Genomic DNA, 55,438 nt, shown 5'->3' on the forward strand with positions numbered 1-55,438 from the left:
TCGAACACCTCGTCGGAGGAGTAGACCGGGGTGGGCGGGCAGTGCAGCTGCACGAGGTCCAGGCGGTCCACGCCGAGGTTGCGGCGGGACCGGTCGTTCCACGCGCGGAAGTTGTCCAGGACGTAGTTCTCCGGGATCTGGTCGACCCGGCGGCCCATCTTGGTGGCCACCATCACGTGCAGGTCGGGCCTGCCGCGCAGGAAGGCGGCGACGGTCTGCTCGCTGCGCCCGTCGCCGTAGACGTCGGCGGTGTCGAAGAAGGTCACCCCCGACTCGGCCGCGGCCTCCAGCACGGCCAGGGCCTCCTTGTCGTCCACCTCGCCCCAGTCCGCGCCCAGCTGCCATGTGCCGAGCCCGACGACCGACGCCCACTGCCGCGACCTGCCGATTACACGTTCGTCCATGGCGCCAGTGTGTCACCCGCCGCCGACAACGGTGTCAGGGGTGTCCCCCGGGCGCGGGCCGGCCGGGGCCGGGCTCCGCCGCCGGCCGCGGGGCCACCGGCCGGCCCGGCACCGGGTCAGGGTGTCAACTGGGCCTGGACGGCGGGTCCGCAGCGGTCGACGAGGTCGTCCACGGCGGAGTCCCGCAGCCGCGGGCCGCGGGCGATGCCGTACATCACGCCGAGGCCGATGAGCTGCGCGACGGCGAGTTCGGCGCGCAGCGGGGCGTCCGGGCCGGTGAGCCGGGCGGCCACGCGGTCGACGACCTGGGCGCGGAAGTTCGCGCGCAGCACGTCCCCGTGGTCGCCGTGCAGCGGGGCGAAGACGATCCGCAGCAGCGGGTCGGCGCCCCGGTCGCGCTGGCCCTCCAGGACGTGCCGGACCATGTGCCGGCCGAGGTCGTCCAGGGGTGCGTCCAGCAGGGCGGCCGCGTCGGTGTCGAAGGACATCACGCGGGCGAACAGGCCGTCCTTGTTGCCGAAGTACTTCAGGATCAGCGGTGCGCTGACCCCGGCGCGTTCGGCGACGTCCTTGAGGGTGATGTCGGCGTGCGCGTGCCGGGCGAGGAGGTGGCGGGCGGCCTTCAGGATCGCCGCCCTGGTGGCCTCCGCGTCCCGGCGGGCGGGCGCGTGGGCGGTGCCGGGCTCGGCGTCGGGTCGGGTGTTCACGGCACTCATGCTCCCTCCAGCGCGTTGTCGCGGGCGCCCCGGGTGCCGCCGCGGACCGGCGGGGCGTCGTCCGTGGCCTTGTCGCCGGGGATGGACAGGGCGGCCGCGGCGGCGACGAGCGCGATGACACCGGCCATCGTGAAGGACAGCAGGTAGCCGTGGAGCGTGGGCGCCTGGGCGCCGCCGACGAGGCTGGTGTGGTGGGTGAGGACGGCGGCCACGGCGGCGCTGGAGGTGGCCTGGCCGACGGTGCGCATGAGGACGTTCACGCCGTTGGCGGAGGCGGTCTGGCTCGCCGGGACGGCCCGCAGGATCAGCGTGGGCAGCGCCGAGTAGGCCAGCGTGGTGCCGGTGGCGACGACGGTGGCGCCCAGGATGATCAGCCACAGGTCGCGGCTGTCGGCGATGCGCACCACGTATCCGCAGGCGATGACCCCGGCGCCGAGGGCGAGGGTGACGCGCGGGCCGCGGGAGGCGGAGATCCGGGCGGAGAGCGGCGAGAACAGCAGCATGGTCACGCCGCCGGGGAGCAGGCACAGGCCGGTGGCGACGATGGACAGTCCGAGGCCGTAGCCGGTCGCCTTCGGCGCCTGTACCAGCTGGGCGGTGACCAGGGAGTTGGCGTAGAAGGCGAAGCCGGTGAGCAGGGCGGCCACGTGGGAGAGGCCGACCCGGGGCCGGGTCACCAGGTGCAGGTCGACCAGCGGCTGCGCGGTGCGCAGCTGCTGCCACCACCACAGGGCCAGGACGAGGACGGCGGCGGCGAACAGGGCGAGCACCCGCGGGCTGCCCCAGCCCCACTGGCCGCCCTGGGAGACGCCGAGCAGCAGGCAGGTCAGCCCGACGGCCAGCCCGAGCGTGCCGAGCACGTCGAACCGGCCGGGCGCGCGCACCGGTGACTCCCGGACCGCCCACCACACGCCCGCCACGCCCACCGCTCCGAGGAGGCCGGTCAGCCAGAACATGGTGTGCCAGTCGTAGTACTGCACCACCAGCGCGGCGAGCGGCAGGCCCAGCGCGGCGCCGATGCCGACGGTGGAGCTCATCAGCGCCACCGCCGAGCCGCGCCGCTCGGGCGGCAGTTCGTCGCGCAGGATGCTGATCGACAGCGGTACGACGGAGGCGGCGGCGCCCTGGAGGGCGCGGGCGACGATGAGCACCGTGATGTCGGACGACAGGGCGCACATCACGGAGCCCACGGTCATCAGCGCGAGGGCTCCGGTGAGCACCCGGCGCTTGCCGTACATGTCACCGGCCCGGCCGAGCACCGGGGTCAGCACGGCCCCGGCGAGCAGGGTCGCGGTGACCGTCCAGGAGACGGTGCCGGCCGAGGAGTGGGTGAGCCGGGGCAGATCGGGGAGCAGGGGGACGACGACCGTCTGCATGACGGCCATCAGGATCCCGCCGAAGGCCAGCACCGGGATGGTCAGCCGCTGCCGCAGCGCGGGCGGTGCGGCGGGCGAGCCCGAGGGGCCGGCTGTCGGGGCGGGGTGGTCCATCGGCGCTCCTGCGTACGGCACAGATATGGAGGTGAATACCAATTCACCCTATCGAGTGAATGGTCTTTCACCAACTCGTGCCGCCGCCAAGGGCGTCTACGGCCGGGTGTGCAGGGCGCGCGCCGCTCGCGGCCCGAGCCACCTCTTGAGCCGGCGCAGCACCTCCAGCCGCCCGGCCGCCTTGTCGATGCCGTAGTAGAGCTGCGGCGGCACGTAGGGCAGCAGCGGCGAGTGACGCTGGCCGAGCAGGGCGAACATGCGGTGCGCGGGCAGGTCGATGTAGCGGGGCAGGTTCTCGTACCACTGGGCGCTGAGCCGGGCGGCGCTCTGGGCGGAGACCAGTTCGGCGCGCCGCCGCCGCTCGTAGGCGGCGAGGGCCTGCGGTACGGCGCCGTGCTCGCGCAGGGCGTCGGCGAGGCACATCGCGTCCTCCAGGGCGAGGGTGGTGCCGGCGCCGATGGAGTAGTGGGTGGTGTGGGCGGCGTCGCCGAGCAGGACGAGGTTGCCGTGGTGCCAGGTGCGGTTGGTGAGGGTGCGGAAGGTGGGCCAGACGGTGGCGGAGGATCCGCCGATCAGCGGCCTGCCGTCCAGGATGTCGGCGAACAGCTTCTCCAGCAGGGCCAGTTGGTCGGCCTCGGGCAGGGTGTCGAGGCCGAGGCCGGTGAGGGTCGCGGGGGCGCACTCGATGACGCAGGTGCTGTGCCCGTCGTCGTAGGGGTAGCCGTAGCACCAGACCCAGCCGTGGTCGGTCTCGGCGAAGGCGAAGGTGAAGGAGTCGAAGACCTTGGTGGTGCCGAGCCAGACGTAGTGGTTGCGGCCCTCGCTGACCTCGGCTCCGAGGTCGGCGGCGTGCCGGGTGCGCAGGGCGCTGTGGATGCCGTCGGCGGCCACCACCAGGTCGGCGTCGGGGAGGTCGTCGGGCGTGATCTCGCTCTCGAACTCCAGCCGCACGCCGAGGGACCGGGCGCGGGCGGCGAGGATCGCGAGGAGGCGGTGGCGGCCGATGCCGTGGCCCGGGTCGCCGGGCCGGCGGGTGACCTGGTCGCGGACATGGGCGACCCCCTGGTGCCAGCGCACCGAGCTCTCCTCGACGGCGCGCGCCGACTCCGGGTCGTACGCGTGCAGCCGGTCCATCAGGGCCCGCCAGTAGGTGACGCCCCACCCGTAGGTCGAGCCCTCCGGGTTGCGTTCGTGGACGGTGATGTCGTGGGACGGATCCTGCCTCTTGAGCAGGATCGCTAGATACAGGCCTGCGGGCCCGCCTCCGACGCAGACGACCTTCACACGCACCCCTGGATGTCACCGAAAGTGGTCGATTGGCCTCGCAGGGTAGCAGCGCGGACGGGCTCGGCCGGGCTTTCGAATCGCGCCAGATTGACGGCGTGAGCCACACCACCCGGACGCCGGGTCCGCGCGAAAGATCGCCGGAAACCCCCTCACCCCGGCAAGGAATTCCCCGTTCCGGTACCGGCCGGTCGACATCCAAAGCAAGATCATCTTAGTTCAAGCTTGTATGACATGTAGTCAATTGTCCTGATCGCAGCCAACCCGATCCGGGCGATTTCTCCCGCCCGGAAACCGGCGGATAGGCATACGGAGTCATCACCCGCACCCAGCACAGGAGCATCCGTATGCCCGAACTGACCCGCCGCCGCGCGCTCACCGCCGCGGCCGCCCTCGCCGCCGCGGCCGGCGCCACCACCCTCACGGCCGCCGGCGCCTCGGCCGCACCTCACCCGCGGGAGGGAGCGCTCGAACCCTTCGACGAGGTCTACAAGGGCCGCCGGATACAGGGCCGTCCGTCGGACGCGGACGACATGAGCGGGATGGGGGGCATGGCGGGCATGGGCGGTCACCACCACGGCCACGGCACCGGATACGCGGTGTTCGTGGACGGTGTGGAGCTGCACGTGATGCGCAACGCGGACGGCAGCTGGATCAGCGTGGTCAGCCATTACCAGCCGGTGCGCACCCCGCGCGCGGTCGCCCGCGCCGCGGTGGACGAGTTGCAGGGCGCCCCGCTGCTGCCGTTCCCCGCCAACTGACAGCCCCCGCAAGGAATTCCGGAGCTCCGAAGATCATGACCGTACGCAAGAACCAGGCCGCCCTGTCCACCGACGAGAAGCGGCGGTTCGTCGCCGCCGTCATCGCCCTGAAGCGCAGCGGGCGTTACGACGACTTCGTGCGCACGCACAACGCCTTCATCATGTCCGACACCGACGACTCGGAGCGCACCGGCCATCGTTCGCCGTCGTTCCTGCCCTGGCACCGCAGATTCCTGCTCGACTTCGAGCGGGCGCTCCAGTCGGTGGACTCCTCGGTGGCGCTCCCCTACTGGGACTGGAGCACCGACCGCACCGTCCGTGCCGCACTGTGGGCACCGGACTTCCTCGGCGGCACCGGGCGCGCCTCCGACGGGCGGGTCATGGACGGACCGTTCGCCGCGGCGGGCGGCAACTGGCCGCTCGACGTCCGGGTGGACGGCCGTACATACCTGCGCAGGTCGCTCGGGACCGGCGTGCGCGAGCTGCCCACCCGGGCCGAGGTCGAATCGGTGCTCGCCATGGCGACCTACGACATGGCCCCCTGGAACAGCGCCTCGGACGGCTTCCGGAACCATCTGGAGGGCTGGCGCGGGGTCAACCTGCACAACCGGGTCCATGTGTGGGTCGGCGGTCAGATGGCCACCGGGGTCTCCCCCAACGACCCGGTGTTCTGGCTGCACCACGCCTTCATCGACAAGCTGTGGGCCGAGTGGCAGCGCCGGCATCCACAGGCCGCCTACCTGCCGGGCGGCGGCACCCCGGACGTCGTCGACCTGAACGAGACGATGAAGCCGTGGAACGACGTGCGGCCGGCCGACCTGCTCGACCACACGCGGTTCTACACGTTCGACGTCTGACGGCACTCCGGGTGGCCCCAGCCCTGCCCGTTCTTCGCGATCTGCTCGCCCGCCGCGTAGGAGCGGCCGCACAGGCAGCGGCCGGGGAACTTGGCCTTGATGGTGCGCGCCGCGCCGCCGCCGGCGGCGCTCTTGCGGGGCGCCGCCTTGCGGCGCGGCGCCCCGGCGGGGGCGGCGGAGACCGGCGAAGGCGGCGGCACCGGGGAACCCAGGTCGCTGCCCGCGGCCTCCTGGGCCGTCGCCGCCTGACTGGCCGCGCGGTCGGCGAAGTCGTTCAGCGGGTCGCCGTCCACCTGGTGGGCGGGGACGTACCGGAAGTCGACCGACCGGCCGTCGAGGAGTTCGTCGATGCGCACGACGAGGTCCTGGTTGGCGACCGGCTTGCCCGCCGCGGTCTTCCAGCCGTTGCGCTTCCAGCCGGGCAGCCAGGTGGTGACCGCCTTCATGGCGTACTGCGAGTCCATCCGCACTTCCAGCGGCACGTCCGGGGCGACGGCCGTCAGCAGCCGCTCCAGCGCGGTCAGTTCGGCCACGTTGTTGGTGGCCTTGCCGAGCGGACCGGCCTCCCAGCGGGCCGGAGTCGCCGCGTCGTCGGACACCACCCACGCCCAGCCGGCCGGTCCGGGGTTTCCCTTAGAAGCCCCGTCGCACGCGGCCACCACTCGTTCACGCATGGCCCCGATCATGCCACGGCCGGACCCGGTCACCCGGCCGAGGTCCGGGCTCCGCCCTGGTCAGACGTCCTTGACCGGGGGCTGCTCACCCTCGGTGGTGGTGATGTCGATCACGGAGAAGTGCGCCCCCTGCGGATCGGTGAGCGCCGCGAACCTGCCGAACGGGCTGCTCATCGGGCCGAACCGCAGCACCGCGCCCCGCTCGACGGCTTGGGCGACCGCCTGGTCGCAGTCGGCGACGGTGAAGTAGACGTTGATGTACGAGGGCACCTCGGGCGGGAACTCGTCGCTCATCGCCATCCGGCCGAGGACCGTGTTCCCGCCCACGTCGAACATCCGGAAGTCGACGTGGGCGTCCTCGACCTGCCGGGCCGTGTAGGAGAAGAGCGTGGTGAAGAAGGCGTCGGCCTTCTCCGGCTCGCGGGTGAAGACCTCCGCCCAGCAGTAGGCGCCGGGCACCGCCGTGGCCTCGAAGCCCTCGTGGACGCCGCCCTGCCAGATGCCGAACACCGCGCCGCTCGGCTCACGCGCCAGGCACATCGTGCCGAAGTCGCCGACCCGCATCGGCTCCATCAGCACCTCGCCGCCGGCGTCGCGGATCCGCTCGGCGAGGGCCGCCGCGTCCGGCGAGGCGAAGTACAGACACCACTGCGACTGGCCCTCCTGTCCGGGCATGGGCGGGACGACGGCGGCCACGGCCCTGCCGTTCGCGTAGGCCTGGGTGTAGTTGCCGTACTCCGACGACGACTCGCCGAACGTCCAGCCGAGGACCTCGCCGTAGAAGCTCTTGGCGCCCTCCAGGTCGCTGAACATCGCGTCGACCCAGCAGGGGGTTCCCTCAGGTTGTACCGGCATGGCCGCGGCCTTTCCGATCGCACGGATTCTCCCGTTTCCTCACGCTAGCCACCGGCCCGACCGCCCGCGCGCCGAACGCCGGACTCCGGCGGAGACTGGGAAGGACGACCGGGCGGCTTCGGCGGAGGCGACGCGACATGGCGGACATGATGCGGGCGTGGACGGTGACGCGGCCCGGACCGGTCGAGGAGGACCCGCTCCGCCTCACCGAGCGTCCGGTGCCGGTGCCCGGAGCAGGCGAGCTGCTGGTCAGGGTGGCCGCCTGCGGGGTGTGCCGGACCGATCTGCACGTCACGGAGGGCGACCTGCCGGTGCACCGGTCCGGGGTGACGCCGGGACACGAGGTGGTCGGCGTGGTCGCGGGCCTGGGGCCCGGGGTCGCGGACTTCTCGACGGGCGACCGGGTCGGGGTGGCCTGGCTGCGGCGCACGGACGGGACGTGCGCCTACTGCCGGCGCGGCGCCGAGAACCTCTGCCCCCGCTCCGAGTACACCGGCTGGGACGCGGACGGCGGCTACGCGGAGTACACGACGGTCCCGGAGGACTTCGCCTACCGGCTGCCCGGCGCCGTCGACGACGTGGCGCCGGCGCCGCTGCTGTGCGCCGGGATCATCGGCTACCGCGCGCTGCGCCGGTCCGCGCCGCCGCCCGGCGCCCGCGTCGGCCTGTACGGCTTCGGCGGCAGCGCCCACCTCTGCGCGCAGGTGGCGCTCGCGGAGGGCGCCACCGTGCACGTGCTGACGAGGGGCGCCGAGGCCCGGCGGCTGGCCCTGGAGCTGGGCGCGGCCTCGGCCCGGGACGTCACCGACGCGCCGCCCGAACCGCTGGACAGCGCCGTGCTGTTCGCCCCGGTCGGCGATCTGGTGCCGGTCGCGCTGCGCGCGCTGGACCGGGGCGGGGTGCTGGCGGTGGCCGGCATCCACCTCAGCGACGTACCGCCGCTGAACTACGAGCGGGAGCTGTTCTACGAGCGGGAGCTGCGCAGTGTCACCTCCAACACCCGTGCCGACGGCCGGGAGTTCCTGGCGCTGGCCGAGCGCCACCAGGTGCGCGCGACCACACACGCCTACCCGCTGTCGGAGGCTCCGCGAGCCCTGCGGGACCTGAAGGCCGGGCGCTTCGACGGTGCCGCGGTGCTGGTCAACGATCTTTCCTGAGTCCAATCCACGCCGGACCCGGGCACCGGAGCGGATCACCGGCGCGCGATCAAGGAACGCGACCTTTTCCGCCCCTGACACCGGGTTTGCGCAACTAAGGCGCGCAACCGCCCCTTTCACGCCGTATCCCTAGATCACCACGGCTGTTTGGCTGGTCCTCGCGCAGCGCCACCTCGCACACCACCGACCCTCCGGGTCACCTCTGTTCGCCTCTCTGCTGGAGGGAATGTGTCCACACCGGACAGCGTCATCGGCTCCGCCGTCGACGAGCCCGAGCCGGATCCGGCCACCGCAGCCGAGCTCACCAGTCTGAGCACCCGGGCCGCGCGGCAGCTCACCACGACCACCAAGTCCGAACCGCAGATGCAGGCCATCACCTCGCGATGGCTGCTGAGGACACTGCCGTGGGTGGACGTCAAAGGCGGCGCCTACCGGGTCAACCGCCGTCTCCAACTGCGCACCGGACGCGGCCGGGTGAGCTTCGAGCAGAACGGCGGGGACGACATCCGGGTCATCCCGGCGACGCTCACCGAACTGCCGGTGCTGCGCGGCTACGACGACCTGGACGCGCTGACCCAGATCGCCGAGCGGTTCCAGGCCCGCGAAGTGCGGGCCGGGCAGGTGCTGTTCGAGGCCGGGCAGCCGGTCACCGAGACCTACCTGGTGGTGCACGGCCGGTTCATCCGGTTCGCGGCCGGCAAGTACGGCGAGGAGGAGGTCGTCGGAGTCGTCTCCGACGGCGACCAGATGGGCGACGAGGCGGTCGGCCAGACCGACCCGCTCTGGCTGACCTCGGTCCGGGCCGAGACCGCCGGCGTGGTCCTGGCGCTGCCGTGGACGGTCGTCGAGGAGGTCATGGACCGGGTGCCGTCGCTGGGCGCGCACCTGCGGGCCTACGTGGACCGGCAGCGGCTGCCGATGAACCGCAAGGGCGAGGCCGAGGTGCCGGTTCAGGCCGGCCACCGGGGCGAGCCGACCCTGCGGGGCGGCTTCGTGGACTACGACCTGGCGCCCCGCGAGTACGAGTTGTCGCTCACCCAGACCGTGCTGCGGGTGCACTCCCGGGTCGCCGACCTCTACAACGACCCGATGGACCAGACCCAGCAGCAGCTGCGCCTCACGGTCGAGGAGATCCGTGAGCGCCAGGAGTGGGAGCTGGTCAACAACCGCGATTTCGGCCTGCTCCACAACATCGACTACGGGCAGCGGATCAGCTCCTTCACCGGCCCGCCGACCCCGGACGACATGGACGAGCTGATCTCCATGCGCCGCAAGACCAAGGTGATCCTCGCCCATCCCAAGGCGATCGCGGCGTTCTTCCGGCAGTGCAACCGGCGCGGACTGGTGCCTCCCAGCGCGACCGTGGACGGCCACGAGATCCCGGCCTGGCGCGGCGTCCCCATCTATCCGTGCAGCAAGATCCCGATCAGCGACGACCACACCACCAGCATCATCGCGCTGCGCACCGGAGAGGCCGACCAGGGGGTCGTCGGCCTCTACCAGACCGGCATCCCGGAGGAGTTCCAGCCCGGCCTGAACGTCCGCTTCATGGGCGTCAACGAACAGGCCATCGTCAACTACCTGGTCACCGCCTACTACTCGCTGGCCATCCTGGTCCCCGACGCGGCCGGGATCCTGGAGAACGTCCAGCTCGGCCGCACCGCCGACTGACGGCCTGGAGCACAGTCACCATGACCACACCCACCACCTCCTACGTCCTGCCCGGACCGCCGAGCCTCGCGCGGAGCCTGCGTCCGGCCCGGCGCACCGGAGCGGTCCCCGGGCTGCACTACCGGCCGGCCGTGCCCGCCGATCCCGCCAAGGCCGCCGAGCTCGACCGGCGCCTCGAGGCCTGGGCCCGCGAGTTCGACCTGTTTCCCGAGGCCTGGAAAGGGGACTTCTCGGGCTTCCAGTTCGGCCGGGCCGTCGCCCTCCAGCACCCGGGCGGTCTCGACCTGGACCGGCTGACCGTCGCCGGCAAGCTGCTGCTGGCCGAGAACATCGTCGACTCCTGCTACTGCGAGGAGGACGAAGGGCGCGGCGGCTCCCGGCGCGGCCTGGGCGGTCCGCTGATCATCGCCCAGTCGGCGCTCGACCCCTACCACGGCGTCCCGGAGATGGAGGAGGAGTGGCGCGAGGGCATCGGCGCCGACGGCCCGCTGCGCTCGTACCGCCTCGCCCTCGCCGACTTCGCGGAGTTCGCCACTCCCAGCCAGACCGACCGGTTCGTGCACGACGTCGCCCGGCTGCACCTCGGGTACCTGGGCGAGGCCGCCTGGATGGAGACCGGGTACATGCCGCGGGTCTGGGAGTACCTGGTGATGCGGCAGTTCAACAACTTCCGGCCGTGTCTGTCGATCGTGGACGCGGTGGACGGCTACGAACTGCCGGAGCCGCTGTACGCCCGCCCGGAGATCCAGCGGATCACGGCGCTGGCCTGCAACGCGACCACGATCGTCAACGACCTGTACTCCTTCACCAAGGAGCTGGCGAGCGACCCGGACCACCTCAACCTGCCGCAGGTGGTGGCCGCCAACGACCGGCGCGGGCTGAAGGCGGCGTATCTGAAGTCCGTCGACATCCACAACCGGATCATGGCCGCCTTCGAGGAGGAGTCGGCCGCCCTGGCCGCCGGCTCGCCACTGGTCGCGCGGTACGCGGAGGGCCTGGCCGCCTGGGTCTCGGGCAACCACGAATGGCACGCCACCAACAGCAACCGCTACCACCTGCCCGACTACTGGTAGCGGCGAGCACATCCGAACCACCGTCAGCAACACGTCGAGGAGCAACTGTTGACCACCGCCCCTGTCGCTCGGAAGACCACCACGTCAGCACCGGTGCCCACCCAGTCCAGGTACCAGAACAGCGTCGCGGAGTACTGGAACGCCGAGGAGAACCCGGTCAACCTGGAACTCGGAAGGATCGACGACCTCTACCACCACCACTACGGCATCGGTGAGGCCGACTGGTCGGTGCTCGACGAGCCCGACCCCGAACTGCGCAAGGAACGGGTCACCGGCGAACTGCACCGGCTGGAACACGCGCAGGCCGAACTGCTCGCCGGCCACCTCGGCCCGCTCACCCCGGACGACCGGGTCTTCGACGCCGGCTGCGGCCGGGGCGGCGGCAGCATCGTGGCGAACCTGCGCTACGGCTGCCACTGCGACGGCGTGACCATCTCCGCCAAGCAGGCCGAGTTCGCCAACGGCATGGCCCGCAAGCGGGAGGTCGCCGACAAGGTCCGCTACCACCACCGGAACATGCTGGACACCGGGTTCGAGACCGGCGCGTACGCGGCCTCGTGGAACAACGAGTCCACCATGTACGTCGAGCTGGAGCTGCTCTTCGCCGAGCACGCCCGGCTGCTGCGCCGCGGCGGCCGCTACGTCACGATCACCGGCTGCTACAACAACACCTACGGGCAGGCGTCCCGCGAGGTGTCGCTGATCAACGCCCACTACATCTGTGACATCCACCCGAGGTCGGAGTACTTCCGGGCGATGGCGAACAACCGGCTGGTGCCGGTCCACGTGGAGGACCTCACCGAGGCGGCCATCCCGTACTGGGAACTGCGCAAGCAGGCCGACCACCTGGTGACGGGCGTCGAGGATCCCTTCCTCACCGCGTACAAGAACGGCAGCTTCCAGTACCTGCTGATCGTGGCCGACCGGGTCTGACCCGGCACGGTCCCCGCGCGGGGCGGAGTCCGAGGACGCCGCCCCGCGTCCGCGCGCCGGTCACTCGCCCGCGTGCGCCTTCGTCAGGGCGGCGATGTCCAGTTTGCCCATCGCGTACATCGCCCGCGCGGTGCGGGCCGCCCGCTCCTGGTCGGCGTCACAGATCATCTCGACGAGTCCGTCCGGGACCACCTGCCAGGACACGCCGTACTTGTCCTTGAGCCAGCCGCACGGTCCGGGCTCGCCGCCGTCCTCGGTGAGCCTGGCCCAGTAGTGGTCGACCTCCTCCTGGCCGTCGCAGTGGACCTGGAAGGAGACCGCCTCGTTGAACGTGAAGTCGGGTCCCCCGTTGACGGCGACGAACCTCTGGCCGTTGGCGGTGAATTCGACGGTGACGACCGATCCGGCCCGGCCCGGTCCGGCCTCGGTGTAGTGGCCGATCCGTCCGATGCCGGAGTTCTTGAACACCGACACGTAGTAGTGGGCGGCCTCCTCGGCCTGGCCGTCGAACCAGAGACACGTGGTGAAACCGTCGGTGGTCATGGACACCTCCTGGAGCGTGGAACAGGGTCATCCGTACCGACCCCCGTACGGCGGGAAACTCATCGCCGACCGCCACCCCGGCGCCCAGGGCATGGTGCGAATGTCCCGCCTGACGCCGCGCGGCACGCCCTCCGGGTGATCGACGGGACTTTCGCACCACGCCTAGCATGACCGACCATGATCTCTTCGCCGGCCGTCGAACCGTTCCGCGTCTCGGTCCCCCAGAGCGACCTGGACGACCTCCACGACCGTCTGGACCGCACCCGCTGGCCGGCCGAGCTGCCGGGCGCGGGCTGGGAGTACGGCGTCCCGACGGCGTACCTGCGGGACCTCGCGCACTACTGGCGGCACACGTACGACTGGCGGGCGGCCGAGGCGCTGCTGAACTCGTGGCCCCAGTTCACGACGGTGATCGACGGGGCCCGCGTGCACTTCGCGCACATCCGCTCGCCCGAGCCGGACGCCACCCCGCTGGTGATCACCCATGGCTGGCCAGGCTCGATCGTGGAGTTCCTCGACGTGGTGGGACCGCTCACGGACCCCGCGGCCCACGGCGGGGATCCGGCCGACGCCTTCCACGTGGTGGTGCCGAGCGTCCCCGGTTTCGGGTTCTCCGGTCCGACCACGGCACCCGGCTGGGAGGCCGGCCGGGTCGCGGACGCCTGGGCGGAGCTGATGGGCCGGCTGGGCTACGAGCGGTTCGGCGCGCAGGGCGGTGACTGGGGTGCGGCGATCTCCCGTGAGCTGGGCCGCGCCCATCCCGGCCGGGTGATCGGTGTGCACCTGAACCTGCTGCCGGGCGCGCAGCAGGCCACCGAGCCCACCGCCGAGGAGCTGGCCGCGCTCGATCCCGAGGAGCGGGCGCACACCCTCGACTCGTGGCGCCGCTGGGCCGCCTGGTCCCGGGAGAGCACGGGCTACGCGGTCCTGCAGAGCAGCCGCCCGCACACCCCCGGCTACGCGCTCACGGACTCACCGGTGGGACAGCTCGCCTGGATCGTCGAGAAGTTCCAGGAGTGGACGGACTCCGCGGAGCTGCCGGAGGAGGCGGTGGACCGGGACCGGATGCTCACCGACGTGATGCTGTACTGGCTGACCGGTACGGCCGCCTCGTCCGCCCGCATCTACTGGGAACGGGCGCACGCCACCGGCTCCCGCGCCACCGCGCCCTCCCGGCCCTCCACGGCGCCGACCGCCCTCGCCCTGTTCCCGGCCGAACCCCACCGTCCGCTGCGGCACAAGGCCGACCGCACGGAGAACATCGTGCGCTGGACGGAGTTCGACCGGGGCGGGCACTTCCCGGCGATGGAGGAGCCGGACCTGCTGGTGGGCGACGTCCGGGCGTTCTTCCGGCAGCTGCGGGAGCAGGGCGTTCGCTGAACCGCCGTCAGGCGGCCAGGCACAGGGCGTTGCGGGGACCGCGCACGGTCCGGCCCGGGGCGGTGCGACGGGAGAACTCGGAGTGGACCCGGGACACCAGGCTCCCGAGGTCGAGCCCGAGGGCGTGCGCGGCGGCCGCGAGGACCTCGGAGGAGGCCTCCTTGCGGCCGCGTTCGATCTCGGACAGGTAGGGCATGGAGATCCGGGCGCTCTCCGCGACGTCCTTGAGGGTGCGCTCCTGGTCCAGCCGTTCGCGGCGCAGGACGTCTCCGACCAGGTCGCGCCAGAGGGGTTCCCTGGTCTGCGGGACGGGCGCGCGGGGGCTCGGCGGGACGGCGGGCGCGGGGTTCGGCGGTTGGCTGCTCACTCCGACAGCCTAAAAGCAGTGGCCCGCCGCGGCGGCGGATCGGCATGCTGCCGGGCGTGGAGGCGATCGAGTTCATGGGAACGGGACCGGAGCTGCGGGACACCTTCGACCAGGACGCGGAACGGTACCTGCGCGCGCGGCCGCGTTATCCGTCGTCCCTGGTCGAGGAGATGGTGCGGGTCACGGGCGCGGGCCCCGGGGTGCGGGTGCTGGAGATCGCTCCGGGCACCGGGCAGCTCACCGTGGACCTCGCCGCTACCGGGTGTGCCGTGACGGCCGTGGAGCTGGGGCCGTCGCTGGCGGCGGTGGCCCGCCGGGAGCTGGCCGCGTTCCCCGCCGTGGACGTCGTGACGGCGGACTTCGAGACGTGGGAGCCGCCGCCGGAGCCGTTCGACGCGGTGGTGTGCGCGACGGCGTTCCACTGGATCGACCCGGCGGTCCGGGTGCCCGCCGCGGCCCGCGCGCTGCGCGCCGGCGGACTGCTCGCCGTCGTCACCACGCACCACGTGGCGGGCGGCACGGAGGACTTCTTCGCCGACGTGCAGGCGTGCTACGAGCGCTGGGATCCGGCGACCCCGCCGGGGCTGCGGCAGACCCCGGAGTCGGAGATCGTCCCCGACACGGCCGAGTTCGGCGACTCCCCGCATTTCACCGGCGTCACCGTGCACGGCCACGCCCAGGAGATCACCTACACCACCGAGGCCTACCTGGACGTCCTGCTCACCTACTCCAACCACCGGCTGCTGCCCGAGGACGCCCGGCAGGGTCTGCTGGACTGCGTCCGCGACCTCGTCGACTCGCGGTACGGCGGTGTGGTCGTCAAGCGGTACCTGCACGAGCTGATCACGGCCGTACGCGTCGGAGAGTGAGGAGCCGTGGACCTGCCGTCACCAAAAAAATTTCCGCCGGACGCGTAATCGGGGTGCATGCGACGCGTCATCGCGGGTAGCCGAGCCGTCAAGCACGCATGGGATGTCCGATAGCGGGTACCCGCGCCAGCGCGATCAACTGGACAAGGCCGGCACGACACAGGCCGAAGAGGCACACGCCGTACCGTGACTTTCGTGGGGAGAGGCAATGACAACCGGGATCCGGTCGGAAGCAGTGAGCACGGAGAAGTCCGTCGAGGAGCACTCGGCGGCAGGAGTAGTGCTGCCCGGAATCAAGGACCCCAAGACCATCGCCCCGCGGGACGCGCGCGAGCTGTCGCGCCAGTTCTTCCAGCGGATCACCGAGCTGGAGGAAGGCACCCAGGAATTCCAGTACGCCCGCAACACCCTCATTGAGATGAACATGTCGCTGGTGCGGTTCGCGGCCGGACGGTTCCGCAACCGCGGCGACGACATGGAGGACATCGTTCAGACCGGGATGATCGGCCTGATCAAGGCCATCGACCGGTTCGAGCTGTCGCGCGAGGTCGAGTTCACCTCCTTCGCGCTGCCGTACATCGTGGGCGAGATCAAGCGGTTCTTCCGCGACACCACCTGGGCCGTGCACGTGCCGCGCCGGCTGCAGGAGCTGCGCGTCGAGCTGGCCAAGGCGCGCGAGGAACTCTCCAGCCGCCTCGACCGGGACCCGACGGTCGCCGAGCTCGCCACGCTGATGAACCTGTCCGAGGCCGAGGTGGTCGAGGGCCAGCTGGCCTCCAACGGCTACAACTCCTCCTCGCTGGACGCCGCGCTCACCGGCGACGGCCCCGAGGACGGCGAGTCGGTGCTCGCCGACTTCATCGGCGTCGAGGAGGACGGGCTGCGGCTCGTCGAGGACTTCCAGTCGTTGGCCCCGCTCATGGCCGAGCTGAGCGAACGGGACCGGGAGATCATCCACCTCCGGTTCGTGGAGGAGGCCACCCAGGCGGAGATCGGTGAGCGGCTCGGCTGCTCCCAGATGCACGTCTCCCGCCTCATCAAGCGGATCATCGCGCGTCTGCGGCAGGGGATGCTCGGCGAACTCGGCTGCGCCTGAGACGGCGGACTCACGGGTGCCGCCCCGCACCGGCGCGTGGGGTGGCACCCGTGGTGTTCGTGAAGCTCTCCGGTCTTCTCCGGTCTCGGTGCTCTTGGTTTCCCGGGGCGTGTCGGGACGCCTGACACCCGGGCCCAGACCTGACGCCCGGGCTCGCGCGGAGTTCCCCGGACGGAAGTCCCTCGTGGTGCGGCTCAGCGGACGAGCGGTACCAGCGCGCGGACGCGCTTGCCGACCGGCACCCGCTCGGCGGTGACCTCCGCGGCCAGGGCGTGCACGATCTCCAGACCGTGCCGGCCGACCCGCTGGGGATCCCTCGGGAACCGGCGGGGCAGCGCGGCGCTGCTGTCGTAGACCGAGACCAGGACCGCGCTGTCCGTACCCTCCAGTTCGAGGATGTACGGCCCGTTGCTGTGCCGGTCCGCGTTCGTGATCAGCTCGCTCACCACCAGGAGCAGCTCGCCGTCGGCGCCGGGGCCGATCGTGGCGCACCATTCGGTCCTGAGCTGTTCCAGGAACCGGGCCGCGAAGTCCCGCGCGTCGGCGATACAGCCGGGCTCACCGGTGTAGTGCGCCGCGCGTCGCAGCGGCTCCACGGGTACGTCGAAGCCAGTCGGTATCACTGCCCCGCCCAGGTGTTCGATCATGCGTCTCTCCAGGAGGCCGGCGCCCGGCCCGGTCGCTGTTGCAACCATGCTCGTACCCCGAGTGTCGTCCCACAGTCCTCGGCATGTTCGCCGGATCGGGTGGAAAACGCGTCATGCTGGTCACATTTCCGGGGAACCGGGGCTTCCGGATTGTGGGGGCGCGGTGGGCGCCGAGCCAGGGGGGACCCACGGTGCGGCCGGGCCGGCCGGGAACCCGGCGGCCGATGCCGACGACGTACCGGGAGCCGGGTGGAGCGCGGAAGAGGGCGCCGCCGTCGCAGAGAGGGTCCGCCCTCCCTGGTGGTCGCGTCCCGGGCTCGTCACCGTGGAACCCGTGTCGGTCTCCAGGACCGGTTCGGGCGACGTCGAGGTGACCGGCCGCGCCGCCACGGCGGGAATTCTACCGATGGGCCAGCTCGTACACCGTGCTCGTCCGGCTGCCTCACGCGGGACCGGCCGGCGGCTCTCACGGCTGTCACGTGTCACGCCACGGGGACGACCAGGGCGGGGACGGTGCGCTGCATGCGCAGGGCGTCGACGGACTCGGCGAGCAGTTCGTACTCGGTGGTGTCGTCCTGGACGGCGATCCGCACCAGCCGTCCGCCGGCCAGCTCGTCGGCGACGAGCTCCTGCCCGACCACGTCGGAACACCAGGCGCGCAGCAGGCCGGGGACGTCCGAGACGCTCTCGCCCACCGGGACGAGCGCGCCCTGCGGGAACCGGGGGTTCTCGGGTAAGGGGTCCAGCCGTTCCGCGATCCACGAGGCCCGGTCCCGTAACCACCACAGCGCGAGTGCCAGGGTCGGCGCACGGTAGGTGCCGAGCGGGACGCCGATGCGCTGCCCGCCGCAGACCCCGTATGCCGTGACATGGCACAGGAATTCGTCGTGCACGATCACTCCCCCGTAGCTCGCCGGTGTGCCGTCGCGGCCGGTTTTCCGTGCGGCTCCTGTGCGGTGAAGTGCCCCTGACATTCGAGTATGTTCACTTTCGAAACACTGTCACCACACCTTTCCGGCCAGTCTCTTGGCATATTCGGCCTACGAATTGGCCGGAATGCGCCAGCTGTACGGCCCAGCGTTCATTACCCGAGGGGTGATCGACCCGTCACCCGGATCCGGGCAGGGTGGTGCAAGCGGATCGCCGAGAGCCGCGATCCAGGCCCTGAACAGCGGTGACACCCTCAAGGGAGGCTGATTCGCCATGTCCGTGAACACCCACCGTCACCAGGCCGCCGCCGCCCGCTCCTTCGAGGCCTGGAACGCCACCTGGCCCCGAGGTGCTGCGCAAGGCGGTCGCGGAATCCTGGGCTCCGGAAGGCACCTGCACCGGCCCGCTCGCCGACGCGGCCGGACACGCCCAGATCAGGGCCGTGATCACCGCCGCGCACGAGCCGTTCCCCGGTTTCGCGTTCCGTCCGCTCGGGACCGTCGACGGCCACCACGACACCGCCGCGCTTCGGCTGGGAGCTGGTGAACGAGGCTGGGGGCACCCCCTCTGGGGGGAGGAGGGTCGGCACCGGTGGCCGGTTTTGACGTCGTCACGCTGAGCGAGGACGGCCGGATCCGGCGGGTACTGGGCTTCCTGGACCGGGTCCCGACCGGAGCTTGAGCCGGCACGCGCGCGGGGGACGCCGTGGGCGTCCCCCGCACCCGGCACGTCAGCGGCCGGCGCCGCCGCTCACCGGTTGACGATCGCGTCGATCCGCGTCAGCTCCTCGGCGTCGAAGTCCAGGTTGCCGATCGCGCCGACGCAGTCCTCGACCTGGCGCGGGCTGCTCGCGCCGATCAGCGCGGAGGTCACCCGGCCGCCGCGCAGCACCCAGGACAGGGCCAGCTGCGCCAGCGTCTGGCCGCGCCCCTTGGCGATCTCGTCCAGGTCGCGCAGCTGCGCCACCAGGTCCTCGGTGACCGCGTCGGAGTTCAGGAACGGGCTGTCGCTCGCCGCCCGGGAGCCCTCCGGGATGCCGTCCAGGTAGCGGCCGGTCAGCAGCCCCTGCTCCAGCGGGGAGAAGACGATGGAGCCGACCTGGAGCTCGTCGAGGGCGTCCAGGACGCCCTCGGTCTCCGGGCGGCGGTCGAGCATCGAGTACCGCGGCTGGTGGATGAGCAGCGGGGTGCCCAGCTCGCCGAGGATCCGGGCGGCCTCCCGGGTCTGCTCGGCCGAGTAGTTGGAGACGCCCACGTACAGCGCCTTGCCCTGCTGCACCGCCGCGTGCAGGGCACCCATCGTCTCCTCCAGCGGAGTCTCCGGGTCCGGGCGGTGCGAGTAGAAGATGTCGACGTAGTCCAGGCCCATCCGGCTCAGGGACTGGTCCAGCGACGACAGCAGGTACTTGCGCGAACCCCACTCGCCGTACGGTCCGGGCCACATCAGGTAGCCGGCCTTGGTGGAGATCACCAGCTCGTCGCGGTACGCGGCGAAGTCCGCCTTCAGCGCCTCTCCGAACGCCGACTCGGCGGAGCCGGGCGGCGGGCCGTAGTTGTTGGCCAGGTCGAAGTGGGTGACCCCGAGGTCGAAGGCACGGCGCAGGATGGCCCGCTGGACCGTCACCGGACGGTCCGGCCCGAAGTTGTGCCACAGGCCGAGCGACAGCGCGGGCAGCTTCAGGCCGCTGCGCCCGCTGCGGCGGTAGGGCATGTCGGCGTAGCGGTCGGGGTGTGCGGTGTACAACGCGGCTCCAGGGGGGTGGGCACAGGATCTACCGGTTCCACTCTTCCCCGCTCCCCACGCAGCGGTCCAACAGGAGAATGCGATGGAATTGTGCGGCTAGGCTTCTCAATCATGGAACTGCGCCACCTCCAGCACTTCGTCGCCGTCGCCGAGGACCAGCACTTCACGCGGGCCGCGGAACGGCTGCTGGTGTCCCAGTCGGGTCTGTCCGCCTCGATCCGGGCCCTGGAGCGGGAGCTGCGGGCGCCGCTGTTCGTGCGGACCACCCGCCGGGTCACGCTCACCGAGGCCGGCCGGGCACTGCTCGGCGAGGCGGAGCGCATCCTCGCACAGGTGCGGGCGGCGCACGAGGCGGTGGCCGCGGTGCAGGGCGTGCTGCGCGGGACGCTGGCGCTGGGCACCGAGCAGTGCATCGCCGGAGTGCACGTGGCGGGTCTGCTGGCCGCCTTCCGGCGCCGCCACCCGGACGTCGAGATCCGGCTGCGGCAGGCCGGTTCGGGCGCGCTGGCCGAGGAGGTGGCGGCCGGGCGGCTGGACCTGGCCTTCGCCTACCGCACCCAGGACGACACCGACCAGCTGCGTTCGGTGGCCCTCACCGGCGAGCCGATGACGGTGCTGTGCCATCCCAGCCACCGGCTCGCCACGGCCGGCCCCGCGGTGGTCCCCGCGGACCTCGGCGGGGAGGTGTTCGTCGACTTCCACCCGGACTGGGGCCCACGCCGCACGACCGACTCGGCCTTCGCGGCGGCCGGGGTACGGCGCACGGTCGCGCTGGAGGTCAACGACGTGCACAGCCTCCTCGACCTGGTCGACGAGAACCTCGGTATCGCCGTGGTGCCCCGGCACTTCCGGCACAAGCGGCCCTCGCTCACCGCGCTGGCGCTCAAGGACACCGACGAGGACGCCTACGAGACGGTCGCCCTGCTGCCGCCCGAGACCGCCACCAGCCCGGCGGCCAGGGCGCTGGTCACGCTCCTGGAAACAGGGGGCCTGGCACCACCCGCGGAGGGTGTCCACCCCTCCTGACCCCGGCTTCCCGTCGGCGCAGACTCGTCAGCGTCCGCAACGACGAACGGGGAGCGAAGGACATGGCGGAACAGACACGGCGTACGGTGCTGCGCGGCGCGGCGGGCCTCGCGGCGGCCACCGTGCCGGCCGGAACGGCGGGAGTCACGGCGGCGTCGGCACGCCCGGCCACCACGGAACCGGCGGAGCGCCGGTATCCGTTCCTCCAGGGCGCGTTCGCACCGGTCACGAAGGAACTCACGGCCTTCGACCTGCCGGTCAGCGGCCGCGTCCCGCGCGAGCTGAACGGCCGTTTCCTGCGCAACGGCCCCAACGTGCTGGGCCTGGAGGACCCGCGGGCCCACCACTGGATGCTCGGCGACGGCATGGTGCACGGCGTACGGCTGCGCGAGGGCCGGGCCGAGTGGTACCGCAACCGGTGGGTGCGCTCGTCGCAGGTCGCCGCGAAACTCGGGGAGTCGTACCCGGGCCCGGTCCCGCCCGACGACTTCGCCTGCAACACCCATGTCATCCCCTACCGGGGCCGGATCCTCGCGCTCCAGGAGAGCGGCCCGCTGCCGTACGAACTGGACGGCGAACTCAACACCGTGGGCACCCACGACTTCCGGGGCACGCTGGAAGGCGCGTTCACCGCACACACCAAGTACGACGCGCAGGCGGGCGAGCTGCACGCGATCACCTACTACCCGACCTGGGACCACGTGCGGCACCTGGTCGTGGACCCGGCAGGCCGGGTCGCGCGCACCACCCGGATCCCGGTGCGGGACGCGCCGATGATGCACGACTTCGCGCTCACCGCGCGGCACGTGGTGGTCTTCGACGTCCCGGTCACCTTCGACCCGGCGGCGGCCGAGGCCGGCGCCCCGGTGCCGTACGTCTGGAACCGGCGGCACCCGGCGCGGGTCGGGGTGATGCCCCGGTCCGGCGGCGCGGTCCGCTGGTTCGGCGTGGACCCCGTCTTCTACTCGCACACCCTCAACGCCTACGACGAGGGCGACCGCGTGGTGATCGACCTGACCACGTACCCGGCGCCCTTCGACGTGGCCGGGACCGCCACGGACGGACCGCACGCGGTGGGCACCGCGCGGCTCGAACGGTGGACGGTGGATCTGCGCCACGGGCGGGTGAGCCGCCGGACCGTGGACGACAGGCCGCAGGAGTTCCCACGGGTCAACGAGAACCTGGTCTCGCGGCGGCACCGCTACGGCTACTCAGCGGCGGCCGCCGAGATGTCCGTGGCCTACCTGGCCGGGGACGGCAATCCCCCGGACCGCGCCTTCTCCAACGCCCTGCTGAAGCACGACTTCGCGCGCGGCACGGCGCAGGTCCACCGGCTGCCGAGGGGGGCGGCGGCCGGCGAGGCGGTGTTCGTGCCGGGCGAACACGCGGCCGAGGAGGACGACGGGTTCACCCTCGCCTACGTCCACGATCCCGACCGCGGCGCCGCCGACCTGCTGATCCTGGCAGCGCAGGACTTCACGGGCGAACCGCTGGCCCGGATCCACCTGCCCGGCCGGGTGCCGCTGGGATTCCACGGAAGCTGGATTCCGGACGCATGACGGACCGCGATGAGCGATCGTGGTCGCATGCATGCAAGGGACATCCTCATCGACGGCTTCGGCCGCATCCAGGAAGAAGTCCACGCCGCCCTCGACGGCCTCGATCCCGGCCTGCTCAACAGGCCGCCGGCGCCCGGCGCCAACACGATCACCTGGCTGGTCTGGCATCTGACCCGGATCCAGGACGACCATGTCGCCGACGCCTTCGACCTGGACCAGGTCTGGACCGCCCAGGGCTGGGAGAAGCGTTTCGGCCTCGACCTGCCGGCCCGCGACCACGGATACGGCCACACCCCGGCGAAGGTCGCGAAGGTCACGGTCGACTCCGGCGACCTGCTGGCCGGCTACTACGACGCGGTGCACGAGCAGACCCTCGGAGTGCTGCGCGACCTGCCGGCCAAGGATCTCGAACGGATCGTGGACACCCGGTTCGATCCGCCGGTCACCCTGGGCGTCCGGCTGGTGAGCGTCCTGTCCGACGATCTCCAGCACGTCGGACAGGCCGCCTATCTGCGGGGGCTGCTTCAGAGCACGGAGGCGTAACCCGGCAGCACGACGTCCTCGATGAGGGCCGTGCGCTCGTCGAACGGGATGAACGCGCTCTTCAGGGCGTTCACCGTGACCGTGCGCAGGTCCTCGGCCGTCCAGCCGGCCTCCTCGACCAGCAGGGACATCTCCCGGGTCATCGTCGTACCGGACACCAGCCGGTTGTCGGTGTTGAGGGTGACCCGGAAGCCCAGCTCCTTGAGCGCGGTGATCGGGTGCTCGGCGATGGAGGTGGCGCAGCCGGTCTGGAGGTTGGAGGTGGGGCACATCTCCAGGGCGACGCGGCGGTCGCGCACCCAGCTCGCGAGGCGGCCGAGCTTGTCCCCGACGATGTCCTCGGTGATCCGCACGCCGTGCCCGATGCGCTGCGCGCCGCACACCTGGATCGCCTGGTGAATGCTGGGCAGGCCGTGCGCCTCACCGGCGTGGATGGTGAAGGGCACGCTCTCGCGGCGCAGGTGCTCGAAGGCGGCGAGGTGGTCGGCGGGCGGGAAACCGTCCTCGGCGCCGGCGATGTCGAACCCGACGACACCGGCGTCCCGGTAGGCGACGGCCAGTTCGGCGGCCTCCCCGACCCGGTCGAACATCCGCATCCCGCACAGCAGGGTGCCGACCCGCACCGGCGTGCCCGCGGCGGCGGCCCTCGCCATGCCGGCGGCGAGACCCTCCTGCACGCTCTCCACGACCTCGTTGAGGGTGAGCCCGCCCCTGACGTTCAGCTCGGGGGCGTAGCGCACCTCGCCGTACACCACGCCGTCGGCGGCGAGGTCGAGGACGTACTCCTCGGCGACACGGCGCAGCCCCTCCTTGGTCTGCAGCACGGCGAGGGTGTGCTCGAAGGTGGCTATGTACCGCACCAGGTCACCGGAGTCGGCGGCCTCGACGTACCAGGCGGCCAGCTCGTCCGGGTCGGAGGCGGGCAACGGGTGACCGATCTCGGCGGCGAGTTCGATCAGGGTGGCGGGGCGCAGGCCGCCGTCGAGGTGGTCGTGCAGGACGGCCTTGGGCAGGCGGCGGATCACGTCGGAGTCTACGCGCGTAGCATTCATGGCGGGGCTTTCCTCGGCGGGTGGTTCGTGCGGGGTCGGTCAGGCGGCGGGCTGGAGCAGGTCCCAGCGGTTGCCGTACAGATCCTGGAAGACGGCGACACTGCCGTACGGCTCGTGCCGGGGCTCCTCCAGGAAGGTCACGCCGGCGGCGGTCATCCGGGCGTGGTCGCGGGCGAAGTCGTCGGTGTGCAGGAAGAACCCGACCCGGCCGCCGGTCTGGTCGCCCACCCGGGCGCGCTGGTCGTCGTCCTTGGCGCGGGCCAGCACCAGTCCGGTGCCGTGCCCCTCGGTCCCGGGTTCCACGACGACCCAGCGGGAGCCGTCCGGCCGCGGCGCGTCCTCGACGAGCCGGAACCCGAGGGCTTCGGTGTAGAAGCGGATCGCCTCGTCGTAGTCGCGGACGACGAGAGTGACCAGGGCGACGCGTCGCATGGGGGCCTTTCCGTGGAGCGGTTAGCGGGAGAGGTTATACGTAAAACCTCCGGGATGCCAGTCGTCTTCTCCGCACCGCGTGACCAACGGCGAGCAGGCCCGGAGAGCGGCGAAGGGAGCCGGGCGAGGGGCCGGGACGGGCCCGCGACCCGGGGGCGGCGCTCGGTCTAGCGCGCCGCTTCGCCCTGGGCGACCTCCACCCGGTGGTGGAAGTCGATCATCCCGGTCGCGGAGGCGGTGCACGACAGCGCCGCGCACGCCGCGAGCATGACCGCCACCCCGCTGCCGGCGAGTCGCCGGGCGGGAGGGGCCGCCAGCAGGGCCGCCACCCGGCGCGGCACGGGCCCGGTCGTCGCCCCCGGCACGAACGCCGGCCGCTCGGCCGTCGCGCCCTGTCCCGCCAGCGCGGCCCGCGCGATCGCCCGTGCCGTCAGCCGCCGGTCCCCCACCGCGCCGGCCGCGGCCTCGTCGGCGGCCCGCTCCGCGGCCAGCCGCACCACGTGCCGGACCCGCCGCAGCGCCGGATGGCAGTGCGCGGCGAGTTCGGCGGCGGCCAGGAAGAAGTGGTGGCCTCCGCTGTTGTGGGCCCGTTCGTGCGCGAAGAGCGCCTCGCGTTCGGCGCCGTCGAGGCTGCGCAGCATCCCGGTGGTGACGACGATCCGGTGCGGCCGTCCCGGCAGCGCGTACGCGTCCGGGTCCGGCGCGTCGACCACGCACAGGTCACCGGCGGCGGGACCCCGCCCGGCCTCGGCGCGGGCCGCGCGGAAGGCACGTGTCTGCCGCAGCGTCCAGCGCGTGACCGTCCAGGCGCAGACCGCGAGAGCGCCGACCCCGAGGGCGGCGAGCGGCAGGGTGAAGCGGTCGGAGAGCGTGTGCAGCGGCCGGACCAGCTCGACGAGCGCCGCGAAGTACGGCAGCTTGAACAGCCCGGTGAGGACGAACGCGCCGAGCACGGTCAGGACGCAGCCCGCGAGGGCGACGGCGGCGACGGTGACCGTCCAGAGGGCGGCGGCGGGCGCCAGCCGGTCCAGGGCCCGCCGGGCGAGCGCGGGCAGCGCGAACGGCACCAGCAGCGGCAGCACCAGGAGCCCGGTCATGACGCCCCGGACTGCTCGTCGGCATCGAGCAGGCCGCGCAGGACCCGCTCGTCGTCGGGGCTGAGCTGGGCGACGAAGCGGGCGAGCACGGCTTCCCGGTCGGTGTCGCGGTCCAGTTCGCTGTGCATCCGCTTCGCGGTCAGGCCCTGCGCGTCCTGGACGGGGACGTAGGCGAAGCCGCGGCCTTCACGGTGGCGGGCGACCACGCCCTTGTCGTGCAGCCGGCTGAGGATCGTCGTCACGGTGGTGCGGGCCAGGTCGGCACCGAGGCTCTGCTGCACCTGCCCCGCGGTCTGCGGCGCTCCCGCGGCCCAGAGCGCCGCCATGACGCTCGCCTCCAGCTCACCGGCGGGCCGGCGTTCGTCTTTCGCGTCGGCCATGGAAGGTCCCTCGCTCCTTCATCGTCCCCAGTCCTGCGGCCTTACCCCGGAAGTGTAGGCGGACGGGCCGCACCCGCCGCCTGCGCGCCCGGCCCGGACGGTGCCCCGGACGTCGGCGGGAGGCCGGCCGCGGGGCGCGCGGTACGGGGATCCGGGAGGCGCGCCCGGGGTGCGGGACGGATCCGGCGGGCGGTCCGGGGCCGTCCGGCACCGGCAGGCGGTCCGGATTCCCGCGGGGAGACCGAGCCCGACCGCCCCGCCTCGCGGTCCCGCCGTAGCGTCCCCGCCCGGAGCCGGGCATCGCGCGTCCGGTACGGCGTGGACGGCGGTACGGCGGTACGGCGGTACGGCGGTACGGCGGTACGGCGGTACGGCGGTACGGCGGTACGGCGGTACGGCGGTACGGCGGTACGGCGGTCCGCGGGCCCTCCCGGCCACCGCGACGGCCGTCGCGACAGGGAGGGGGCGTCCTGCGCGGGTCGGGAACGGGTGCGCCGGTGCCGGGGGCGGTCAGGCGGGCGGGCCGGGGGCGGTCAGGCGGGCGGGCCGGGGGCGGTCAGGCGGGCGGGCCGATGCCGGGGCGGTCAGGCGGGCGGCCCGGCGTGCGAGGCGTCGAGGCGGGCCAGTTCCGCCTCGGTGAAGCGGAGCGCGCCCGCCGCCACGTTCTCGGCCAGGTGGTCGGGGTTGCCGGTGCCGGGGATGGCGAGGACGTGCCGGCCCTGGTGCAGGGTCCAGGCCAGGCGGACCTGCGCGGGGGTGGCGTCGTGCGCCCGGGCGACGGCGAGGACGGCCTCGTCGTGGTGCGAGGTGGCGCCGCCGCCCGACCCGGCCTCGCCGGCGACGGCGAAGAAGGGCACGAAGGCGATCCCGCGTTCGCCGCAGAGGCGGACCAGGTCGTCGGTGTCCGCGTCCCGCCGGTCGAGTCCCCAGCGGTTCTGCACGCAGACGACGGGTGCGATGGCCAGTGCCTCGTCGAGGTGGCGGGCCGTGACCTCGGAGATCCCGAGGTGCCGGATCAGCCCCGCCGTGCGGAGTTCGGCGAGGGCGCCGAAGTGCTCGGCGATCGAGTCCTGCCGCATCCGGCGCAGGTTGACCACGTCCAGGTGGTCGCGGCCGAGCTGGCGCAGGTTCTCCTCGACGTGTCCGCGCAGCTGGTCGGGGCGGGCGGCGGTGGCCCACGCACCGGACTGGTCGCGGTGGGGACCGACCTTGGTGACGATGACCAGGTCGTCCGGGTACGGGGCGAGCGCGGTGTTGATGAGTTCGTTGGCGGAGCGCAGGGCGGAGAAGTAGAAGGCGGCCGTGTCGACGTGGTTCACGCCGAGTTCCCTCGCCCTGCGCAGGACGGCGATCGAGCGGCCGCGGTCGCTCGGTGTGCCCTGGTGGAAGGCGGCACTGCCCGTCAGCCGCATCGCGCCGAAGCCGAGGCGGTGGACGGGCAGGTCGCCGAGGCGCCACGTGCCGGACGCGTCCGCGGTGATCGTTTCGGAGGTCATCGGCGGAGTCTGGCACACGAACCCGCGGGGTCAGCAGTACAGGTCGGCGCCCGCCGCGACCCCGAGGATCTGGGTGAACTTCTGACAGGCGCTGACCCGGCTCTGGACCCGTGCCGGGTTGCGGCCGTGGCACCAGTCATCCGTGAGCCGGTCTCCGGCCGGCGGTGTCCGCAGTTGCGCCCGGAAACGGGCGAGTCGGGCCGGGCGGGCGCGGCGGGTCAGCTCAGCGGCTTGGCGAGGACCGCCTTGCGGTGGCTGAACGTCTCGATGGAGTAGCGGCCGTGGTAACTGCCCATGCCACTCTCCCCCACTCCCCCGAACGGCAGGTCGGAGACGGTGAGATGGGCGACCGGGAGACCCAGTCCGAGGCCGCCGGAGGAGGTCTCGGCGGCGATCCGGTCCCGGGTGTCGGCGGACTCGCTGAAGACGTAGAGCGCGAGCGGCTTGTCGCGGTCGTTGATGAAGCCGATCGCGCCGTCCAGGTCCGGGACGGTGACGATGGGCAGGATCGGGCCGAAGATCTCCTCCCGCATCACCGGGGAGCCGGGGTCGACGTCGGCGAGCACGGTGGGCGCGATGTACTTGGCGGCCCGGTCGGTGTCGCCGCCCAGGGCGACCCGGCCGGAGCCGAGCAGTCCGCTGAGCCGGTCGAAGTGCCGTTCGTTGACGATCCGGCCGTACTCACCGGACTCCTTGGGCTCCGTGCCGTACAGCTCCCGTACGGCCCTGACCAGCTCGGGCTCCAGGGCGGCGGCCGTCCCGGGATCGGTCAGGACGTAGTCGGGGGCGACGCAGGTCTGTCCCGCGTTGAGGAACTTGCCGCGCGCCAGCCGGTCGGCGACCACCGCGAGGTCGACGTCGCGGTCCACGAACGCGGGCGACTTGCCCCCGAGTTCGAGGGCGACCGGGGTGAGGTGTTCGGCGGCGGCACGCATGACGATCCGGCCGACCGTGCCGTTGCCGGTGTAGAAGATGTGGTCGAAGCGCTCGGCGAGCAGGGCCGTGGTCTCCGGGACACCGCCCTCGATCACGGCGACCGCGTCGGTGTCGAGGTACTCGGGCAGCAGCCGGGCCAGTGCCGCGGAGGTCGCCGGGGCCAGCTCGCTGGGCTTGGCGACGACCGCGTTGCCCGCGGCGAGCGCGCCGGCCACCGGGGCGAGCAGCAGTTGGGCGGGGTAGTTCCACGGGGCGATGACGAGGACGACGCCGAGCGGGTCGTACTGCGTCCAGGCACGCGCGTCGGAGCCCAGGTGCGCGGGGACGGGGGCGGACTCGGGGCGCAGCCACTCCGCCAGGTTCTCGAGGCTGTGGTCGATCTCGCGAACGGTGAAGTCGATCTCCGTGCGGTGGGCCTCGGCGGCGCTCTTGCCCAGGTCGGCGTGGAGCGCGGCGGCCAGCTCGTCGCGGCGCTCCGTGAGCAGGGCGCGCAGCCGGTGCAGCTGGCCGGTGCGCCACGCGACGGGCTTGGTGCGGCCGGTGCGGAAGGTGGCGCGCAGCCGGGCGACGACGTCGGCGGGCTGCTCGGGGGTGGACTGGTTCACGGATGCCTCGCTGGTGGTGCCTACGGGCCTGGCGGCCCTGCGGGATGTCGGACGCTCGGATGCATAATGCAACCTTTCAGGGGGCGAAGTAAATTCCGCCGCCGGAGCACCACCCGACCGGTTCTCGGCCCTGGGTCCGCAGGCTCACGGCGGCTCGGCCCGCCCCGGCCGGTCCGGAGCCGAGGACGATCTCCGCGGACGCCGGCAACTCCTCGTAGGAGCGAGCCACGTGCCGGACGGTCCCCACGCGTGGCCCGGCCGTGGGAGCCGTGGGGGCGTGGCGGTGCACCGGTCGGCCGGGCGGCTGCGCGAGCCACTCCGGAAGGGCCGTGCGGGTCTTCGCGGTCTGGCCCCGGACCAGCAGGAACCGCGCTTCCCGAAGGTCAGTCGTCGTCCGCGCCGGGGACCACGACCAGGAACGCGTCGGACCTCAGGTCCATCACGACCGTCGCGGGCTCACCCGCGGCGCGGCACTCCGCCGCGTACTCCTCCGCCGGCCACGAACCCCGCGGAGACCCGGCAGGAAAACGTTCCAACACCTTCGCGCTCATAGCGGATGACACCTCCAGCGTCCTGGCCTCCGGCCGACTCCCGTCCTGGGATCCGCCTGCCCGCGATGGACGCGGACATGCCCAGAAGGCGAGCGATCCGCCGTCCGCCGCTCCCGGTCGACCGCCGTCGCCGACGGGCGGATCATGGAAGGCGCCGCATCCGGAACGACAGCACACGTGGAAGTGATCACCAGGGGGGCCGATGCGCGGAGGAACGCAGAGCTGATGAACGCAGACGACCACGGCCCCGGCCTGCGCTGCCTGGTCACCGGGGCGACGGGATACATCGGCGGCAGGCTGGTGCCGGAACTGCTCGCCGAGGGTCACCGGGTGCGCTGCCTGGCGCGCTCCCCCGAGAAGCTGCGCGACCATCCCTGGGCCGGTCAGGCGGAGGTCGTGCGGGGCGATGTCACGGACGCGGCCGGTGTCGCCGAGGCCATGCGGGACATCGACGTGGCGTACTACCTCGTGCACGCGCTGGGCAGCGGACACGACTTCGAGGCGACCGACCGCAGGGCGGCCCGGATCTTCGGCGACGCGGCCCGCGCCGCCGGCGTGCGGCGCATCGTCTACCTCGGCGGTCTCACCCCGTCCGGCGTACCCGAGTCCGAGCTGTCCCCGCACCTGCGCTCGCGCGCCGAGGTCGGCCGCATCCTGCTGGACTCCGGGGTGCCCACGGCCGTGCTGCGGGCCGCGGTCGTCATCGGGTCCGGTTCCGTCTCCTTCGAGATGCTGCGCTACCTCACCGAACGCCTGCCGGTCATGGTCACGCCGAGCTGGGTGCGGACCCGCATCCAGCCCATCGCGGTCCGTGACGTGCTGCGGTACCTCGTCGGCAGCGCCCGGATGCCGGCCGGCGTCAGCCGCGCCTTCGACATCGGCGGGCCGGACGTGCTGACCTACCGCGACATGATGATGCGCTACGCGGCCGTGGCCGGGCTCCCGCGCCGGGTGATCTTCCCGGTGCCGGTGCTGACCCCCGGTCTGTCCAGTCACTGGGTCGGGCTGGTCACGCCGGTGCCCGCGTCGATCGCCCGGCCGCTCACCGAGTCGCTGCGCCACGAGGTCGTCTGCCACGAGCACGACATCGCGCGGTACGTGCCGGACCCGCCCGGCCACCCGTTCGGCTTCGACGAGGCGGTTCGGCTCGCGTTGCAGCGCATCCAGGACGCGCAGGTCACCACCCGCTGGTCGTCGGCCGCGGTGCCCGGCGCGCCCAGCGACCCGCTGCCCACCGACCCCGACTGGGCCGGCGGCAGCCTGTACACGGACCGCAGGGAACTGCCCGTGGACGCCTCCCGTGAGGCCCTGTGGCGGGTGATCGAGGGGATCGGCGGTGACAACGGCTGGTACTCCTGCCCGCTGGCGTGGGCGGTACGGGGCCGCCTCGACCGGCTGGTGGGCGGGGTCGGACTGCGGCGGGGACGGCGGGACGCGGCACGGCTGCGCGCGGGCGACTCGCTGGACTTCTGGCGGGTGGAGGAGATCGAGCCCGGCCGGCTGCTGCGGCTGCGGGCCGAGATGCGGCTGCCGGGTCTGGCCTGGCTGGAGATGTGCGCCGACATCGACCCCGACGGCCGTACCCGCTACCGCCAGCGGGCCCTGTTCCATCCGCACGGGCTGCTCGGGCACGCCTACTGGTGGAGCGTCTCCCCCTTCCACGCGATCGTGTTCGGCGGCATGGCCCGCAACATCGCGCGGGCCGCGGCCCGCGCCCCGGCCGTCCCCGCGCGGAAAGTCCCGGCCGGCGGGTGAGGGGCCGCATCCGCGGCGGCTTCCGGCGCGGAAGTGACTCGCCGGCCGCCCGCCCTTCGATCCCTCCCGGAGAAGCCCCATGAACGTCTCGGTCGTCCTGTTCACCGCGGACCTGCGCCTGCACGACCATCCGCCGCTGCGCGCCGCGGACGAGTCCCGCGAGGTGGTGCCGCTGTTCGTCCGGGACCGGGCCGTCATGGACGGCGGGTTCGCCGTGCCCAACCGGCTGGCGTTCCTCGCCGACTGCCTGCGCGACCTCGACGGCGGACTGCGCAAGCGGGGCGGGCGGCTGGTGGTGCGCAGCGGCGACGTCGTCGAGGAGGTGTGCAAGGTGGCCGCCGAGACGGACGCCGACGAGGTCCACATGGCGGGCGACGTCAGCGCCTACGCCCACCTGCGGGAGCGGCGGCTGCGCCGGGCGCTGGAGGCGGAGGGGCGGCGGCTGCACGTGCACGACACCGTGACCACCGCCGTGACGCCCGGCGAGGTGACCCCGGCCTCCTCGGACCACTTCGCCGTCTTCACCCCGTACTTCCGTCAGTGGTCGGGCGTGCCGCTGCGCGACGTGCTGGCCGCGCCGCGCACCGTACGGGTCCCGGAGGGGGTCGGTTCCGAGGAACTGCCCTCGCGCACCGGCCTCTCCGGGGTCTCCGAGGGCCTGGCGGCCGGCGGGGAGACGGAGGCCCGCAGCCGCATGTGCACGTGGCTGCGCGGCGGGATCGGTGCGTACGAGGACCGCCACGACGACCTGGCGGGCGACGCCACCTCCCGGTTCTCGCCCCATCTGCACTTCGGCACGCTCTCGCCCGTCGAACTGGTCCAGCGGGCACGCACGGTGGAGGGACCCGGACCCGAGGCCTTCGTCCGGCAGATCGCCTGGCGGGACTTCCACCGCCAGGTCCTCGCCGCCCGCCCCGGGGCCGCCACCGCCGACTACCGCACCAAACGCGACCGCTGGCGCTCCGAGTACGCCGCGCGGGCGGACATCGAGGCCTGGAAGGCGGGCCGCACCGGGTACCCGGTGGTCGACGCGGCGATGCGCCAGCTGAGCCACGAGGGCTGGATGCACAACCGGGGCCGGCTGCTGGCCGCGAGTTTCCTCGCCAAGACGCTGTACGTCGACTGGCGGGTGGGCGCCCGCCACTTCCTGGACCTCCTGGTCGACGGCGACGTCGCCAACAACCAGCTGAACTGGCAGTGGATGGCGGGCACCGGCACCGACACCCGCCCCAACCGTGTCCTCAACCCCGTGACCCAGGCCAAGCGTTACGACCCCGACGGGGAGTACGTCCGCCGCTGGGTGCCCGAACTCGCCTCGCTCGACGGCGCGGCGGTGCACGAACCCTGGAAGCTGCGCGGACTGGACCGCGCCGCCCTCGACGACTACCCGGACCCGATCGTCGAACTCTCCGAAGGCCTCGCCCGCTTCAAGCAGGCCCGCGGCCGCGACTGAAGGAGTCCCGCCCATGGCCACCCCGCACTGGCTCTTCGGCGATCAGCTCGGCCCGCACTTCCTGGCCGCGGGCGAGGGCGGGCCCGAGCACGGCGCGCCGGTGGTGATGATCGAGGCCAGATCGGTCTTCCGGCGCCGCCGCTTCCACCGCGCCAAGGCGCATCTGGTGCTGTCCGCGATGCGTCACCGCGCGGCCGAACTCGGCGACCGGGTGCGGTACGTACAAGCCGAGACCTACCGTGAGGGTCTGCGGAAGGCCGTCGGCGACGACCCTCTGACGGTCCATCACCCCACCTCGCGGGCCGCCCTGAGGCTGGTGTCGGCGCTGCCCGGCGTCACGGTCCTGCCCGCGCGCGGATTCCTCGTCCCGCAGCGGGACTTCGGCGCCTGGGCCGACGGCCACGGCGGGCAGCGGCTGCTCCAGGAGGACTTCTACCGCTGGGTGCGACGCGGCCACGGCCTCCTCATGGACGGCGACGCCCCGGCCGGCGGCCGGTGGAACCACGACCACGACAACCGCGAGCCGCCGCCGAAGGGCGCGCGGACGCTCGGTGTCCCGGCCCCGTACCGGCCGCGCGAGAGCGAGGTGGACGAGGAGGTCCGCCACGACCTCGACCGCTGGGAGCGCGAGGAGGGCATCCGGTTCGTGGGACGCGACGGGCCGCGCCTGTTCCCGGCCACCCGCCGGGAGGCCCTCGCGGCGCTGCACCGGTTCGTGGAGCGGCGCCTGACCGGTTTCGGCCCGTACGAGGACGCCGTGCTCGCCGCCGACCCGGTCATGAGCCACAGCCTGCTGTCCTCGTCCCTCAACCTCGGGCTCCTGGACCCGCTGGAGTGCGTGGCGGCGGCCGAGTCGGCCTGGCGTGCCGGTGCGGCGCCGGTGAACAGCGTCGAGGGGTTCGTCCGGCAGATCGCGGGCTGGCGCGAGTACGTGTGGCAGCTGTACTGGTACTTCGGCGAGGAGTACCGCGGGCGCAACGCGCTCGGGCACCACGCGCCGCTGCCGGAGTGGTTCCTGGAACTGGACGCCGACGCGGTCACCGCGCACTGCCTGGCCACGACGCTGGCGCAGGTGCGGGACACCGGCTGGACCCATCACATCCCGCGGCTGATGCTGCTCGGCAGCCACGCCCTCCAGCGGGGCTGGGACCCGGCCGCGGTGACGGACTGGTTCCACCGCTGCTTCGTCGACGGCTACGACTGGGTGATGCTGCCGAACGTGGTCGGCATGTCCCAGTACGCGGACGGCGGCCGCATGACGACCAAGCCGTACACCTCCGGCGGCGCGTACGTGCACCGCATGAGCGACCTGTGCGGGCCGTGCGCCTACCGCCCCACCGACCGGGTCGGCGACCGGGCCTGCCCGTTCACGGCCGGCTACTGGTCCTTCCTGCACCGCCACCGCGCCCGGCTGTCCGGCAATCCGCGCATGGCCCGGGCGGTCCAGGGACTGGACCGCCTGAGCGACCTGGACGAGGTCCTGCGCACGGAGAGCCGGCGGGGCGACGGGCCGCCCTAGCGGACGTGCCGGCCGGGGCGTCCCGGGTGCCGCGGCGGCCGTCCGGTCCGGCCCGTGGCGGCCGTCAGGACGGTTCGCCGGACGCCGGTTCGCGGTACACGGCGGCGAGGATGTCGAGGGCGTTCTGCAGGCTCGACGGCCGGAACATGCCGCGCACGGGCGGCCCCGACCAGCCGGTTCCGCCCAGCACGACGAGGGGACGGCGGCGCGCGCCCTTGACGCCCCACTGGGTGTCGGCGACGTGCCGGGCCAGCGGCAGGCTGGCCGTGGAGCGGGCCTGCGACCACAGCACCACGGCGGCCGGCCCCAGCCGCCGGACCGCGGCCGTCAGCGCCTCCGCCGGGACGGCCGCGCCGAACATGCGGGTGGGCAGGCCGAGTTCGGCCAGCGCGGCGTTGAGCGCCTCGATCGGCAGGGTGTGCTGCTCACCGGGCACGCAGGCCAGGATGACGGGTCCGGCGCCCTGCCGGTCGGGCGGCGGGGTGCGGCGGCGCAGGGCGCTGGAGACGTGCCAGGACAGCAGGTGCTCGACCTCGACGTACCGGTCGCCGGACGAGAACCACTTGCGCCCCACGGCGTGCAGGGTGGGCACCATCACCTCCTGCCAGGCGACGGTGACGCCGTACTGGTCCACAGCGGCGGTGAGCAGTTCCTCGACGGCCGGCGCGTCCAGGCGGACGGCCGCGCGGGCCAGACCGCGGCATTCCTGGCGCACGCCGGACAGGGGCAGCGCGCCGGCCGCGTGCGACGCGCCGCCGCGCTCCGGTGTCACCGCCGGCACCGTCCCGGCCGGGCCGCCGGCGGTCTGCCGGGCGGCCCGCGCGGCCTCGGCGGGCGGCACTCCCGTCGTGGTCAGCCGGCACATCTCCTCCAGCACGGCGACGTCCTGGGGGGTCCAGCGGCGGTGCCGCCCGTCGGCGCGGACCGCGGGCCCGATGCCGTAACGGCGGTCCCAGGAGCGGAGGGTGGTGGGCGAGACGCCGAGCCGACGGGCCAGTGCACCGGTCGTCAGGGACACGTCCGCCGCCTGCGCGGACGGCCCCGGCTCGTCCGGGGCCCCGTCGTACGGGATGCGTGCCGTGAGGGATGGCTGACTCATGACATCGACTATACGACGCAGAAACGATGCGAGTTGAGGAAGCGGTTCCGCTGCTCGGACGATGAACGAGTTCCCTGATACGTGAGGAGCCGTCGACATGAGCCCGCAGGACTGTGCCGTCGCACCGGCGCCGACAGCGGAGTCGCGCACCGACGAGGAGCTCGCGCGCGGGCTCGTCGCGGGGGACGAGGACTGCCTGGCGGCGGCCTATCGTCGCTGGTCGTCGCTGGTGCACGCGCTGGCCTGGCGGTCCCTCGGCGACGCCAGGGAGGCGGAGGACGTGACCCAGCAGGTGTTCCTCGGGGTGTGGCGCGGGCGTGACGGTTTCCGTCCGGAGCGCGGCTCGTTCGGCGGCTGGATCACGGGCATCACCCGGCGGAAGATCGCCGACGCGCTCACCGCGCGGACCCGGCGGCTCGCCGTGATCGCGTCGGCCGGTTCGTCGCTGGCCCTGGCCGATCCCGCGGCCCGGCAGCCCGAGGCGGCCCTGGACCGGGTCATCGTGCTGCACGAGCTGGCCAAGCTGCCCGCCGCCCAGCAGCGCGTGCTGCGGCTGGCCTTCTACGAGGACCTCACCCACCTCCAGATCGCGGAACGCACCGGCTGGCCGCTGGGCACCGTCAAGAGCCACGCCCGCCGCGGTCTGTGCCGTCTGCGGGGCACCCTCCAGCCGGACATGGGCGCCTGAACGGCACGCGGGTTCGCCGATCACACGCATTTTCGATGCGAAAACGCTGCAGCCGCTTTCCCCCGCCCCCTGGACTCCGCTCTACACATAAAGGCGAAATAAGAGCACAATGTCCAATAGCGGCGTATATCGCCCGCATCAGACGCGGTCAGGCTGCACAGTCAAAGGAGACGACTCATGGCCAACGTCTCGCACGGCAGAAGCGACATATCGAGCCACCCCGATGTAGGCGAGATGCGGGAGCGTTACGACCGCATGCTCGGCGGTCGTGATGTGGCCCTCGTGGACGGACCGGTGTTCCTGCTCGGTCTGTACTGCGCGGCGTCCCCGTGGATCCTCCACTACACGGCGAGCCAGCCGGCGCTGATGACCCACAACCTGATCATGGGCATAGCGATAGGCCTCCTGGCGCTCGGGTTCACCCGGGCCCCTGAGCGCATGTACGGCCTGAGCTGGGCCATGTGCGCCCTCGGCATCTGGATGATCATCGCGCCCTGGGTGGTCGGCCGCAGCCCGGACACGGGTGTCATCATCAACAACGTGATCATCGGCGCGCTGGCGCTCTGCCTCGGGCTGGTGTGTGCCGCCTCGGCGGCCAAGCGGACGCCCGTGCCGTAGACGCACAGAGCTCCCCCTCAGAAGGGAGGACGCGGGACCGGTCCGGTGACGGCGGACCGGCCCCGCCGCGCTGTCACGGGCCGGGTACCAGCCAGGGCTCCCGCGGGTGACCCGGGAGTGCCGTCGCGGCTCGCCGTCGTGCTCCGGCGCGGCCCAGGTGGTCACCAGCCGGGTCGGGCGCTCTCCACGACGGTGCCCCCTCGGCGATGCCGGAGCCGTCGGTGCGCACGTGTTCCCCTGTCGCCCCCTGATCGCACACTCGACGCCATGCAGGCGGTTGCCTGCATGCCAGGGCCGGCGGTGCCCGTCACGCGTCCGCTCCCCCGGCGCCGAACGAGATCCACGCGTCCGCGGGGAGGTCCGGCCGGTCCGGCACCGGCCGGGGCTCCTCCGTCCAGGCCTCGCCGGCGACCTCGGCCGCGACCCGCCGCCAGAAGCCGACGGCGGCGGGGTTCTCGTACTGGAAGGCGATCTCCCACCGCCCCGGGTGCCGGGCCAGGACCTCGCGCACGGTCCGCAGGCCGAGGCCTGCGCGGCGCGCGCCGCGGACCACGAAGAAGCTGTTGAGCACCCGCACGGGGGCGTCCAGGCCGCGCACGAACGCGAAGCCGACCGGGTGTCCGCCCGACTCGAAGAGGTACGGCACCCAGTCGGCCGAGGTGAAGGCGGCCTCCACGCGCTCGGCGCGGAACGTGCCGTCGGGGCGGGGCAGGAGCGCGTGGAACTCGGGCAGGTCATGACGGAACATCAGCCACAGCCGTTCGACGACGGGACGGTCCTCGGCGGAGGCGGGGCGGACGAGGACGTCGGCACAGCGGGCGCCGGACTGCGGTTCGAAAGGGGAATCAGGCATGAAAAAAGCCTCACCCGGTGGGAGTCGACCGCCGGATGAGGCTGACAGGTGTTCCGGAGCTTACACCGCGACCGGGTCCTCGGGCGTGAGGTACTCCTCGCTGATCTCCTTGCGCCCGAACGGCCACACCTTCTCCAGGCGGGCCCAGACCAGGAACGCCACGCAGCCGAGGGCGAGCCAGCCCAGCGACCACTCGATGGGGTGGCGGCCCGGAGAGTTCTTGTCGGCGTAGCCGTAGATCACGCACCAGCCCGCGAAGGCGACGATGCTCGGCACCGGGTAGAGCCACATGCGGTACGGCCGCTTCAGCGTCGGCTGGCGGCGCCGCAGGACGGTGAGCGCGAGGATCTGCGCCAGTGCCTGCACGATCACCATCACGGTCGTGAGGAGCTGGATCAGCGTGGCCAGATCGGTGTGGCGGCCGATCAGGAAGCCGATCGCGGTGATCACACCCATGGTGGCCAGGCCGAGCGTCGGGAAGCGGTGCCTGGGGTGCAGCTTCTCGTAGGGCCGGAAGAAGACCCGGTCGCGGGCCGCGTCGTAGGGCACCCGGGAGCCGCCGAGCAGGCCGGTGAAGACCGAGGCGAAGGCCGTGATCAGGATCAGCACCGTGACCGTGTCGGCGGCGCCCTTGCCCCAGGTCTCCTCCAGGACCGCCGAGGCCACCGAGGTCGAGGCGATGTCACCCGGGCTGGTCATGCGGTGCCAGTCGATGACACCGAGCGTGCCGATCTGCAGCAGCAGGTAGATCGCCATGATGCCGACGATCGAGAAGAGGATGGAGCGCGGCAGGACGCGGCCCGGGTCCTTGATCTCGGCGCCCATGTAGGCAGTGGTGTTGTAGCCGAGGTAGTCGTAGATGCCGATGGTCAGGCCCGCGGCGAAGCCCAGCCAGAAGTGGTCGCTGCTCAGGTCGAAGGCGTGCGCCGGGTAGGTGAAGGCGAGGTGCGGGCTGAAGTCGGAGGCCGCGGCGACGATCACGAGCAGCACCGAGGCGATCATCACGGTCCACATCACGGCGGTGATCCGGGCGATGTGCTCGATGCCCCGCCAGAGCAGCAGCACGACCAGGGCGATGATGCCGAGGCCGACGAGGTCGCCGGAGGTCTGCCCGAGGCCGGGGGCGAGATAGCCCAGGTACTGCACGAAGCCGACCACGCCCGTGGACATGATCAGCGGGATGAAGAGCATCGCCGTCCAGACGAACAGGAACGGCATCAGGCGTCCGGTGCGGTACTGGAAGGCCTGGCGCAGGTAGACGTAACTGCCGCCGGAGCCTGGCATCGCGGCACCGAGTTCGGCCCAGACGAGGCCGTCGCAGAGCGCGAGCAGCGCACCCGCGACGAAGCCGATCACCGCCTGCGGGCCGCCGAACGCGGACACCATCAGCGGGATGGTCACGAACGGGCCGATGCCGCACATCTGGCTCATGTTGATGGCGGTGGCCTGGAACAGGCCGACCCGCCGGACGAAACCGCCGTCGGACGGCGGACTACCGGGACCGAGGGGACTACCGGGACTACCGGACATGAAGGCTCCTGAGCGAGGCGCTGACGGGGAGGGGCGGGACGCGGACACGGTCGGCGGCCGAATCGGCGGGATGGCCGATAAAGTTAAGGAGCCTTACTAGATGCGTCAAGTATGTGTCAGGAATCGGTGAGAATGGTGCGATGGCCGCCAGCGACGTCGTAGAGCAGCAGGAACAGCCCTGGAGCCGGCAGCGACTGCGCAGCAGCAACGAGCGGCTGCTGCTGGACCGGCTGCGCCGGCTCGGGTCCGCCTCCCGTGCCCAACTCGCCCGCGAGACCGGCCTGTCGAAGCCGACGGTGTCCAGCGCGCTGGCGGCGCTCGAATCGGCGGGCCTGGTCCGCGAGGCGGGCACGCACGCCCCCGAACGCGGTCGCACCGCCGTGCTCTACGCACCCCACCCGGCGGCCGGGTACGCGCTCGGCGTCGACGTGGGCCGCGGCTGGCTGCGGGTGGCGGTCGCCGACCTGGACGGCACCCTGGTGGCCCGCTCCGACGTGCGCAACCGGGCCCGCGGCTCGGGCGCCATGGCGGATCTGCTGGTCACCGCCGCCCGCCGGGCCGTCGCCGACTCCGGGGTGGATCCGGCCGAGGTGGTGCACGGCGTGGTCGGCACTCCCGGCGTGTACGACGAGCGGCAGCGGCGGGTGCGGTACGCGATGCATCTGCCGGGCTGGGGCCGGGCCGGGCTCTTCGACCGGATGCACGAGGAGCTGGGCGTCCCGCTGGAGGTGCACAACGACGCCAACCTCGCGGCGCTCGGCGAGTACACGTACGGCGTCGGGGCGGGCAGCCGGCTGTTCGCGTACATCATGATCGGCACCGGTCTGGGCATGGGCGTGGTCAGCGAGGGCCGGCTGTTCACGGGGGCGCACGGGCTCGCCGGGGAGATCGGCTTCCTGCCCTGGCCCGGACGGCAGCGCAAGCCGGAGCGGCTGGAGGACGCGGTGTCCGGAGAGGCCGTGGTCGAGGCGGCGCGCCACTTCGGCATGACCGGCCCGCTCACCGCGAAGTCGGTGTTCGACGCGGCCCGCCAGGGCGATCGGGCGGCCGTCGAGGCAGTGCGCCTGGAGGGCGAGCGCATCGCCCACACGGTGGCGGCGGCCGCCGCCGTGCTCGATCCCGACCTGGTGGTCCTGGGCGGCGGGGTCGGTCACAGCGTCGACCTCCTGCTGCGTCCGGTACGGGAGCATCTGCGCACGCTCACTCCGCTGCGCCCGAAGATCGCGCCCAGCCGGCTCGGCGAGGACGCGGTGCTGCTCGGCGCGGTGGCCACGGCCCTCGACACCGCCCGTGACCTGGTCTTCGAGCGCAGGTCGGCGGCGCCCTGAAGCCGCCCGCCGCAGCCGCGTCCGGAATCCGCCGCCGCCAACTCACGCGGCGGCCACGGTGTTTGACACCGCCCTTCCGGGACCCTAGCTTGAGCCGAGTTAGTAAAGTTTCCTAACTTTACGAGCCTGGAGACCACCGTGTTCCCTCGCCGTGCCCCCGCACATCGCCTCGCCACGGCCGCCCTGGCCCTGGGCCTGCTCGGTTCACTCAACACGAGCGCCTGGGCCACGGGCCGCGACCCGGCCCACGGGGCCGCCCGGATCACCCGTGTGCCGTCCGCCGCCGGATCGCAGACCCCGCTGTCCGGCTACGCGATCCGCTCGACGGCCGACGTGGGCGACTCCGCGGAGGCGGTCTCCTCCCCCGGCTATCCGGCCCGGGGCTGGTATCCGGCGGGCCCCCGCTCGACGGTGCTGGCCGCGCTCCTCGCCGACGGCGCCTACGACGACCCGTTCGTCTCCACCAACCTGCAGAAGATCACCAAGTCGCCGTTCCAGGTGCCCTGGTGGTACCGCAGCGACTTCACCGTGAGGGACACCTCCCGCCGCACCTACCTGGACTTCAGCGGCGTGATCTCGGCGGCCGACGTGTACGTCAACGGCCACCGCGTCGCGACCACCGCCGACGTCACCGGCGCCTACACGCATCACGAGCTGGACGTCACCTCGCTGGTCCGGGCCGGGACCAACACGGTCGCCTTCCGGATCCGGCCCAACGACCCGGACAAGAACCTGACCATGGGCTGGATCGACTGGCTGCAGCCGCCGCCGGACCAGAACATGGGCATCGTCCGTGACGTCCTGGTCCGGCGCGGCGGCCCGGTGGCGCTGCGCGACGCGCACGTGGTGACGAAGCTGGCGGTGCCCTCCCTGGCCACCGCCGACCTGACGGTGAAGGCCGAGGCCCGCAACGACTCCGACCGGCCGGTCACCGCACAGGTCTCCGGCACGGTCGCCGGAGTGGCCGTGACCAGGTCGGTCGCGCTCGACGCCCACCAGAGCAGGACCGTCACGTTCACCCCCGCCGACGTCCCCGGCCTGCGCATCGCCTCCCCGAAGGTGTGGTGGCCGGCCGGCATGGGCGGCCAGCCGCTGTACGACCTCGACCTCACCGCCTCCGTCGCCGGCACGGCGTCGGACACCGCGCACGAGACCTTCGGCATCCGCGACGTCCGGGCTCCGCTGAACTCCGACGGCGCCCGCCAGTACTCGGTCAACGGCCGCAGGCTGCTGATCAAGGGCGGCGGCTGGTCTCCGGACGAGTTCCTGCGCTGGGACACGACCTACGTCGAGGACCGCCTGAAGTACGCGCTCGACCTGGGGCTGAACACGATCCGCCTGGAAGGCCACATCGAGCCCGACGAGTTCTTCGACCTCGCCGACCGGTACGGCATCCTCACGCTGCCCGGCTGGGAGTGCTGCGACAAGTGGGAGGGCCAGGTCAACGGCGACGGTGAGCGGGGCGAGAAGTGGACCGCCGCCGACTACCCGGTCGCCCGGGCCTCGATGGCCGCGGAGGCCGCCCGGCTGCGGGACCATCCGAGCGTCGTCTCCTTCCTGATCGGCAGCGACTTCGCTCCCGACGCGAAGATCGAGAAGATCTACCTGGACGCGCTGCGCGGGGCCGACTGGTCCGTTCCCGTGGTCTCCGCCGCCTCCGACAACTCCACGCCCCAGCTCGGCAGTTCAGGCATGAAGATGACCGGGCCCTACGACTGGATCCCGCCGGGCTACTGGTACGCCAAGCGGGAGGGCGGCGCCACCGGCTTCAACTCCGAGACCAGCGCGGGCCCGGACATCCCCACCCTGGACACCCTGCGCCGCATGATGACCCCGGCGGAGCTCGGCACCCTCTGGAAGAACCCGGACCTCAAGCAGTACCACCGCTCCCCCTCACCGGTCTTCGGCACGCTCAAGGTCTACGACGCCGCCCTCAGCGGCCGGTACGGCGCCCCGAAGAGCCTCACCGACTACGTCCGCAAGGCGCAGCTCGCGCAGTACGAGAACGTCCGCGCCCAGTACGAGGCGTACGGCCGCAACCAGACCGACGCCGACAAGCCGTCGACCGGGGTCGTCTACTGGATGTTCAACAGCGGCTGGACGTCCCTGCACTGGCAGTTGATGGACCGTTACCTCGACCAGGGCGGGGCCTACTTCGGCGCGAAGAAGGCCAACGAGCCGCTGCACGTCCAGTACTCCTACGACGACCGCACGGTGGCCGTGGTGAACAACCGGCACGCCAAGGCGTCAGGCCTCACCGCGCGGGTGACGCTCTTCGACCCGGACGGCACGCAGCGGTACGACAGGACGGCCACCGGTCTCTCGGTCGAGGGCGACGGCGCGCACACCACCGCCCTCACCGTGCCCGCGTCGGTGAGCGGGCTGCCGTCCACCTATCTGGCACGGCTGGTCCTGACGGACGCGAGCGGCCGGGAGGTGAGCCGCAACGTCTACTGGCTCTCCACCAGGCCCGACACCCTCGACTGGGCGAAGACCGACTGGTGGCACACCCCGACGACCGGTTCCGCCGACCTGACGGGGCTGTCCTCGATGGACCGGGTCCCGGTCACGGCGACGGCGTCGACGACGGAGGCCGGCGGCACGTCGGCCACCACGGTCACCGTCCGCAACACGGGCACCGGCAAGACCCCGGCCCTGCTGACGGACGTCCACCTGGTCGACGCCGGCGGGAAGCCCGTGCTGCCGGTCCGCTGGTCGGACAACGAGGTGAGCCTGTGGCCCGGCGAGTCGGCGACCCTGACCGCGACCTACCGGACCGCCGACCTGCACGGCTCGGAGCCCCGGGTGCGGGTCTCCGGCTGGAACGCGGTGGAGCGGACGGTTCCGGCGGGAGCGCCGGAACCGTCCGTCCCGCTCAGCTCACCTTGAGCGCGGTGTCGTCGAGGACGAAGGACGTCTGGAGGGTCGATCCCTCGACGCCGGTGAACTTGACGGTGGCCGTGGTGCCCGCGAGGGAGGAGACGTCGAAGCTCTTCAGGACGTATCCGGAGGCCGCGTTCAGGTTCGAGTACGTGGCCAGGGTGGTGGATCCCGCGGTCACCGTCAGCTTGTCGTAGGCGGTGCTGGTGGTGGTCTCCGCGGTGTCCACGTGCAGGTAGAAGCTGAGGGTCGCGGAGCAGCCGGCCGGGATGGTCACCGACTGGGACAGGGTGTCGGTGCGGGCGGATCCGTAGCCGTCGAGCCAGGCCTTGTAGGAGCCGGTGCGGGCGGCCTCGCCGCTGGAGTTGGTGATGACCCCGCTGCTGCCGGTCCAGGTCGTGTTGCCGGACTCGAAGCCCGGGTTGCCGAGCAGTTGGGCGGCGGTGCAGGTGCCGCCACCACCGCCACCGCCTCCCCCGCCGCTGCCTCCGCCGGCGAGCCAGGCGGTGGCGTTCAGGGCGAGGGCCGCGTTGGTGGCACCGCTGTCGTTCCAGCCGTCGTAGAGCGTGTTGCCCGACTGGCCGGTGCCGTCGTCGATCGGTGAACTGTCGCCCCAGAAGGCGACCCGGCCGCTGCCGAAGGTGCTGGTGGCGAAGAAGGCGCCGGTGTTGCCCGAGTAACCGCTGCGGTAGACGAGGCCCTTGACGGCGGAGTTGTCGGACGGCTTCAGGGTCGCGGTGGTGCCGTCGGCGATCAGGCTCTTGGTGACGGTGCCGAAGGAGCCGTGCAGGACCGGGTTGGTGCTGTCGCTGATCGCGGCCGGGTACCCGGAGCTGATGTCGAGCGAGTCGATCGAGAAGCCGAACGGGTCGGTCGAGTCGACGCTGTTGTTCGTCATCAGGTCGTTGAAGATCTCGACGGCGTCGTAGCCGTCGTTGTTGCGGTCCGCGCCGGTGTGGTCGGAGACCATGAACAGGCCGCCGCCGTTCTTGACGAAGTTCATGATGGCCGTCTTCTCGGCGCTCGTGAACAGCGTGTTGGGCTCCGGCAGGACCAGCGCGTCGAACTTGGACAGGTCGGTCGTCGACGAACCGCCGTACGACAGCGCGCTGGTGGCCGTCTTCAGGCTGTAGCCGCCGGTCTTCTGGAGGGCGACGCCCCAGGACGAGAGGGCGCCGGTCCAGTCCGTCTCCGAGGACGGCGAGGAGTCCTGGGAGAGCGGGTCGGGCTTGCTGGTGGAGATGATCCAGTCCGCGTTGCCGGCCTCCTCGGCATGGCCGTCGTCGAACAGGACGCGGTAGGTGGTGGCCGCGTGCGCGGGCGCGGCCGCGGTGCCGACCTGGAGGGCGGTGCCCGCGGTGAGCAGGGCGAACCCGGCGAGGGCGGTGGTGATTCTGTGGCGGGATCTGCTGGATCCGAACATCCGGCGAACCTCCATGAGGGGGTGGGGTAGAGGCGGTGGGGGCGCCAACTCTTCGCGCGTAGAACGTGGTCGAGATTTCTACACGCGTCGACTGATTGAAAGGTACATGGCATGTCTGATCGGTGAACAGAAAACCGCTGTAACAACCCGACGGGACTGCCCGCGAACTGAGCGGGCAGATTTGATGTCAGCGGGACCCGACGAAGAGGGGCGGACATGGAGATCTCGGGCATCATCAGTGCCATCATCATCGGAATCATCATCGGTGTGCTGGGACGCCTGGTCGTTCCCGGCCGCCAGCACATCGGCGTCCTGCTGACCATCGTCGTCGGCATCGTGGCGGCCCTGGTGGGCTCGGCGATCGCGGCCGGCTTCGGCGTGGCGGACACCAAGGGGCCGGACTGGATCGAGTGGTTCATCCAGATCGCGCTGGCGGCGCTCGGCATCGCGGCGCTCGACCGCAGCCGCCGCCGGTGAGACGGGAGGACCGGGCCGCCTGCCGCCGGGGTCAGGCCGCCCGGCCCCCCGGGTGACCTGCCCGGTCACGTCACACGTTCCTCCCTCCACACGCACGCGGAACGCTCCAGGGCGACCGCGGGGAGAGAGTCCCTGCCGGCCGCCCTGCGGCCGTACCGCGGCCAAGCAGGCGGGCGGCGGCCGGCCGGGTCAGCCGAGTTCGAGTGTCGTCACCCCGAAGACGCGCTCCAGGGCGTGGTCGCGGACCGGGCCGGTGTACATCCGGGCGGTCTCGAACGACGGGGTGAATCCGGCCTCTTCGGCGAGGGCGACGCCGGCCGCGCTGGTCTCCGGCACGTCGACGGCGACCTCGGCGCCGGCCGCCTGCGCCATGAGGGCGGTGAACAGGGCCCGTGCGTCCTCGGCGGTGTCGGCGAACAGGGGGCCCACGCGCAGGCAGTCGTGGCCGGGACGGATCACGCCGTATCCGGTGAGGCGGTCGCCGTCGTGCCGGACGAAGGCCCGGTGGCCGGGGGCGGTGAGCCAGGCCGCGAGGAACCGCGGGCGGTCGGCGGGGCAGCAGAGGCCGTCGTAGGCGATGAGCGCCGGCAGGTCGGCGGCGCGGGCCGGGCGGACACCCGCGGGAACGTCGGCGGCCGGTGCCGCGCCGACGAACCGGGCGGTGCGGTAGGCCGGTTCGAACCCCGACCGGCGGTAGTTGTCCTGCTGGGCGACCACCCCGTCGAGGCCGACCGTGCGGGTGCCGGCGTGCGCGAGCGCGGTCTTCCAGGTGGTGAGGCCGTGGCCGCGGCCGCGCCGGTCGGGGCGGACCAGGTACCAGCCGAGGAAGGCGTAGTCGGCGTCGTAGGTGACGACGGAGACGGCCGAGACCGGTACGCCCTCGACGCGGCCGACGAAGAACCCGTCGGGATCCTGGGCGAAGAAGGCGGGGAGGTCCGACAACCCGGGGTTCCAGCCCTCGTCCACGGCCCAGTCGCGGACCACCGGCCAGTCCTCGGGCGTGGCCTGGGTGACGACGAGGTCCTGGGGGGCCGGGGAGGGCATCGGCGTGCTCCGTTCGACTGCGGGGACGGGCGGTCGCGGCGGCCGGCGCCGCGTCCGCAGCATCCTTCCCGATCACCGGGCCCGGCACCACGCCGGGATCAGGCCGTCCCCGCGCCCGGCGGGGCGCGGGGACGGCCTGGCGGCCGGGGCGGTGCGCCGGGACGCGTGCGCGGCGCGGGCCCCACCGGTCGGGGTCCGGTGGGGTCCGTGGGCACGGATCCCGGCGCACCGCCTCGGCGGCGCGCCGCGGGTCAGCGCGTGCGATCCGGGCGGAAGCGCCGGTGCAGAACGGTGCCGGCGAGCAGCAGTGCCGCACTGCCCGCGGCGGCGGCACCCGTCAGACCCGCTCCGGTGTGGGCGAGCGACGCCGTCGCGGCCGGCGGCTCGACGGCCTCGACCGGCTTGGGGGCGGGGTGCGCCTTGACCGGCGGGGTGCTCGGCGGCTCCGGGGTCGGGGTCTCCGGCGTGCTCGGGTGCTCGCCGGAGGTGTTCACGGAGGTGTTGCCGATGGCCGGATTGAGTGCCCCGACCACGTTCACGCTGTTGCCGCTCACGTTCACCGGGAGGTCGACCGGCAACTGGATGCCGTTGCCGGAGAGCACTCCGGGCGAGTCCTCCTCGGCGCCCCGCGCCGACGCGCCACCGCCCGTGGTGGCCGAACCGCCGCCGGTGCCCGCGGACTTGCCGCCGGTGGCGGCGGTGCCGCCGGACCCGGCCGAGGTGCCGGACCTGCCGTCACCGGTGCCGCCGCCCACGTTCGCGCAGGTGTTTCCGGCCGACGGATTCAGCAGCCCCACCACGTTCACGGTGTTCCCGCACACGCTCACCGGGACGTGCACCGGGAGCTGAATGCCGTTGCCGGAGATCACTCCGGGCGAACCGGCCGCGGTGCCGTCCGCGCCCGAGTCGGCCCAGGACGGGACCGCCATGGCCATCGCACCGGAGGCGGCGGCGACGGCGATCACACCGTTTCGGGTAACCCGTTTCATAGGCTCCCTGCCTTCCAGACATTGTCACGGGCGCTCGCCCGCACCGGATAAACCGGCAATGCGTCGGGTGAGTTATGGCTTATCCACATTTCACCCCATCGAGTGACACCGATATCGAACTCGGGGCAAAACCGTGTAAGGGGTCAGAAGCCGGTGATCGTCGCAGGACACGGCGCCCCGGCCGGGTCCGTCCGCCCGGAGGCGCCCCCACCGGGACCCGCTTATGGTGGGCGGAGTTCCGTTCCCGGTCCGTCACGGAGTGTCACCGGAGGCTCGATGCCGGCCATGCCCCAGACCCGGCCCGCCGTGCGTCGCTGCGCCGGCGCCGGAGCCGTCGCGCTGGCCCTGATCGGCGCGGGACTGCCCGCGGCCGCGGCGGCGGGCGCCGAGCCCCCGGACCTCACCCGCTTCTACCGGCAGAAGGCCCGCTGGACGGCGTGCCAGGACGCGGCGCTGCCCAAGGACATGCAGTGCGCCAGGGTGACCGTGCCGCTCGACTACGCGAAGCCCGCCGAGGGCACCATCGACCTGGCGCTGTCCCGCTACCGGGCGACCGGGCCGTCACGGGGCTCGGTGCTGCTGAACTTCGGCGGACCCGGCGGCTCGGGCGTCAGCGGGCTCGGGCTGTCCGGCAAGGACTTCATGGGCCTGACCAACGGCTACGACGTCGTCGGCTTCGATCCGCGCGGGGTCGGCCGCTCCGCCCCCGTCACCTGCGGCGACGATCCCACCGACCCCTCGGACGACTCGGGCACCGGCAAGATTCCCGACGTCGCCCATCCGCAGGCCCTGATGAAGGTCCTCGAACAGCTGACGGCCCGCTGCACCGCGCACTCCGGGCCGGTGCTGTCCCACATAGGCACCGTGAACGCCTCCCGGGACCTGGACGTCATCCGCCAGTCGCTCGGCGACGAGAAGCTGAACTACCTCGGCTTCTCGTACGGCACCAGGCTCGGCGCGGTGTACGCGGCCCAGTTCCCGGACAAGGTGGGCCGGATGGCCCTGGACGGCGTGGACACCCTGACCGAGTCGCTGGCCGAACAGGGGGTGGCGGGCGCCCAGGGGCAGCAGACGGCGCTCGACGACTTCCTCGACTGGTGCGTCACCGACCGGGGCTGTCCCTTCGGCCAGGACCGGCGGAAGGCCGGGGAGGCAGTGGTGGACCTGGTCCGCTCGCTGGACCGGAACCCGGTGCCGTCCGACTTCGGCGGCTCCTTCTCCGGCCAGGACCTGGTGGGCGCCATCGGCCAGGGCCTGTACGGCCGTGACCTCTGGTCGCTGCTGGAGCGGGCGCTGGCCTCCCTGATCGAGGACGGCGACACCCGGGGCGTGCAGAACGTCGCGTCGGGCGGCTACTCCCTGCCCGTCGGGCAGCGGCCCGGCAGCGCGACGGCGAGCGGCGCCGACATCCCGGTGGACAACCTGTCGGCGGCCCTGATGGCGATCAGCTGCGCCGACGACCCCGACCGGCCGAGCGCCCGGCGGATCACCGAGGACATCGGGCGGCTCGGCGAGGAGTACCAGCGGACCTCCCCGGTCTTCGGCCGGGTCCGCCTCACCCAGATGCTGCTGTGCTACGGCCGGCCGCGCGGCACCAACTTCATCCGCGACGAGGTGAAGGACGTGGCGACGGCGCCGATGCTGCTGGTGGGCACGCGCGGCGACCCGGCGACGCCCTACCGCTGGACGGTCGAGACGGCGAAGCGGCTCGGGCCGTCGGCCGTGGTGCTGGACAACAGGGGTGACGGCCACACCGGCTACACGTCCTCGCGGTGCGTGCAGGGCAAGGTCGACGACTTCCTGCTGTACGGCACGCTGCCGGCCGACGGCAGTTCCTGCCCGGCGGACGCCGGCGGGCCCGGTGCCGCCGCCGGGCCGCCGGACTGACCCCCGCTCAGGACAGCGTGAGCTCGGGGGCGTAGAGGTCGAGCCAGTGGGCCAGGTCGAGGGTGCGTTCCAGGCCGCGCCGGGCGCTCTGGCTGCCGAGCCCGGTCCGGTGGGCCGCACGGTCCGCCTTCTCGCGGTCGACGAGCTCGAAGACCCGGTGGTCGGGTCGGGCCAGCAGGGCCTTGACCTGGTCCTGGAGCGCCCGGCCGTACTCGGGGTCCTGGGTGGACGGGTAGGGGCTCTTGACCCGGTCGTACACGGACTGCGGCAGGACGTCCCGGGTGGCCTCGCGCAGCAGGGTCTTCTCACGGCCGTCGAAGGACTTCAGGGCCCAGGGCACGTTGTAGACGTACTCCACCAGCCGGTGGTCGCAGAACGGCACCCGGACCTCCAGGCCCACGGCCATGCTCATCCGGTCCTTGCGGTCGAGCAGCATGCGGACGAAGCGGGTCAGGTGCAGGTAGCTCATCCGGCGCATCCGGAACTCGAAGTCGCTCTCGCCGTCCAGGCGCTGGACGCCGGTGACGGCGGAGCGGTAGCCGTCGGCGATGTAGGACTCCAGGTCGAGGGACTTGGTGAGGTCGGTGCGCAGGACCTCGGTGTCGTCGCCGAAGTGCCGGCCCATCGAGAACAGCCAGGGGAAGGTGTCCGCCTTGCGGGCGTCCTCGTCGAAGAACTGCAGGTAGCCGCCGAACACCTCGTCGGCCGACTCCCCGGACAGCGCGACCGTGGACTGGTCGCGGACCGCCCGGAAGAGCAGCAGGAGCGAGGCGTCCATGTCGCCGAACCCGGCGGGCACGTCGCGGGCCCGGATGACCCGCTCGCGGACGGCGGGGTCGGCGAGGCTGTTCACGTCGAGGACGATGTCCTGGTGGTCGGTGCGGGCGAGCCGGGCCACGTCGTGCACGAAGGGCGTGTCGGGGGTGCCGCGCAGCTCGTCGGCGACGAAGTTGTCGGTCTGGCCGACGAAGTCGACGGCGAAGCTGCGGACCTTCTCGCCCTGCGCGGCGAGCTGCCGGGCGGCCAGGGCGGTCATGGCGGAGGAGTCGAGGCCGCCGGAGAGCAGGGTGCAGCGGGGCACGTCGGCGACCAGCTGGCGGCGCACGATGTCGTCGAGGAGTTCGCGGACGGTGGCGACGGTGGTGTCCCGGTCGTCGGTGTGCGGGCGGGTCTCCAGCCGCCAGTACGTCCGGGTGCGGATGCCGCGGCGGTCGACGGTGACGACGGTGCCCGGTTCCACCTCGCGCATGCCCTCCCACACGGCGTGCCCGGGGGTCTTGACCATGGTGAACAGCTCGCGCAGGCCGTCCAGTCCGACCCGGGGGCGGATCAGCGGATTGGCCAGGATCGCCTTGGGCTCGGAGCCGAACAGGACACCGTCCGGGGTCGGGAACATGTAGAACGGCTTGATGCCCATGCGGTCGCGGATCATCACGAGCGTGTCGTGGCGGCCGTCCCAGACGGCGAAGGCGTACATGCCGTTCAGCCGCTCGGCGACGGCGTCGCCCCACTCCAGGTAGCCGTGCAGCACCACCTCCGTGTCGGAGTCGGTGATGAACTCGTGCCCGCGGTCGGCGAGTTCGCGGCGCATCTCGGTGAAGTTGTAGGCCTCGCCGGAGTAGACCATGGCGACGGTTCCGTCCGGGGTGCGGACGCTCATGGGCTGGCGGCCGCCGGGCAGGTCGATGATCGCGAGCCGACGGTGGCCGAGGGCGGCGGGGCCCTCGCTCCAGGTGCCCCGGTCGTCGGGGCCGCGGCAGGCCATGGTCTCCGTCATCGCATCCAATGCGCGGGCCTCGGTGGTGAGATCACGGTCGAAGGAGACCCAGCCGGTGATGCCACACATGCGTTACCTCCTGCTGCCGGTCGGCCGGGCGACACGCGCCACCTGCGGTTCCACGGCGGAGCCGATTGCCCAAGCGAACCACTTGTATTCAGCACCTATATAACGAGCGTGCGCCCGGGACCTCGGCCGGTCAACCTGGCCGTAACACGAACGGCCCCCTCGCCCCACCCTTTCGGCCGCGCTTTGCCCGTCCTGGGCCCGCGCCGGGCCCGCGCCGCCGCCTCACACCGGGCCCGGCCGCCCGGAACAGGCCAACTGCAAAATGTTCGCCAAACGGAACCGGCGCCCCGGGTTTCTCCGGGGCGCCGGACTCGGGACGCATTGGTCCCCCGCGCTCAGGCCGCGGTCGCCAGGAAGCGGTCGAGGGCCGCCGTCAGTTCGGCCGGCCGCTCCACGGGCAGCTCGTGGCCCGCGTCGATGATCCGGACCTCGGCGTCCGGGTAGGCCTTGGCCATCCGCAGCATCTGCCCGACCGGCAGCTGGACGTCGTGGTAGCCGTGCACCATCAGCGTGGGCGCGGTGATCTCCGCCGCCCGGTCCAGGACGTCGAAGGCCCGCATGGCGCCGTACAGCGTCATCACGACCTCGCGCGGGGTGCCGGCGGACGCGCGGACGTACTCCCGGATCTCCTCGCGCGGATGGCCAGGGGCGAAGGCGCGCTGGATGTTGGCCGCGACGAACAGCTTGAAGGGCACCAGGGTGGAAGCCGCCATCAGCAGGCCGCGCCCGCGGCTGTAGGTCATCCTGCCGATGGAGTTGACCAGCACCATCCGCTCGATCCGCGCCGGGTGGCCGAGCGCGAGGGTCTGGGAGATCATTCCGCCCATGGAGTGGCCGACGGGCACGAAGCGGTCCACCTCCAGGTGGCCGAGGAGCGCCACGACGTCCTCGGCCAGCTCGGCGATCGTCCGCACTCCTGCGCCGGTGCTCTCGCCGTGACCGCGCAGGTCGAGCCGGATCACGCGGCGGCTCCGGCCGAAGTGCGCCATCTGGTGGTCCCAGCGGTGCCGGTCGGCGGTCCAGCCGTGGAGGAACACCAGGGGCGCGGCGGCGCCGTCCCGGGGGCCCTCGTCGTCGTACGTCAGTGCCGCTCCGTCGACTTCGAGCTGCGGCATGGGGGCCTCCTGGGGCGCGATCCGGTTACTGACGGGTACGGTATCCGTCCGCGCGGGCTGCCGTCATCGACGGGCCGGCCTCAACACGGTCACGGCGCCCGCCCGATGACCGCCGCGGCCCGCTCGGCGACGGCACGGGACCGGTCTCGCCCCAGGGCGGTCTCCCGGGGGCCGATTACCCCAAATGCCGCACCGGCGAATCCGCCCTATGGTGCTGATATGGAGCACGCACTCAGTCCTACGACCCTCGCCGAGCTGCGCCGCCCGCGCCCCTACCCCGCCGTCTCGGTGCTGACGCCCACGCACCGTCGCGAGCCCGACAACGCACAGGATCCCGTCCGGCTGCGCAACGTCGTGGCCGAGGCGAAGAAGCAGCTGGAAACCGATCCCGCGGTCTCCCGCGAGCGCCGCAGCGACGTCTTCGACCAGCTGGACCGGGCCCTCGCCGAGATCGATCTGGCGCACGCCGAGGACGGCCTGGTGATCTTCGCCGCGCCCGGCGAGCACCAGGTGTGGTCGCTGGCCCGCAGCGTGCCCGAGCGCGTGGTGCTCTCGGACACCTTCCTCACCCGCAACCTGGTCTCCGCCCAGGCCGCCGAGCGGCCGTTCTGGGTGCTGTCGATCTCGGCCGACCGCGTCACGCTGTGGAACGGCGGCGTCGACCGGGTCACCGAGAGCAGGGCCGGCGGCTTCCCGATGACCCGCAGCCAGGAGAACTTCGACGCCGAACGGCTGCAGCGCATCGGCGACATGCCGAGCACCTTCCGCGACGAGGACACCAAACGCTTCCTGCGGGACGCGGACACCATGATGGCCGCGCTGCTGCGCGAGGAGCCGAGGCGCCTCTTCGTCACCGGCGTGCAGGCCGCGCTCTCCCTGTGGGAGGAGTTCGGCAACGTCGCCCGCTACACCGTCCCGGTGCAGCACGGAGGGCTCACGCACGCCGGTCCGGAGGCCGTGTGGCAGGTGATCCAGCCGTTGCTGGACGCGGACTCCCGGCGCAACACCGCCTCGGTGACGCGGGAACTCGAATCGGCCCGTGGCCGCCGGACGTTCGCGGCCGGTGTCGACGAGGTCTGGCAGAGCGCCCGCGAGGGCCGCGTCCGGCTGCTGGCCGTCGAGGAGAACTACCGCGCGACCGTGCGGGACGACGGCGACCACCTGGTCCCGGCCGCGAGCGGCGACCTCGACGCCCGCGACGACATCGTGGACGAGATCGTCGAGCAGTGCCTGGAGACCGGTGCCGACGTCCGCTTCGTCCCCGACGGCACCCTGGACGACGAGGACGGCATCGCCGGGGTGCTCCGGTACTGACCGGCCCGCCCGCCCGGCCGACGTCTAGGCTCTGCAGCGTGATCGCCGGCTGACAAGGGAGTGTGGGCGTGGCTGAGCCGCTGGGCGTCGCGGTACTGGGTGCCGGACACATGGGTGCCGACCACATACGACGCCTCGACCGGGTGGTGAGCGGCGCGCGGGTGGCCGCTGTCGCCGATCCCGACCTGGACCGCGCCAAGGCGGCGGCGGCCGGCCTGGACGCAGTCACCGTCCACGCCGATCCGCTGGCCGCCCTGGAGGCACCCGGTGTGGAGGCCGTGCTGATCGCCTCGCCCGGCCCGGCGCACGAGGAGCCGCTGCTCGCGGCCTTCGCCCGCGGGCTGCCGGTGCTGTGCGAGAAGCCCATGGTGCCGGACTCCACCGGAGCGCTCCGCGTCGTGGAGGCCGAGGCCCGGCTCGGCCGCCGGCTGGCGCAGATCGGGTTCATGCGCCGCTACGACGCCGAGTACCGCCGGCTCAAGACGCTGCTGGACGGCGGCAGCCTGGGCCGGCCGCTGATGCTGCACTGCATCCACCGCAACGTGTCCTCGCCGCCCGGCTTCACCAGCGCCATGCTGATCAACAGCTCGGTCTCGCACGAGATCGACGCGTCCCGCTGGCTGCTCGGCCAGGAGCTGACCGCGGTGACCGTGCTGCGGCCGCGGCCCTCCGCGGGCGCCCCCGAGGGGCTGCTCGACCCGCAGCTGGTGCTCTTCGAGACCGAGGGCGGCGCCCTGGTGGACGTCGAGATCTTCGTCAACTGCGGCTTCGGCTACCAGGTGCGCTGCGAGGCCGTCTGCGAGCGGGGCAGCGCGCGGATCGGGGAGGACCACTCCCTGCTGGTCACCGCCGCGGGCGCGGCCCGCGAGGAGGTTCCCCAGGACTACCTGGTGCGGTTCGCCGACGCCTACGACCGCGAGGTGCAGTCCTGGGTGGACGCCACCCGCCAGGGCCTGGTCACCGGACCGAGCGTCTGGGACGGGTACGCGTCCTCCGTGGTCGCCGAGGCGGGGGTCCGGGCGCTGGAGTCCGGCGGCCGTACGACCGTCGGACTCGCACCGCGCCCGGACCTGTACGCCGCGGACGTCAGCCGCTGACGCTCGCGGCGCCGGTCTCCAGGTGGCCGGTGAACCGGCGCGACCAGGTCGCGTCGGAGTCCACCGTGACCGTGAAGTCGTACCAGCCGTTCTGGTAGGCCACGGCGTTGAAGTAGTCCTCGGTCGAGGCGCCGGCGGCCACCTGGTACGTCCAGGGGCCGTCGGTGCGGTAGTTGTTCGACGTGATGGTGAACTTCACCGACGCGGAGCCCGAGTTGGTCATCCTGAACCAGACGGCGAGTTTGCCGGTGCCGGGCTCCACGGTGTAACGGGCGCTCACCTCGGCCGACTTGCCCGCCTTGGTGGCGTCGCCCTGGAAGCGGCGCAGGAACCGGTTGGGGCCGACCATGCTCAGGTCGTACTTGCCGGCGCCGTACCCCGTGCCGATGTTGAAGGAGTCGGAGGCGGTGCCGCCCGCGGCCACCGTGTACTGCCACGGCGTGGTGTCCCGGTAGGCGTTCGGGTGGAGGGAGAGGTGCGCCGCACGGGTGGCCGGGGCGCCCTGGTTGGCCATGGTGAACCAGGCGAGGATCTTGCCGGCGGTCCCGAACTCCAGGCGGTCCAGGTACCCGTTGGGCTGGTAGGGCAGCGCGCGGGCCGGGCGGGTGCCGGGCTCCTGGGCGGGCAGGGCGTTGGTGGTGGGCACCGGGTTGGGCAGCGGACCGCAGGTGGAGAGGCCGATGACGCCGGTCGCGGGCAGGGCCACGGCGCCGGGGACCGGGTGGGCGAAGTCGAAGACGCCGGTCAGGTCGCCGCTCACCGAACGCCGCCAGTCGCTGATGTTGGGGCACTCGGCGGGCTTGCCGAGGGCCGTGGTCCAGGTCTCCAGGAAGCGCAGCACCGAGGTGTGCTCGAAGACCTCGGAGGAGACCCAGCCGCCGCGCGTCCACGGCGAGACGACGATCATCGGAACGCGGAAGCCGAACCCGTACGGCACCCCGTTCAGGAACTCGCCGGCCGTGCCCGCGGGCGGCGCCGGGGGCGGTACGTGGTCGAAGAACCCGTCGTTCTCGTCGTAGTTGAGGAACAGGACCGTCGAGTCGAAGACGTCCGCGTCGGCGGCGAGGGCCTGGTAGACCAGGTTGACGAAGTGGGCGCCGTCGCCGGGCGGTGCGTAGGGGTGCTCGGAGAAGGCCTGGTTGGCGACCACCCAGGAGACCTGCGGGAGGGTGCCCGCGAGGACGTCGGCCTTGATGGCGGCGGCGATGTCGTCAGGGGTGGAGCCCGTCACCCTCGGGACGGAGGCCATGCCCCGGTCGTACAGCGGGTTGCCCGCCTTGGCGCCGGCGAAGTTCCCGAAGTAGGCGCAGCCGTTGTCGCCGTAGTTGTCCTGGGCGTTCTGGTAGACCTTCCAGGTCACTCCGGCGTTCTGCAGGGCCTCGGCGTAGTTCTGCCA

50 protein-coding genes and 2 pseudogenes (2 of these 52 only partly in view) are annotated in these 55,438 nt (G+C 72.6%); 25 read left to right on the plus strand and 27 right to left on the minus strand.

What is annotated here, in order from left to right:
* The 4 genes from ACIRQ9_RS26090 to ACIRQ9_RS26105 form a co-directional block, all read right to left on the minus strand.
* Nucleotides 1-404: the 5' portion of an aldo/keto reductase gene (locus tag ACIRQ9_RS26090; RefSeq protein WP_404178107.1), read on the minus strand. 580 nt of this gene lie to the left of the window's left edge; 404 of the gene's 984 nt are visible here — the first part of the coding sequence; its start codon is at nucleotides 402-404; its stop codon lies off the left edge, out of view.
* Nucleotides 405-520: 116 nt separating this feature from the next.
* Nucleotides 521-1,120 (minus strand): TetR family transcriptional regulator, encoded by a 600-nt coding sequence (locus ACIRQ9_RS26095; RefSeq protein WP_404178110.1) that lies wholly within the window; start codon nucleotides 1,118-1,120, stop codon nucleotides 521-523.
* Nucleotides 1,117-2,610, minus strand: a complete 1,494-nt coding sequence (locus ACIRQ9_RS26100; protein WP_404178113.1) for an MFS transporter — start codon at nucleotides 2,608-2,610, stop codon at nucleotides 1,117-1,119. The genes ACIRQ9_RS26095 and ACIRQ9_RS26100 overlap by 4 nt, the downstream gene beginning before the upstream one ends.
* A gap of 96 nt (nucleotides 2,611-2,706) precedes the next feature.
* Entirely contained in the window at nucleotides 2,707-3,900 is a 1,194-nt protein-coding gene (locus ACIRQ9_RS26105) for an FAD-dependent monooxygenase (RefSeq protein WP_404178116.1), read from the minus strand.
* Between the two features lie 341 nt (nucleotides 3,901-4,241).
* Between ACIRQ9_RS26105 and ACIRQ9_RS26110 the strand changes: the two genes are divergently transcribed.
* Both ACIRQ9_RS26110 and ACIRQ9_RS26115 read left to right on the plus strand, forming a co-directional pair.
* Nucleotides 4,242-4,655: a tyrosinase cofactor gene (locus ACIRQ9_RS26110; protein WP_404178119.1), complete on the plus strand. Its 414-nt coding sequence runs from the start codon at nucleotides 4,242-4,244 to the stop codon at nucleotides 4,653-4,655.
* A gap of 35 nt (nucleotides 4,656-4,690) precedes the next feature.
* Nucleotides 4,691-5,512: a tyrosinase family protein gene (locus tag ACIRQ9_RS26115; protein WP_404178122.1), complete on the plus strand. Its 822-nt coding sequence runs from the start codon at nucleotides 4,691-4,693 to the stop codon at nucleotides 5,510-5,512.
* On the opposite strand, the gene ACIRQ9_RS26120 is transcribed toward ACIRQ9_RS26115, so the two are convergent.
* Both ACIRQ9_RS26120 and ACIRQ9_RS26125 read right to left on the minus strand, forming a co-directional pair.
* On the minus strand, nucleotides 5,494-6,198 hold the full coding sequence (locus tag ACIRQ9_RS26120; RefSeq protein ID WP_404178125.1) for a ribonuclease H: 705 nt from the start codon (nucleotides 6,196-6,198) through the stop codon (nucleotides 5,494-5,496). The two genes, ACIRQ9_RS26115 and ACIRQ9_RS26120, sit on opposite strands and share 19 nt — an antisense overlap.
* Before the next feature lie 48 nt (nucleotides 6,199-6,246).
* Nucleotides 6,247-7,041, minus strand: coding sequence for a VOC family protein (locus ACIRQ9_RS26125; protein WP_404178128.1), 795 nt, complete (start codon nucleotides 7,039-7,041; stop codon nucleotides 6,247-6,249).
* 149 nt (nucleotides 7,042-7,190) lie between these two features.
* On the opposite strand from ACIRQ9_RS26125, the gene ACIRQ9_RS26130 reads away from it, so the two are divergent.
* From ACIRQ9_RS26130 to ACIRQ9_RS26145, 4 genes are all read left to right on the plus strand, one after another.
* Nucleotides 7,191-8,198, plus strand: coding sequence for a zinc-binding alcohol dehydrogenase family protein (locus tag ACIRQ9_RS26130; protein ID WP_404178455.1), 1,008 nt, complete (start codon nucleotides 7,191-7,193; stop codon nucleotides 8,196-8,198).
* A gap of 228 nt (nucleotides 8,199-8,426) precedes the next feature.
* Nucleotides 8,427-9,869, plus strand: coding sequence for a family 2B encapsulin nanocompartment shell protein (locus ACIRQ9_RS26135; RefSeq protein WP_404178131.1), 1,443 nt, complete (start codon nucleotides 8,427-8,429; stop codon nucleotides 9,867-9,869).
* 20 nt (nucleotides 9,870-9,889) lie between these two features.
* On the plus strand, nucleotides 9,890-10,942 hold the full coding sequence (locus tag ACIRQ9_RS26140) for a family 2 encapsulin nanocompartment cargo protein terpene cyclase (RefSeq protein ID WP_404178134.1): 1,053 nt from the start codon (nucleotides 9,890-9,892) through the stop codon (nucleotides 10,940-10,942).
* 48 nt (nucleotides 10,943-10,990) lie between these two features.
* Complete coding sequence (locus ACIRQ9_RS26145) at nucleotides 10,991-11,875, plus strand: geranyl diphosphate 2-C-methyltransferase (protein ID WP_404178137.1); 885 nt, start codon at nucleotides 10,991-10,993, stop codon at nucleotides 11,873-11,875.
* Between the two features lie 60 nt (nucleotides 11,876-11,935).
* On the opposite strand, the gene ACIRQ9_RS26150 is transcribed toward ACIRQ9_RS26145, so the two are convergent.
* Complete coding sequence (locus ACIRQ9_RS26150; RefSeq protein WP_404178140.1) at nucleotides 11,936-12,418, minus strand: VOC family protein; 483 nt, start codon at nucleotides 12,416-12,418, stop codon at nucleotides 11,936-11,938.
* On the opposite strand from ACIRQ9_RS26150, the gene ACIRQ9_RS26155 reads away from it, so the two are divergent.
* Together ACIRQ9_RS26155 and ACIRQ9_RS26160 are read left to right on the plus strand one after the other, a co-directional pair.
* Nucleotides 12,417-12,557, plus strand: a complete 141-nt coding sequence (locus ACIRQ9_RS26155; protein ID WP_404178143.1) for a hypothetical protein — start codon at nucleotides 12,417-12,419, stop codon at nucleotides 12,555-12,557. The genes ACIRQ9_RS26150 and ACIRQ9_RS26155 overlap by 2 nt on opposite strands.
* Before the next feature lie 38 nt (nucleotides 12,558-12,595).
* A complete protein-coding gene (locus tag ACIRQ9_RS26160; RefSeq protein WP_404178146.1) occupies nucleotides 12,596-13,798 on the plus strand; it encodes an epoxide hydrolase family protein in 1,203 nt (400 codons plus the stop codon).
* Nucleotides 13,799-13,805: 7 nt separating this feature from the next.
* Here the strand turns inward: ACIRQ9_RS26160 and ACIRQ9_RS26165 are convergent, their stop codons facing one another.
* A complete protein-coding gene (locus ACIRQ9_RS26165) occupies nucleotides 13,806-14,165 on the minus strand; it encodes a helix-turn-helix domain-containing protein (RefSeq protein WP_404178149.1) in 360 nt (119 codons plus the stop codon).
* A 74-nt stretch (nucleotides 14,166-14,239) separates the two neighbouring features.
* On the opposite strand from ACIRQ9_RS26165, the gene ACIRQ9_RS26170 reads away from it, so the two are divergent.
* Together ACIRQ9_RS26170 and ACIRQ9_RS26175 are read left to right on the plus strand one after the other, a co-directional pair.
* Complete coding sequence (locus ACIRQ9_RS26170; RefSeq protein WP_404178458.1) at nucleotides 14,240-15,034, plus strand: class I SAM-dependent methyltransferase; 795 nt, start codon at nucleotides 14,240-14,242, stop codon at nucleotides 15,032-15,034.
* Nucleotides 15,035-15,242: 208 nt separating this feature from the next.
* Nucleotides 15,243-16,130, plus strand: a complete 888-nt coding sequence (locus tag ACIRQ9_RS26175; protein ID WP_404178152.1) for an RNA polymerase sigma factor SigF — start codon at nucleotides 15,243-15,245, stop codon at nucleotides 16,128-16,130.
* Nucleotides 16,131-16,324: 194 nt separating this feature from the next.
* On the opposite strand, the gene ACIRQ9_RS26180 is transcribed toward ACIRQ9_RS26175, so the two are convergent.
* Both ACIRQ9_RS26180 and ACIRQ9_RS26185 read right to left on the minus strand, forming a co-directional pair.
* The gene (locus ACIRQ9_RS26180; protein WP_404178155.1) at nucleotides 16,325-16,777 is read right to left on the minus strand and encodes an ATP-binding protein; all 453 of its coding nucleotides are present in this window, start codon (nucleotides 16,775-16,777) and stop codon (nucleotides 16,325-16,327) included.
* A gap of 482 nt (nucleotides 16,778-17,259) precedes the next feature.
* Nucleotides 17,260-17,670: a hypothetical protein gene (locus ACIRQ9_RS26185; protein ID WP_404178158.1), complete on the minus strand. Its 411-nt coding sequence runs from the start codon at nucleotides 17,668-17,670 to the stop codon at nucleotides 17,260-17,262.
* A 310-nt stretch (nucleotides 17,671-17,980) separates the two neighbouring features.
* Between ACIRQ9_RS26185 and ACIRQ9_RS26190 the strand changes: the two are divergent.
* Nucleotides 17,981-18,388 (plus strand): annotated as a pseudogene (locus ACIRQ9_RS26190) (nuclear transport factor 2 family protein).
* A gap of 69 nt (nucleotides 18,389-18,457) precedes the next feature.
* Here the strand turns inward: ACIRQ9_RS26190 and mgrA are convergent.
* Nucleotides 18,458-19,450: an L-glyceraldehyde 3-phosphate reductase gene (mgrA, locus tag ACIRQ9_RS26195; protein WP_404178161.1), complete on the minus strand. Its 993-nt coding sequence runs from the start codon at nucleotides 19,448-19,450 to the stop codon at nucleotides 18,458-18,460.
* A 111-nt stretch (nucleotides 19,451-19,561) separates the two neighbouring features.
* Between mgrA and ACIRQ9_RS26200 the strand changes: the two genes are divergently transcribed.
* The 3 genes from ACIRQ9_RS26200 to ACIRQ9_RS26210 all read left to right on the plus strand — a co-directional run bounded on the left by ACIRQ9_RS26200 (nucleotide 19,562) and on the right by ACIRQ9_RS26210 (nucleotide 22,578).
* The gene (locus ACIRQ9_RS26200) at nucleotides 19,562-20,476 is read left to right on the plus strand and encodes a LysR substrate-binding domain-containing protein (protein ID WP_404178164.1); all 915 of its coding nucleotides are present in this window, start codon (nucleotides 19,562-19,564) and stop codon (nucleotides 20,474-20,476) included.
* 62 nt (nucleotides 20,477-20,538) lie between these two features.
* The gene (locus tag ACIRQ9_RS26205; RefSeq protein WP_404178167.1) at nucleotides 20,539-22,035 is read left to right on the plus strand and encodes a carotenoid oxygenase family protein; all 1,497 of its coding nucleotides are present in this window, start codon (nucleotides 20,539-20,541) and stop codon (nucleotides 22,033-22,035) included.
* A gap of 27 nt (nucleotides 22,036-22,062) precedes the next feature.
* The gene (locus ACIRQ9_RS26210) at nucleotides 22,063-22,578 is read left to right on the plus strand and encodes a DinB family protein (protein ID WP_404178170.1); all 516 of its coding nucleotides are present in this window, start codon (nucleotides 22,063-22,065) and stop codon (nucleotides 22,576-22,578) included.
* Here the strand turns inward: ACIRQ9_RS26210 and ACIRQ9_RS26215 are convergent.
* The 7 genes from ACIRQ9_RS26215 to ACIRQ9_RS26245 form a co-directional block, all read right to left on the minus strand.
* Nucleotides 22,560-23,630, minus strand: a complete 1,071-nt coding sequence (locus ACIRQ9_RS26215; protein WP_404178173.1) for an adenosine deaminase — start codon at nucleotides 23,628-23,630, stop codon at nucleotides 22,560-22,562. The genes ACIRQ9_RS26210 and ACIRQ9_RS26215 overlap by 19 nt on opposite strands.
* Nucleotides 23,631-23,669: 39 nt before the next feature.
* Entirely contained in the window at nucleotides 23,670-24,062 is a 393-nt protein-coding gene (locus ACIRQ9_RS26220; protein WP_404178176.1) for a VOC family protein, read from the minus strand.
* A 167-nt stretch (nucleotides 24,063-24,229) separates the two neighbouring features.
* Complete coding sequence (locus ACIRQ9_RS26225; protein ID WP_404178179.1) at nucleotides 24,230-25,159, minus strand: M48 family metalloprotease; 930 nt, start codon at nucleotides 25,157-25,159, stop codon at nucleotides 24,230-24,232.
* On the minus strand, nucleotides 25,156-25,539 hold the full coding sequence (locus ACIRQ9_RS26230) for a BlaI/MecI/CopY family transcriptional regulator (protein WP_404178182.1): 384 nt from the start codon (nucleotides 25,537-25,539) through the stop codon (nucleotides 25,156-25,158). The genes ACIRQ9_RS26225 and ACIRQ9_RS26230 overlap by 4 nt, the downstream gene beginning before the upstream one ends.
* Before the next feature lie 584 nt (nucleotides 25,540-26,123).
* Complete coding sequence (locus ACIRQ9_RS26235) at nucleotides 26,124-27,035, minus strand: oxidoreductase (RefSeq protein ID WP_404178185.1); 912 nt, start codon at nucleotides 27,033-27,035, stop codon at nucleotides 26,124-26,126.
* A 218-nt stretch (nucleotides 27,036-27,253) separates the two neighbouring features.
* Nucleotides 27,254-28,648, minus strand: a complete 1,395-nt coding sequence (locus tag ACIRQ9_RS26240) for an aldehyde dehydrogenase family protein (protein ID WP_404178188.1) — start codon at nucleotides 28,646-28,648, stop codon at nucleotides 27,254-27,256.
* Between the two features lie 311 nt (nucleotides 28,649-28,959).
* Nucleotides 28,960-29,127 carry a hypothetical protein gene (locus ACIRQ9_RS26245; protein WP_404178191.1) on the minus strand — a complete coding sequence of 56 codons (168 nt, stop codon included), beginning with the start codon at nucleotides 29,125-29,127 and terminating at the stop codon, nucleotides 28,960-28,962.
* Nucleotides 29,128-29,352: 225 nt separating this feature from the next.
* Between ACIRQ9_RS26245 and ACIRQ9_RS26250 the strand changes: the two genes are divergently transcribed.
* The 3 genes from ACIRQ9_RS26250 (at nucleotide 29,353) to ACIRQ9_RS26260 (ending at nucleotide 33,854) form a co-directional block, all read left to right on the plus strand.
* Nucleotides 29,353-30,882 (plus strand): SDR family oxidoreductase, encoded by a 1,530-nt coding sequence (locus ACIRQ9_RS26250; RefSeq protein WP_404178193.1) that lies wholly within the window; start codon nucleotides 29,353-29,355, stop codon nucleotides 30,880-30,882.
* 79 nt (nucleotides 30,883-30,961) lie between these two features.
* The gene (locus ACIRQ9_RS26255; RefSeq protein ID WP_404178196.1) at nucleotides 30,962-32,335 is read left to right on the plus strand and encodes a cryptochrome/photolyase family protein; all 1,374 of its coding nucleotides are present in this window, start codon (nucleotides 30,962-30,964) and stop codon (nucleotides 32,333-32,335) included.
* Nucleotides 32,336-32,348: 13 nt separating this feature from the next.
* Nucleotides 32,349-33,854, plus strand: a complete 1,506-nt coding sequence (locus tag ACIRQ9_RS26260) for a cryptochrome/photolyase family protein (protein WP_404178202.1) — start codon at nucleotides 32,349-32,351, stop codon at nucleotides 33,852-33,854.
* A gap of 64 nt (nucleotides 33,855-33,918) precedes the next feature.
* Here ACIRQ9_RS26260 and ACIRQ9_RS26265 read toward each other — a convergent pair whose 3' ends face one another.
* The gene (locus ACIRQ9_RS26265) at nucleotides 33,919-34,953 is read right to left on the minus strand and encodes a MerR family transcriptional regulator (protein ID WP_404178205.1); all 1,035 of its coding nucleotides are present in this window, start codon (nucleotides 34,951-34,953) and stop codon (nucleotides 33,919-33,921) included.
* Nucleotides 34,954-35,050: 97 nt separating this feature from the next.
* Between ACIRQ9_RS26265 and ACIRQ9_RS26270 the strand changes: the two genes are divergently transcribed.
* On the plus strand, nucleotides 35,051-35,641 hold the full coding sequence (locus ACIRQ9_RS26270) for a sigma-70 family RNA polymerase sigma factor (protein WP_404178208.1): 591 nt from the start codon (nucleotides 35,051-35,053) through the stop codon (nucleotides 35,639-35,641).
* Nucleotides 35,642-35,818: 177 nt separating this feature from the next.
* On the plus strand, nucleotides 35,819-36,259 hold the full coding sequence (locus ACIRQ9_RS26275; RefSeq protein ID WP_351324199.1) for an SPW repeat protein: 441 nt from the start codon (nucleotides 35,819-35,821) through the stop codon (nucleotides 36,257-36,259).
* Nucleotides 36,260-36,566: 307 nt separating this feature from the next.
* Here the strand turns inward: ACIRQ9_RS26275 and ACIRQ9_RS26280 are convergent, their stop codons facing one another.
* Both ACIRQ9_RS26280 and ACIRQ9_RS26285 read right to left on the minus strand, forming a co-directional pair.
* Complete coding sequence (locus tag ACIRQ9_RS26280; protein WP_404178212.1) at nucleotides 36,567-37,112, minus strand: GNAT family N-acetyltransferase; 546 nt, start codon at nucleotides 37,110-37,112, stop codon at nucleotides 36,567-36,569.
* Between the two features lie 60 nt (nucleotides 37,113-37,172).
* On the minus strand, nucleotides 37,173-38,642 hold the full coding sequence (locus ACIRQ9_RS26285) for an APC family permease (RefSeq protein ID WP_404178215.1): 1,470 nt from the start codon (nucleotides 38,640-38,642) through the stop codon (nucleotides 37,173-37,175).
* Between the two features lie 140 nt (nucleotides 38,643-38,782).
* Between ACIRQ9_RS26285 and ACIRQ9_RS26290 the strand changes: the two genes are divergently transcribed.
* Together ACIRQ9_RS26290 and ACIRQ9_RS26295 are read left to right on the plus strand one after the other, a co-directional pair.
* Entirely contained in the window at nucleotides 38,783-39,970 is a 1,188-nt protein-coding gene (locus ACIRQ9_RS26290) for an ROK family protein (RefSeq protein WP_404178218.1), read from the plus strand.
* Nucleotides 39,971-40,108: 138 nt separating this feature from the next.
* Complete coding sequence (locus ACIRQ9_RS26295; RefSeq protein ID WP_404178222.1) at nucleotides 40,109-42,859, plus strand: glycosyl hydrolase 2 galactose-binding domain-containing protein; 2,751 nt, start codon at nucleotides 40,109-40,111, stop codon at nucleotides 42,857-42,859.
* Here the strand turns inward: ACIRQ9_RS26295 and ACIRQ9_RS26300 are convergent.
* Nucleotides 42,846-44,273, minus strand: coding sequence for a hydrolase (locus ACIRQ9_RS26300; protein ID WP_404178225.1), 1,428 nt, complete (start codon nucleotides 44,271-44,273; stop codon nucleotides 42,846-42,848). The two genes, ACIRQ9_RS26295 and ACIRQ9_RS26300, sit on opposite strands and share 14 nt — an antisense overlap.
* Before the next feature lie 216 nt (nucleotides 44,274-44,489).
* Between ACIRQ9_RS26300 and ACIRQ9_RS26305 the strand changes: the two genes are divergently transcribed.
* A complete protein-coding gene (locus ACIRQ9_RS26305; protein ID WP_404178228.1) occupies nucleotides 44,490-44,750 on the plus strand; it encodes a GlsB/YeaQ/YmgE family stress response membrane protein in 261 nt (86 codons plus the stop codon).
* Nucleotides 44,751-44,939: 189 nt separating this feature from the next.
* On the opposite strand, the gene ACIRQ9_RS26310 is transcribed toward ACIRQ9_RS26305, so the two are convergent.
* On the minus strand, nucleotides 44,940-45,794 hold the full coding sequence (locus tag ACIRQ9_RS26310; protein WP_404178231.1) for a GNAT family N-acetyltransferase: 855 nt from the start codon (nucleotides 45,792-45,794) through the stop codon (nucleotides 44,940-44,942).
* 251 nt (nucleotides 45,795-46,045) lie between these two features.
* A complete protein-coding gene (locus tag ACIRQ9_RS26315) occupies nucleotides 46,046-46,783 on the minus strand; it encodes a chaplin (protein WP_404178234.1) in 738 nt (245 codons plus the stop codon).
* Between the two features lie 276 nt (nucleotides 46,784-47,059).
* On the opposite strand from ACIRQ9_RS26315, the gene ACIRQ9_RS26320 reads away from it, so the two are divergent.
* Complete coding sequence (locus tag ACIRQ9_RS26320; RefSeq protein ID WP_404178237.1) at nucleotides 47,060-48,670, plus strand: alpha/beta hydrolase; 1,611 nt, start codon at nucleotides 47,060-47,062, stop codon at nucleotides 48,668-48,670.
* Between the two features lie 7 nt (nucleotides 48,671-48,677).
* On the opposite strand, the gene asnB is transcribed toward ACIRQ9_RS26320, so the two are convergent.
* Nucleotides 48,678-50,516, minus strand: coding sequence for an asparagine synthase (glutamine-hydrolyzing) (asnB, locus tag ACIRQ9_RS26325; RefSeq protein ID WP_404178240.1), 1,839 nt, complete (start codon nucleotides 50,514-50,516; stop codon nucleotides 48,678-48,680).
* Nucleotides 50,517-50,851: 335 nt separating this feature from the next.
* Nucleotides 50,852-51,631, minus strand: coding sequence for an alpha/beta fold hydrolase (locus ACIRQ9_RS26330; protein ID WP_404178243.1), 780 nt, complete (start codon nucleotides 51,629-51,631; stop codon nucleotides 50,852-50,854).
* Nucleotides 51,632-51,850: 219 nt separating this feature from the next.
* Here ACIRQ9_RS26330 and ACIRQ9_RS26335 point away from each other — a divergent pair, with 219 nt between their 5' ends.
* On the plus strand, nucleotides 51,851-52,945 hold the full coding sequence (locus ACIRQ9_RS26335) for a chemotaxis protein (protein ID WP_404178246.1): 1,095 nt from the start codon (nucleotides 51,851-51,853) through the stop codon (nucleotides 52,943-52,945).
* 68 nt (nucleotides 52,946-53,013) lie between these two features.
* Nucleotides 53,014-54,042 (plus strand): Gfo/Idh/MocA family protein, encoded by a 1,029-nt coding sequence (locus tag ACIRQ9_RS26340; protein WP_404178249.1) that lies wholly within the window; start codon nucleotides 53,014-53,016, stop codon nucleotides 54,040-54,042.
* On the opposite strand, the pseudogene ACIRQ9_RS26345 reads toward ACIRQ9_RS26340, so the two are convergent.
* Nucleotides 54,032-55,438, minus strand: a pseudogene (locus tag ACIRQ9_RS26345) (alkaline phosphatase family protein); its annotated part runs 108 nt beyond the window's last position; the annotation flags it as partial. The gene ACIRQ9_RS26340 and the pseudogene ACIRQ9_RS26345 overlap by 11 nt on opposite strands.

Origin of the sequence: Streptomyces sp. NPDC101237 (assembly GCF_044767465.1) — a bacterium.
Classification (GTDB): Bacteria; Actinomycetota; Actinomycetes; order Streptomycetales; family Streptomycetaceae; genus Streptomyces; species Streptomyces gramineus.

Bases quoted from the DNA above. Each gene is read 5' to 3' on its own strand.
- ACIRQ9_RS26095 (WP_404178110.1), bottom strand. From the start codon at position 1,120: ATGAGTGCCGTGAACACCCGACCCGACGCCGAGCCCGGCACCGCCCAC.
- ACIRQ9_RS26115 (WP_404178122.1), top strand. From the start codon at position 4,691: ATGACCGTACGCAAGAACCAGGCCGCCCTGTCCACCGACGAGAAGCGG.
- ACIRQ9_RS26285 (WP_404178215.1), bottom strand. From the start codon at position 38,642: ATGTCCGGTAGTCCCGGTAGTCCCCTCGGTCCCGGTAGTCCGCCGTCC.
- ACIRQ9_RS26220 (WP_404178176.1), bottom strand. From the start codon at position 24,062: ATGCGACGCGTCGCCCTGGTCACTCTCGTCGTCCGCGACTACGACGAG.
- ACIRQ9_RS26270 (WP_404178208.1), top strand. From the start codon at position 35,051: ATGAGCCCGCAGGACTGTGCCGTCGCACCGGCGCCGACAGCGGAGTCG.
- ACIRQ9_RS26205 (WP_404178167.1), top strand. From the start codon at position 20,539: ATGGCGGAACAGACACGGCGTACGGTGCTGCGCGGCGCGGCGGGCCTC.
- ACIRQ9_RS26155 (WP_404178143.1), top strand. From the start codon at position 12,417: ATGGACACCTCCTGGAGCGTGGAACAGGGTCATCCGTACCGACCCCCG.
- ACIRQ9_RS26265 (WP_404178205.1), bottom strand. From the start codon at position 34,953: ATGAGTCAGCCATCCCTCACGGCACGCATCCCGTACGACGGGGCCCCG.
- ACIRQ9_RS26290 (WP_404178218.1), top strand. From the start codon at position 38,783: ATGGCCGCCAGCGACGTCGTAGAGCAGCAGGAACAGCCCTGGAGCCGG.
- ACIRQ9_RS26245 (WP_404178191.1), bottom strand. From the start codon at position 29,127: ATGAGCGCGAAGGTGTTGGAACGTTTTCCTGCCGGGTCTCCGCGGGGT.
- ACIRQ9_RS26300 (WP_404178225.1), bottom strand. From the start codon at position 44,273: ATGTTCGGATCCAGCAGATCCCGCCACAGAATCACCACCGCCCTCGCC.
- ACIRQ9_RS26140 (WP_404178134.1), top strand. From the start codon at position 9,890: ATGACCACACCCACCACCTCCTACGTCCTGCCCGGACCGCCGAGCCTC.
- ACIRQ9_RS26275 (WP_351324199.1), top strand. From the start codon at position 35,819: ATGGCCAACGTCTCGCACGGCAGAAGCGACATATCGAGCCACCCCGAT.
- ACIRQ9_RS26110 (WP_404178119.1), top strand. From the start codon at position 4,242: ATGCCCGAACTGACCCGCCGCCGCGCGCTCACCGCCGCGGCCGCCCTC.
- ACIRQ9_RS26200 (WP_404178164.1), top strand. From the start codon at position 19,562: ATGGAACTGCGCCACCTCCAGCACTTCGTCGCCGTCGCCGAGGACCAG.
- ACIRQ9_RS26215 (WP_404178173.1), bottom strand. From the start codon at position 23,630: ATGAATGCTACGCGCGTAGACTCCGACGTGATCCGCCGCCTGCCCAAG.
- ACIRQ9_RS26310 (WP_404178231.1), bottom strand. From the start codon at position 45,794: ATGCCCTCCCCGGCCCCCCAGGACCTCGTCGTCACCCAGGCCACGCCC.
- ACIRQ9_RS26235 (WP_404178185.1), bottom strand. From the start codon at position 27,035: ATGACCTCCGAAACGATCACCGCGGACGCGTCCGGCACGTGGCGCCTC.
- ACIRQ9_RS26210 (WP_404178170.1), top strand. From the start codon at position 22,063: ATGCATGCAAGGGACATCCTCATCGACGGCTTCGGCCGCATCCAGGAA.
- ACIRQ9_RS26100 (WP_404178113.1), bottom strand. From the start codon at position 2,610: ATGGACCACCCCGCCCCGACAGCCGGCCCCTCGGGCTCGCCCGCCGCA.
- ACIRQ9_RS26330 (WP_404178243.1), bottom strand. From the start codon at position 51,631: ATGCCGCAGCTCGAAGTCGACGGAGCGGCACTGACGTACGACGACGAG.
- asnB (WP_404178240.1), bottom strand. From the start codon at position 50,516: ATGTGTGGCATCACCGGCTGGGTCTCCTTCGACCGTGATCTCACCACC.
- ACIRQ9_RS26180 (WP_404178155.1), bottom strand. From the start codon at position 16,777: ATGATCGAACACCTGGGCGGGGCAGTGATACCGACTGGCTTCGACGTA.
- ACIRQ9_RS26250 (WP_404178193.1), top strand. From the start codon at position 29,353: ATGAACGCAGACGACCACGGCCCCGGCCTGCGCTGCCTGGTCACCGGG.
- ACIRQ9_RS26320 (WP_404178237.1), top strand. From the start codon at position 47,060: ATGCCGGCCATGCCCCAGACCCGGCCCGCCGTGCGTCGCTGCGCCGGC.
- ACIRQ9_RS26305 (WP_404178228.1), top strand. From the start codon at position 44,490: ATGGAGATCTCGGGCATCATCAGTGCCATCATCATCGGAATCATCATC.
- ACIRQ9_RS26170 (WP_404178458.1), top strand. From the start codon at position 14,240: ATGGGAACGGGACCGGAGCTGCGGGACACCTTCGACCAGGACGCGGAA.
- ACIRQ9_RS26160 (WP_404178146.1), top strand. From the start codon at position 12,596: ATGATCTCTTCGCCGGCCGTCGAACCGTTCCGCGTCTCGGTCCCCCAG.
- ACIRQ9_RS26125 (WP_404178128.1), bottom strand. From the start codon at position 7,041: ATGCCGGTACAACCTGAGGGAACCCCCTGCTGGGTCGACGCGATGTTC.
- ACIRQ9_RS26225 (WP_404178179.1), bottom strand. From the start codon at position 25,159: ATGACCGGGCTCCTGGTGCTGCCGCTGCTGGTGCCGTTCGCGCTGCCC.
- ACIRQ9_RS26230 (WP_404178182.1), bottom strand. From the start codon at position 25,539: ATGGCCGACGCGAAAGACGAACGCCGGCCCGCCGGTGAGCTGGAGGCG.
- ACIRQ9_RS26335 (WP_404178246.1), top strand. From the start codon at position 51,851: ATGGAGCACGCACTCAGTCCTACGACCCTCGCCGAGCTGCGCCGCCCG.
- ACIRQ9_RS26260 (WP_404178202.1), top strand. From the start codon at position 32,349: ATGGCCACCCCGCACTGGCTCTTCGGCGATCAGCTCGGCCCGCACTTC.
- ACIRQ9_RS26120 (WP_404178125.1), bottom strand. From the start codon at position 6,198: ATGATCGGGGCCATGCGTGAACGAGTGGTGGCCGCGTGCGACGGGGCT.
- ACIRQ9_RS26175 (WP_404178152.1), top strand. From the start codon at position 15,243: ATGACAACCGGGATCCGGTCGGAAGCAGTGAGCACGGAGAAGTCCGTC.
- ACIRQ9_RS26315 (WP_404178234.1), bottom strand. From the start codon at position 46,783: ATGAAACGGGTTACCCGAAACGGTGTGATCGCCGTCGCCGCCGCCTCC.
- ACIRQ9_RS26150 (WP_404178140.1), bottom strand. From the start codon at position 12,418: ATGACCACCGACGGTTTCACCACGTGTCTCTGGTTCGACGGCCAGGCC.
- ACIRQ9_RS26255 (WP_404178196.1), top strand. From the start codon at position 30,962: ATGAACGTCTCGGTCGTCCTGTTCACCGCGGACCTGCGCCTGCACGAC.
- ACIRQ9_RS26280 (WP_404178212.1), bottom strand. From the start codon at position 37,112: ATGCCTGATTCCCCTTTCGAACCGCAGTCCGGCGCCCGCTGTGCCGAC.
- ACIRQ9_RS26130 (WP_404178455.1), top strand. From the start codon at position 7,191: ATGCGGGCGTGGACGGTGACGCGGCCCGGACCGGTCGAGGAGGACCCG.